Genomic DNA, 54,412 nt, shown 5'->3' on the forward strand with positions numbered 1-54,412 from the left:
CTCTAGGATTCAAAACTCCAAACGAAGTCTTTTGGTGTGCCAATTAAATCGTTGCACTTAATTGTTGAATCCGCTTTTCTAAATTGGTATCTACAAAATCATTTAATCCAGAGGCGTTTACAATCTCTGCACGGTTGGGGTTTTCTTCGATCCAGTTTTGAAATACAAATTCAGCCCCTTTTGTATCCATCAAACAATGTTCCCCAAATTGCATCAGGTGGTCTTCTTGTGCTTTGGATTTGGGATCATGCCAATCCCTGATATGGATTAATTTTAATTGCCCTGGTTCTTTTTCATAAGCCCAATCCATTAGAGAAAAGACAGGCCCATCTTCTACCATTTCACCGAGTAACCGATTGGCCTCAGCATATCCAATGTGTAATGAATTCGGTAGGGGATCATACTTATCTAAAAGTGATGTAAAATCATTTTGTAAACATTGGGTAAATAAAATCGCCGATTCTGAATTCATGAACAAAAGGATTGACATCCTTCAAAATAAATCGAGAATTTATTTCTCAAATTTTGGAGGAACGATGAAACAAGTGTATTTGATGATTCTCTCTCTCTTTGTGACAACAGGACTCTTCGCGGGTGAAGTTGGCTCCGATTGTACATTCAAAGGGAAAAAATTGGCGGGTAAGGTTCAGTTTGTCACCAGTTTCCCTGATTTCAAAGTCCAAATCGTTGATAGTTTCCCCGACTTAAAGGTAAAGAAGGTAACGAGTTTCCCATCCGATTGTGGCCAATGGCAGGAAGTGAATTCTTTTCCTGATTTTAAAGTCCAAATCGTAACCAGTTTTCCTGATTTTAAAGTGAAGTATGTAGATTCATTTCCTGGAGTACCGTAAACTCCCTTCGAGTGGATAAACAGAATTTCGATTCATCAGTTCGAGTGATAAATTGAAAAATGCTTTTGCCTTTAAGATTTGTGCCGTACATTTTGTACGATCTGTGCGGCAGATTGGATCTTCTTCGTAAGGAAGTGCCATTTGAAAGATGAATTGGGTGTCTCCATCGACACTTTGGTATAAAATCTTTTCTTCATCTATCCAACCACACGCACTACCATAGGCAAAGTATGTACTACCTGATTTGACATTGGGTGCAAGCATGTTTTTTCCAAACCCCGCAAAATACGTTTCTTTTCCAATGATTCCTAGAATGGTTGGTAATACATCCAATTGAGAGGTTATCCTTTCATCTAACTTTGGTTTGATGTATTTGGGAGAATAGAGTAAAAAAGGTACCATTCTGTCTTCAAAATATGATAAGTACCGATGATGAGTATGGTCTCCGACAAAAACAAATAATGTATCATCAAAATATTCCTTTTTTTCAATTTCCTTCATAAATGTTTCGAGAGCTGTATCGGAATAATGATAGGTGTTGAGGTAATCAAAATCGGTAACACTCGAATCAAATATTTCATATTTTGGATTTGGGACTTTGTAAGGATAATGTGTCGTCATCGTGAGGATTGTCATCAGAAATGGTTTTTTTTTCGATTGGTACGAATCCATTTCTTCTAATGCCTTGTGGTATAGGTGTTCATCATCATAACCCCAGGCACCAATTTGATACTGTCCCGATTTACGAAAGTCTTCTTTCCCAATTAAGGTTTTGTATCCAAAGTGAGGTAAAATCGTAGCCAAACTATCAAATTTCAAATCATCACCCGTAATAAAACTGGTTTCGTATCCAAAGTTGGAAAAGAGATTCCCGATGGCAGAAAAATGACTTAAGATTTGTGGTGTTCGGATGGCAGTGAGCCCTGGTCTGTCGGGAATACTTGTTAACACAGACAGTAATGCATTACTGGTTCTACCACCATTGGCATAAAATTTTCGGAAACTATGCCCTTTTTTCGCCAAACGATTGTAAAATGGAGTGATTTCTTTTCCCATCCATATTCCATCAGAGATCGGCCAAACAAATTTACCTGTCCAAGATTCTTGGATGATTAGGACAACGTTCGTTGGTTTTTTTTCAGGGACTTCTTTTAGTTTCCGTACCAACGGGAATTCGGGATCCTCTACAAAGCTGGCTCCTTCAAACTGAATTTCCTCTTTGACTACCGCAATCATTTCGGCTTCACTCATTTTCAAATGTTTGGGAATGGATTGGCTTTTGAAGTCATTGATGGTGGTATAAATTCCATTGAGAGCTATTTGGTTGATAAATGCATCATCAGAGATGATGGCTTCACTTGCTCGGAGTGGAGACTCTTGTGGCCCACCTCGAAGTCCTACGAAAAAAAACAAAATCCAAAGAGAATTTCTGAGAATTGTAGCTTGGATTGATGACGATTCATTGATTTGTTTTCCAATCTTTTGTTTCACAAACCAATACCGAATTCCCCCTATGTAAATGAGGAGGAAGAGAACAAAAGATAGAATCTTAAATGGTGCTTCTTCCCATGCTGAAGAAACCAAAACATCCAAATCTCCTAAAAAAACAACGGCTTCATATCCAATATGTTTGTTTGCATTTTCAAAATACAACAAATCGGCAAAGAGATGTAAAAGACAGATTGGATATAAAATGAGTGGTGTGACAACCCATAGATTTCGATAGAATTGGAAACGAGAGAGAGAGTTGAATATGGATAGTAGAAAAAATCCAGCTAACACGATCGATACGGTTGTTAGATCGAATCTAAAACCAAGCAAAAAAGCTTTTAATATCAAAAGGAATGGGAAGTCTTCTAATCGGTAGGAATACACCAGAAAAAATAAGATACGATGCAAAAACAAAGTGAAAAAACCGAAACTGAGATACGTTAAAAAAATTCGGTCTGAAAATCTTGGTTTGAAAATCTGTTTCACCATAAAAAAAGAATTGGGCATTCTATAAGACGGTCAATTCACTTCCGATCTTTCTGTTGATTTATTTTCGCTATTCTTTAGTTTTGATCCTACTCCTATGAAGCCGATCCAAAAAATACTAATCGCCAATCGTGGCGAAATTGCCACGAGAGTCATTCGTACAGCCAAAAGAATGGGGATCAAAACTGTGGCTGTTTATTCAGATCCCGATGCTCAAAGTTTATTTGTGTTATCCGCAGACGAAGCATATCCCTTAGGTGGAACTGATGCCCGTTCTTCTTATCTAAACGTGGATAAAGTGATTGAGGCTTGTCTTGCGACTGGGGCGGATGCCGTACATCCTGGTTATGGATTTTTATCAGAAAACACGGTATTTGCCAAAAAATTAGAACAAAATGGAATTCGGTTCATTGGCCCAAAACCACATTCCATTAAAGCCATGGGAGATAAGATCGGCTCACGCATATTAGTTGCTAAAAATGGTGTACCAGTTGTCCCAGGTTATGAAGGTGAGTCCCAAGAGATGTCTGTTTTCAAAACGGAAGCGGCAAAAATTGGATACCCCGTGATGGCAAAAGCAAGTGCTGGTGGTGGTGGAAAGGGGATGCGTCGCATCAATTCCCCAGAAGAATTAGAACCAGGAATTTTGTCAGCAAAACGGGAATCCATGTCAGCGTTCGGTGATGATCGTATCTTATTAGAAAAGTACATTGTGAACCCAAGGCATGTTGAGTTCCAAATCTTTGGTGACACAAAAGGAAATATCATCCACTTACATGAAAGGGATTGTTCCTTACAAAGAAGGCACCAAAAGGTCGTAGAAGAAACGCCAGCTCCTCATTTCCCAAAAGAACTTAAATCCAAAATGGCAGAAGCAGCCGTGCTTGCGGCAAAGTCTGTTCAATATGAAGGTGCGGGAACCGTTGAATTCATATTAGGTGAATCAGGTGAGTTTTATTTTTTAGAGATGAACACACGTTTACAAGTGGAACATCCTGTCACGGAAATGACAACAGGCCTAGATTTAGTGGAATGGCAAATCCGAGTTTGCCAAGGAGAACCTCTTCCTTCTTTACAAACTCCCACTCAAAAAGGACATGCACTTGAAGTCCGAATTTATGCTGAAGATCCCAAAGAAGGTTTTTTGCCTTCCATTGGAAAAATCCACCATTTGTCCTTTCCCACAAGGGAAGATTTGCGGATTGATTCTGGTGTGGTAACTGGTTCCGAAATCACCATGTATTATGATCCTATGATTGCCAAACTCATTGTTTGGGGAGAAGACCGCCAAACGGCGATTCAGCGACTCATTGAATGTTTATCCGAAACCATCGTATTTGGTCCTAAAACCAATTTACAATTCTTACAAAAATTAGTTTCCACTGAAGAATTTGCGAAAGGAAATGTATCTACACATTTTATTGCGGATCGAGAATCCGAACTTTTACAAGAGAATACAAAAGAAGAAATGAAATACGCATTAGCAGGATTATTTTTTTCCCATGCAGAAGTTAAAAATCCTTGGGTTTTGGGAGTTCAATAGATGGATTATTTATTCGAAACAAAAAAAACTCCTGTATCGGTTCATGTGAGTGGCAAACGAATTCGTGTTCGTCTCGGTGGAGAAACGGCAATCATCCAAACAGATGATCTCGTTGAAGGATTCAAAACCAAAGACGAAACTTTGTCAACGGTGCAAATGAAAGATGGATCCATTTTGAAGTTTCTCAAAGTGAAACACGAAGTTTTTTTCCATTGGAAGGGAGAAACTTGGAGCACAAAACTTTCCGAACGAAATTATGAAATGGCAGGACAAACAACACCTGAAATCAAAAGCCCTATGCCAGGAAAAGTAGTGCAAATTTCTACTTCGGTTGGAAGCGAACATGGAGTAGGGGAAACGATGTTAATTTTGGAAGCGATGAAAATGGAAAATGCGATCAAAGCACCATATCCATGTCGCGTGGAAGAGATTCGAAAACAAACGGGAGACCTAGTCCAACAAGATGAGGTCCTCCTCATTTTACACAGAATCGAAGCGGAAAAAACATAAATTTTCGAATCTATTTGACATATTTTTCAATTTTCCCACCATAAGGCAGTTTCTTTGGCGAATAGGTAGAGAATGTACAATTCCATTTTTAGAAGTTTACTACTTCTGTTATTTTTTTCCCTGGTTTCGAGTGTTTCTGCACAGGAAAGACAACCTCGAACCGACCTTCCGTTTGAAATCTCAGAAAAAAAGAGATTAAGCGAACGAGATTTCAAAAATAAAAAAGAGGGTGGTTACTTCACGGGACTTCCTCTGATCAACTCCGATCCAAACGTGGGGATCGGATACGGGGCAAGGGTTCTGTATTTCTATAACGGAAATCGAACTTCCCCTATGTTTGAATACACACCGTATCGTGTCAGGGTCTTTGCTCAGTATTTTAATACGACCAAACGAGCTCCTTACCATCAATTGAGTGTGGATGCACCATATATCTTCGACACCAAATGGCGGTTACGTGCTGATTTGGTTTACGAAAGAAATCCGAACTCCTTGTATTTTGGATTTGGAGAAGGAACTCTTCAACCTCTTTCGTATTTAGAACGAAACGATCCGAATGGTCGAATTCGCAGAAATGCTCCGTTTGCTGATTATGAAGATAACCTAAGTTACAGACGACCTGGAGATGCGGGTGTTGGGGAAGCACCGATAGTCAGTGATAACAAATACAATCGTTACGACATAGAAAACCCGAACTTCAGCACATCAGGGGAGTATTCCTTTTTTGGAGGAACTCTTCGTGCAGTGACTGGGATTCGTTTGTCCAAACAAATCATTCGTACGTTTGATGGTAAATACAATAACGCCTTCTTAGGACCAGCGGATGGTGTACTAGGATTTTTGGATACGGATCGAACTTTTGGAACTCCACAAGGGGAAACCAAATTAACTCGTGATGACAAAGATGGAAAGATTCGTGGTATTAACGGTGGTTATACGAATACAATACGTGCAGGTATTGTTTATGACACTCGTGACTTCGAACCCGATCCCAACCGTGGTTTGTTTTTAGAATACACTCATGAACGTTCCACAAAAGCAATTGGATCCACATCTGAGTTTAATAAAAACTTTGTTTCGGGTCGTATTTTTATGAGCCCTGTCACTTGGTTTACAAACAAACCACCTGAGATTTTAGAAAAATTTGTTCTCGCTGCTCGCGGCTCCATGATTCAAACCAATGGTGATGCTCCTTTTTACGAATATCGTAATATGTGGGGAACGGAAGTAAACCAATCAGGTCTTGGTGGAAGAACCACTATTCGTGGATACAAACAGGATCGATTTGTGGGTCAAACCATGGCCTTTGCTAACTTTGAAGTTCGTTGGAAGTTTGCCGAAGCAGAATTTTGGGGACAACATTTTGATTTCCAATTGGTTCCATTTTATGACGTGGGAAGGGTTTGGGATCGTACAGAAGACGCAAACTTAAAAAACTACAAACACTCTAGGGGTATCGGATTACGGATTCCTTGGAACCAAGCAACGGTTATCTACTTCGATCACGCGATCTCCAATGAAGATAGACAAACTTTTATTAACTTTAACCACATATTCTAAGGGAGCGCTTTAAGATTATGAAAATACTTCATTCCTGTTTTGCTCTTTTGGCCTTATCTTTTTTCATCAATTGTGAAATGAAACCAGTAGACGATGTCTATGGTTTAAGCCCAGAAGAAACCAACCAACTGATTGCAGGTCTCATTGCAAACCAAAGTTTACGTGACAATGGCAATGGAACCATATCTGATCCAGTTGCCAATTTAGTTTGGCAAAAATGTACCCATGGACAAGTATACCGTGCGGGATTTAACGATTGTTTGGGGGCACCACAAGGATCTCTTTACAATCCTAACGATGTGAGTCGTGCCGGTGCCATCCAAGTTGCTTTTTGTGATTCAAAAACACATGCATGTAACTCCATCTCTTTCCCTCAGGTGTTGCAAGGGACTTCCTCGATCTCCATTTCGGGTTCTAGTGAGTTGTTTGCTGCTTGTCAAAATAGTAACTACTTAGGAGCAACATGGAGAGTTCCGACTCCGATCGAATACCAAAGATTGGTCATTCCTGGTCGAGCTGCGACGTTACAATTTTTCCCTTCTACGCAAGAGGAAGATTATTGGACTGCTTGGTCAAACCAAGATGATTTGCCAGGAGAGACTGCCTTTGCAATTTCCTTTGACCGCCAATCTTATGGTGTTGAACGTTCCGTGGTCAAAACACAAAGGAATTATGTCCGTTGTGTGAGACAAGGTCCTTAGTCTAAACACTCTTTTTTGAACTCTCCCGAATCCAACGGGAGAGTTTTTACTTTTCAAAAATCCAATTTCGTACTAATCTTTTCTTAATACAAACCGAAGTACCCATTAGGTGGTGAGGTTTCCATGAGAATTGATGAGTCCCCATTCAGTCGTATGAATGTCGATCTCCAAAAAGATCGAAGGGTGAACTATGTCGGCCATGGAAAGTTAGAAAGTGCTCCAGAATCCTTATCAGCCCTCCATGTCATCTCCCACGAACTGGGCCATGCCCAAGAGTTTAAAAACGAAGCCTTTCGGGAAGGAAGGGAAGTTCAGTCCGTCCATGTCAAAATTAATTACGAACTGAGAGACGGGCGAATGATTGCGGTGAGTGGCGAAACAGAGGCCGTTACCAAACCAAAAACCAAAGTCACAGAAGATCCAAGTTTAACGCCGTATTCAGATGGTAAGACGCTGAAAGATCTGTTCCAACAAAAAGTAGAGGAAGAGAAAGAAAACAAAGACCTCAATCTCGAGAAAACAGATCGCAACAATCCAAAAGAAATCCAAAAGCGAAGTTACGAAAAAAACTTAGAAACCAAAATCAAAGAATTGGAAACCCGATTGGAATCGGAAAAAAGTAAAAAATCTTCAGACATCGAATCGACAGAACGTACAAAAGAATTAGAGTCAGAAAAAAAACGATTAGAAGAAGAAGTGCGCCTACTTCGCATCAAAGAACAACTCAAAGAAACTTTTGCATTGTTAACTGACTTTCGCAAGATGATGTCATCGAATTTGTTTGGTATGATCAACTACCAAGTGGATTCTCGTTATGGTTCTACGTTAGATACTTTTGTTTGAACCCCGAGTGTTTCTAGAATAAATTCCTTTAATTCCCCAACTCCTCTTCCCGTCGTTGCTGATACATAAAAAACGCGGAAAGGAACTCCAATTTCATTCATGGCCGCTTCCATCTCTGATCGAACTCTATGTTGTTCACTTTGATTGAGTTTGTCTATTTTAGTTCGGATCACAACGGGTTTGATCTTTTTTTCCATTGCTACTTCGATCGTGGACAATTCTTCTTCTGGAAATTCCCTTTGTGAATCACATAAAATAAATAGAATTTTCAGTTGTTTCCAAGTATTGAGAAACCCTTCCAATAGTTTCATCATATCTTTGTGCTCTTTATGAGATGCCTTTGAATAACCAAACCCAGGTAAGTCGATTAAATTAAAACCCACTTTGGTTTTAAAGATATTGATGAGTTTTGTTTTGCCAGGAGTTCTCGAAACTTTGGCTAGTCCCCTGTGATTTGACAATGCATTCAGTAAACTTGATTTCCCAGAATTGGACCTTCCCATAAAGGCAATGGAAGGGACCGAATCCAATTCTTCTTTTTCTTCTAACTTCGCAATCGATGTGAAGAATTTGGTTTCTGGAAATGGAACTTCTTTTGAATATTTATGCATCTAGATCATCTTTCCAAATAGATTCGTTTGGGATAATTCTTTTCGTTTTTGGAAAAGAGAGAAAATAAAATTTGAATTGGTTCATTTTCAAAGTATAAGATAGGGATAAAGGTTCTCAAGAAAAAGGGAATTCCATTTTCTCTCATACATTCCGAAATTTCCTTATTTCCAGATCGGATTTGGATTTTTTGCCCATGGTGCCAGGAACCCAAACTGTATTTGGAATCGGGATCACTCAGTTTGAATCGATTTTGGTTCCACTCGATCACCAAATGGTTTCCATCTCGATAGGAAATGGCTTTTTTAAAGGCAGGAGATTTTTTATCGATGATAAATAGATCACCAAACTTTGATTTGTAGAGGTAACAGTTTTTGTTTTCTAAAAATGCTCTCTCTCCTTCGGATTGCAAATGAAAGTTTTCAAATCCTGATTTGTAAAGAGGATACATTCCCATAAGTTTAAGATGAAAATCGATTAATTCTTTTTTTGCCGAAAGGTTCAGGCTTACCCAAGTTTCATGTGGGATACGAAATAGATGTGGTGTTCGGACATTGGTTTCTTTGTTTTGCCCATCAAATTGTAAATGGAGTTGAGATCTGTCATGGAAATTCCAATAGGTTTTATAGAAGTTCCATTTTTCTTTTTCTAAGATCGGAAGTAATTCCATACGAATGCGGTTTCGTTTGTAAATGGGATCTGTATTGGATTCATCTTCAAAAATTCGCATTTCTGATCCCACAAATTGATACAGTTCATGTAGTTCCGCATCTTCCAAAAACACCAAGGGTAAAAACCGTTCTCCATCAAAAGGAGGCAGTGTATAAAAAGTTTTTTTCCCTCCACCTCTTGTTAGGTGTAAAAAAATAGATTCCGTATAGTCTTTGCAGTGATGTCCAGTTAAGATTATGGACGGAGATTTTTGGTTAATTTTTTTAAGTTGGTGGTAACGGACAAGCCTTCCCGTATCTTCTAGGCCTCGTTTTAATTTGAGAGCAAGTTTTGGAATTTTTTTTTTACAATGGTATAAGGAAAACCAAAGTGTTGGATATAAGATTCCATTTCATTTTCTTCTTTTGAAATTTCACGAATTCCATGGGAAAGGTAAAAGAGATGTGGGGTTTCAATTTGGTATTTGTTTTTTAAATAGGACAAATACAAAAGTAAGATGTTTGAATCTTTCCCACCTGAATACGATAATAAAAACTTTGTTTGATTCTCTCTCCAATGGTCTGGCAGTTGGTTCCCCATTCGTCTGAGCGTGGTCTCAAAAATATTAGAAATCGAAGAAGGGATTTCTGGAATCATATTTTTCTCACTGCCACCATAGTGATATCATCGTGTTGTTCCTTTTCTTTGACAAATTCTTTTAGATCCAAATAGATATTCTCTAATATCTTTTTTGGTTCTAATTGGATATTGGTAAGGAAACTTTGTTCCAATTTTTCTTCTCCAAATTGGGTTTCTTTCGCATTTAGGGCTTCTGTTACCCCATCTGTAAACAGTAAGATGGTATCACCACTTCCGAATTGTAATTTGGATTCATTTTTAAAGGGAGAGATATCGGGGCTGATCCCTAAAATCACTCCCCCAGTTTCAATGGAACGTAAGGACTTCGAACTTTCATGGTAATGATAAAAACTACCATGACCAGCTCCGGATACATCGACTTCCCCTGAAATCAAATTCCAACGGATGAGAATCATACTCATAAAACGAGGAGTGATCGCTTCTTTATAACTCGTATATAGATAATTATTGATATCGTTTAGGATTTCCCAAGGGCTATCCTTCACTCGCACTAAAGAATGTAAGATGGTGCGAACAGTAGCCATAACAAGCCCTGCTGCTACTCCTTTCCCACTCACATCCCCAATACACACAAATAACTCATTTCTATTAGGTGACAAAATGAAATCATAATAATCACCACCGATCCCACGTGCAGGAACCATCAGTCCACCAAAAGAAAATCCTTCTGCTTCAGGTGTTTTTCGAGGTAATAAATTACTTTGGATTTCTTTTGCAATTTCAATTTCCTTTTCCAAACGTTCTTTGTTGGAAAGGTTTTGGTATAAACTTGAGTTTTCCATCGTGATTCTCGCAAGAGAAACAAAGGCATTCAGTGCTTCAATTTCTTCGTGAGGAAAACGTGATTCTTCTTTGGCTAAAATGAAAATACAAATAGTTTGGTTTTCTAGTTGGATTGGTACGATGATGGATTCTTTGCCAGAGATACCGATGGTTTCAAAGTTAGAGTCTTCGGACGGATCTACGGTTGTAATCTCTCGATAGTTTAGGAATGAACTGACTTTGTTTGCATCTATGGAATCAGTTTGTGTTTTTAATTCATAATTATCAATGTCACGATAGACTTTAAAGATTTTTGCTTTGGAAGCGTTTGGAGGAATCTCAATTAAACAGGAAATGGACAGATCCACAATTCCCGATAATGTTAATAGGATCATCCGTATCATTTCATTATGATTATTGAGATAAAGTTGGCTTAAAGTTAAAGCTGCTGTATGTAAACTTCTGAAATGTTTGGATTGGTTTTTTGATTTAAAAAACAGAAGCGAATTTCGTAAAGAAACCGCAAATTGTCCTACAACAATTTTTAATATCTCTTCATCTTCCAAATAATCTAAACTATCTTCTTCATCATAATCAATGGTGATCATTCCAACGGCAATGTCAGCGTATAAAATTGGTAATACTAATTGAGATTTTGTTCCAGTCAGTCTGGAATAAAAAGAATAAAATGGATGAGTTTGATCACTGAACTTGTAAAAACAAGGCTCTCGTTTTGCCATGGCTTCAATTAAAATACCGTAACTCAAATCATAATCCAAAGTGATTCGTTTGATGGCCCTTTGTAGGTGTTTTTGTTTGGAATAATAATTGGCTAATTTAATTTCACCTAACTCTAGATTTGTGATGAAGATTGCAATTTTGTCTCGATTTAAGCGATCCGAAATGAGTTCGCTAAAACGAAACATCAAATCCTCTAAACCGAGAGCAGAGTTAAACAAAGATAAGTTTTCTAATAGGAATTCTGTTTTTTCAACGGAGTTAAGAACGTTTTTCCCTACACGAGGGACTTTCCGTTTTTCTAAGATCCATTCTCTTTGGCAGGTCTGACAGAAAAACCTACCCTGTTTGGTCATCCCACTGGGGACCCGAGGTTCGGCACAAAGCAAACAGATCCGATCAAATTCTGATTCCTCATTCATCCCATACCAGGGTATTCGAATTCTTTTTTGCCAAGCTACAAGAATTTCGTTCTCATCCAAGAAACCTGGTACGATTCATGCTTAATCTATAAGCAAATGTTGTTTTTTCTGCTGAAATCGAAAGGAAGGCAAGTGAAATGATGAAAAAATCATTTATTTGTTTGCTTGCCGTACATTGTGATCAAAAATTAAGCAAATTGATTCTGTGTTCCTTTCCAGCAATCCGTAATAACCAAGAGCAAAACCCATGAGCACGAAAAAATTTAATCCGATCCAATCCATCCATGAAGTAGCGACTGCAATGAATTCCACCCAGGACCCCGACGGGCTTCTGGAGCTGATTTTGGATCGTTGCATCCAAATTTGTGGGGTCGAATCGGGCTCCCTGATGCTCATCGACGAAAAACAGAGCGTGTTGGATGCTGTCACCTCCCGTGGAATGAACCAACAATTGCTCCGAGAAACCAAACTGAAAATTGGACAAGGGATCACGGGTATGGCTGCTTCGACAGGAAAAGCGAAGTTGGTCAATGACGTATCAAAAGACCCTGATTACATCCAAGTCAAAGAAGAGATCAAATCGGAGTTAGTTGCTCCGATGATTGTGGAAGATGACATCATTGGAGTGATTTCTCTCGACTCCAACCGATTGAATGCCTTCACACCAGAGATGTTGGAAATTGTGAGTGTGCTTGCCAACCAAGCTGGACAAATTTTTAAAAACTTACAAACGATTCGATCTTTAGAACAAAGAACAAAAATCCAAGCCACACTGATTGAAATCTCAAAAGTAGTGAGTTCTACTTTAGACCAAAATGAAGTATTTGATTCCATCATGGTGACGATGGAGAAATCCCTTCGATTGGAAAAGGGGAGTATTGTTTTATTTAACAAAGAAGAAGCATTACTTCGAATTGTGGCAGCGTCTGGTTTGTCACCGGAGGAAATCGAAAAGGGAACTTACCAACCTGGTGAAGGAATTACGGGTAAGGTCTATGAATCAGGGGAGCCAATTATCATTGAATCAGTTGCTTCTCATCCAGATTTTTTAAACCGAGTTGGTTATCTCTCACACTTTAAACATGATCCGCATAATGTTAGTTTACTTTGTGCTCCCATCCTCAGTGAACAAACAACATTAGGAGTTGTGAATGCATTTATTGTTCAGAATAAACATACAGATCTAAAATCGTTTTTAGATTTTTTACAAGTGGTTGCTTCTATCATTTCCCAATCGATCAAAATTCAAAACCTTGTGGAAGAAGCGAAGAAAGAAATTTCTCGTGAAAACATCCAATTAAAAAGAGAACTGAAAAATAAATATAAGTTTGGCTCACTCATTGGGAAAGCGGCGAGTATGGAAAAGATGTTTGAAAAAATTCAGTTGGTTGCTGATTCAAGAGCATCTGTCCTTATCACAGGGGAATCTGGAACAGGAAAGGAAATGATTGCAAACGCAATTCATTACAATAGTTCTCGATCTGAAAATCCATTCATCAAAATCAATTGTGCTGCGATTCCTGAAAACTTATTGGAAAGTGAATTATTTGGTCATAAAAAAGGTTCCTTTACGGGAGCAGTGACAGATAAAAAAGGAAAGTTTGAACTTGCAGATACTGGAACCATTTTCCTCGATGAAATTGGAGAAATGGATTTAAACTTACAATCCAAGTTACTTCGAGTATTACAAGAAAGAGAAATTGAAGCCATTGGTTCCACCAAAGCAAAAAAAGTAGATGTAAGGATCATTGCTGCAACAAACGCCGAATTGGAACAGTTGGTTGCTGAAAAGAAATTTCGGGCTGATTTGTTTTACCGCCTAAATGTTGTTAAAATCAATACACCACCTCTTCGTGATCGGGTAGAAGATATCCCACTTCTCATGAATCACTTTTTAGAAAAATATACAAAAGATAATAATAAAGCCATCAAAGGAATTTCAAGAGAAGCATCTAAACTCCTATTGAAATACAGATGGCCTGGCAATGTGCGGGAATTGGAAAACGTAATTGAACGAGCTGTTGTCCTTGCTCAAGATGAAATTCTGAGTGAAGAGGATTTTTCGGATATTTTATCCAATATGGAAGAACTACCAGAAAACACGGTAGAAGTTTCTCATTCCAATCATGTAGAAGCGGTGGCAGGAACTGAACCATTGGATTTAGGATCAGGTCGATTGACATCCGGTCAGTTGGATGGTTTGGATGGCCGTGCGATGGAAATCGTGGTCAGTGAAGTGGAGTCTCGTCTCATTCAGTATGCCATGAAAAAATTCCGTTATACCAAAACAAGGGTGGCGAAGTTTTTAGGAATCAACCGTAACACACTCGATAAAAAAATCAAAGAACTGAATATCGAATATTAAGCGGAAGCAAAAATATTGAATATTCAGATAAAACAATCATTTTGAATGGGATTCAATCAATGTTGAATGTTTCCGGGAAATGATTTAAATGTTTTGTGGGTCCCGTGATGATATCGTCTTCTAGGCTCTGATGTAGGTATTCTTTTGCGGAACCTACTGCTTCTGCCAAGTTTTTTCCATGTGCGAGAAAGGAAGTGATGGCTGCGGAATACGTACATCCCGTCCCATGGGTGTTTTTCTCCTTTAGGAATGGTTTCGAGAATTCGTAAATTGACTTCCCATCAAAAAGTACATCAGTTGCCTCTATTGCATTGGGAAGATGACCACCTTTTAATAGAACAGGAACATTGTATTTTTGGAATAATTTTTTTGCCATAGGAACCAATTGGTCATATTGATTGATTGGTTCTTCAAGTAATAAGGACGCCTCATCTAAGTTAGGTGTGATTATTTTTGCTAAAGGAATTAGGTCTTCGATGAGTGATTGGATGGCATCGTCCCGTAAAAGTTTAGCGCCACTCGTTGCTACCATCACAGGATCTAAGACCAATTGGATGTCTGGGTTTTCATAAAAAAAGACACTTACCGATTTGATGATATCTTTTGAATACAACATCCCGGTTTTTGCTGCTTTGATAGGGAAATACGTTGCTACTGCTTGGAGTTGAGAAGTAACAAAATCAGGTGAAATTTCGTAAATTCCTGTGACTCCATCGGGATTTTGTGCAGTCAAACAAGTGAATACAGTGGTTCCAAATGTAGCAAGAGAGGAAAACGTTTTGAGATCCGCTTGGACTCCAGCCCCACCACCAGAATCAGATCCGGCAATTGTGAGAGTGATCGGGAATTCTTTTTTCATATTAAGGAAACCATCCGTACTTGTCAAAATCCAATTGATCATCCTCTAAATCAAAGAAAACACCTTCACTTTGTAAGATTTTTTTTTGTAAATCGGCTCGGAAGCTATCTCCTTTGAAAGAAATACGGCCTTGTCGATTGATCACTCGTTGCCAAGGGATTTCCGATTCTCTATCTTTTTTAAGTGAATTTAATGCATAACCGACAGCTCGTGCAGCTCTGGGATTTCCAAGTAATAAAGCAATGTGACCGTAAGTGGTTACCTTTCCTTTGGGAATTTTTTTTACGACATGATAAACAGATTCATAAAAATTCGGACTTTTCGAATTAGAAGTGTTCATTGAATTTGGAAATAACTAGAAATGAATTCATGTTTTTGTAAATTCATTTTCTGAAAATACATCCCAATGAAGCTGACGGACTACGCAAAACATTTGTTAATTTCTCCAAATTTGGAAGATAAGTTGTTACCTCCTTCTAGGTTTTGGGATGAGGAAGTTGATTTCAATGCAATCCGTATAGAAAAACCAGGTAGAAACCAAAACCTTCAATTTTCAGATAAAAAAATTAAAATTCCAAGACTCGAACATTTAAATTTAGAATCCAATCGAGGGCTCACTCTACATCATTTTGCCAATCATGAACTCATGGCAATAGAACTTTTTGCTTGGGCCATCTTAGCATTTCCAAATGCCCCCAAATCCATTCGGAATGGTTGGGTCAAAACCATAGAAGAAGAACAAATCCATTTGAAACTGTACATCAAGCGGATGAACGATTTTGGGGTTCAATTTGGTGACATACCTTTAAATTATATCTTTTGGAAACAATTAAACCAATTCCACAGTTTAGAATCGTTTTCGGCTGTTATGTCATTGTCCTTTGAAGGGGCCAACTTAGATTATTCACAAGTATATGCTAAGGTTTTTTCCTATTTCGGTGACAATCTAACTTCAGATATAATGGTTTATATCTTTGAAGATGAAGTGAAACATGTGAAACGAGGTGTACGTGCATTTGAGAAATCAATCCCACCAAATCAAAACTCATGGGAACACTACCTTTCACTCATTCAATTCCCATTCACTCCCAGAAGAGCAAAAGGATATTTGTATTTTCCAGAAACTCGAACCTTAGCGGGATTAGATTCTCGTTTCGTAAAGGAATTGGAAGTGTATGAAGATGAATATACGGGACGAGTGAATTTGGAATCGGTCAAAAAATTTGGACTTGGATCGGAGCTCATGCGTAAAAACAGACTTGATTCTCTTTCCCTCTAGAGATAGGATTTCGGAAGAAGGTGACTATGAAAGTGAAGCTACTTTTGAGTTTAGGATTGTTATTCGTATCTTTCGGATTTGTACTAAATGCCGAAAAAAAAGCAAAGTCTGCAACAGAGATGAATCTCCATGATTTTATGGAAGATTACACAAAACCTGCAACCAAGTTGTATGACAAAAAAGACAACGCAGAGTATCTCAATAAAATCCTGGAGAAAGTTCCTGACATGGCTCCCGAGGAGCAAAAGGCGGAATGGAAAGAAATCATTGACGCAAAACTTGCTCTTGGCAAACCAGATGAAACTTGTAAATCATGCCATACCAAGTTCAAAAAAGAATACAAAAAGAACTATCGCAAAAAATTAATCCAAGTCCCTGAAGAACTGTTAGGATTTCCAAAAGAAATCAAAGCATTACTCAAAAAATAATATTTCACCTCCGCTCAAATCTTTGAGCGGATTGTATGAATCCTCGAATCAAATTTACATTTGTTTTTTTTATCTTTTCTTTTTCCTTCCTGCATAGTAACATTCTATATGCCTTTGAATCGGAAGAACCATCTGCCAAAAAAGAAGTCAAAGATGAAAATTCATCCAGTTTGCAAATAGAACCTAATGAAAGTAAGTCGGATGTAAATGCCATCATACTTCCAAAAAGCCTTAAGTTTGGTGCCTTCGTAGATACCTATTATTCTCATAATGCCAATCATCCGAAATCCAAAGAACGTGCATATACAACACAAGCTGTTCGCAATGATGAATTTAATATCAATTTAGGATTTGTGGATGCCAAATGGCAGGAAGAAAAAATTCGAGGGAGAATCGCACTCCAATTTGGAACATCGGTAAATACCAATTATGCGGCTGAGAGTCGTAAAGACATTAGTTCTAACCAGAATGCAGTGAAACACATTCAAGAAGCCTACGTTGGTTTTAAATTGACCAAAAATACTTGGTTAGATGCAGGAATCTATTTCGGCCATATCGGACACGAGTCTTGGATCTCATCAGATAATTGGAATTATACGAGAGCCTTGGCTTTGGACTATGTACCTTATTATTCGTCAGGGGTCCGGATCACAACAAAATTCACGGAAAAATTCCAGTTTCAATTCCACGTGATGAATGGTTGGCAAAATATCACAGACCAAAATAAAGATAAATCTTTGGGAACACAATTTAAATACCAATTCACTCCTCATTTTGCCATTACAGCCAACCAATTTGTTGGTAATGAAGCACCTGATTTTGAACGAAAACAAACTCGGTTTTATAATAATACAATCTTGGAATGGAAGGTATTCGATTGGTTGGCCTTTGCTTTGTCAGGTGATGTCGGAGCCCAAAAAACAAAAGAATCTTTGTCATATGAACCTTGGTGGAAAGATGTGAATTCTGTTTTACCTACATACATCAGCCGTGAGTCGAAAGCATACAACCAATGGTATCACGGAACATTTTGGACCAGTTTTCGGTATGAAGATCTATTTCGACTTAGTTTTCGGATAGAACGATTTTATGATCCGAAACAAGTTTTGGCCGAGACCTATACTCGGAATGGATTTTTAACAAACGGATATACGATGACATTTGATTTGTTACAATGGCAACCGGGTCTTTTGCGTATTGAAGCCATCCAAAGAGAGTCGATGAATGCGGTGTTTGAAACGGACCAAAACAAACGTTCCCGAGTAGAACGTTTGTTTGTTGTCGCAGCTTCGATCCGAATTTGATCGAACATTGAATCAAATCAAGGTAACGATAAATTGAATTCTTACCGTTACCTTGGGTCAATGTTTAGGTTTTTTTCCTTTTTTTAGAAGGTTTCTTTTTCTTTTTAGTTGAAGTCTCTTCGTCTTCATCCTCTTCTTCCAAAGGTTCTTCACTGAGTTCAGTTACGAAGTCAAGGAATGGAATGTGTTTTTTATGACTCATTTCCTCTAATTCTTTTGCATTAGGTTTTCTCTCTCCTACGACAACCAAATAAAGTGAAGGTAGGATTGTTAACACAAGGCACATCGCCGAAAAGAGTCCACCTACAATCACCGTCGCCAATGGCCTCTGAACGTCTGATCCAACACCCGTCCCGAGTGTAGCTGGAATTAATCCGAGTAACGCTAGTAACATGGTCATTAGCATTGGACGTAATTGGATGACTGCCGCTTTTTTTACGGCAGCTTTTGTGGAAATATCTGGTTCTTCAATGAGTAAGTGGTTTGTTCTCGAAACAAATAATACACCTGCCATGGTTGCAATTCCAAAGAGGGAAATGAATCCAACGCCACCTGATACGTTAAAGTAATACCCTCGAAACAGTAGTGCATAAATTCCACCGAGTAGTGATAGTGGAATACAAGCAAGAGCCACATATACATACTTTAAGTTGCGATATAAAAGATACAATACTCCAAATATGATGAGAATTGTGATCGGAATTACTAAAGCCAATTTTTTACCAACTCGGGATAAGTTTTCGTATTGTCCCCCGAATCGAATTTCGTAGCCATCAGGAAGTTTGATTTTTTTCTTCACACGTTTTTGGAGTTCTGATACAAATCCCCCTTGGTCACGTCCTCGTATATTGGTTCTAACCGTTACAACTCTTCTTCCTTCTTGTCGAAAGATCATCGTTGGTCCATCGATCACTTCAATATCTGCTAACTGAGATAAGGGGATCCTTTCTCCTTTTGGGGAAATGATTGGCATATTTTCAATCGCTTGTTTGGAGGCCCTGTAATCTTTTGAAAAACGGACTACAATTCCAAAACGGGCAGGAGTTTTTGGTGGAATGTCAGATGGTCCTTCATACAATGTACTGATCCGCTGCATACCAATGGCCGCTTCAATCATTTGTTGGATATCAATTACGTTGATTCCAAATCGAGCTGCTGCTTCTCTGTTGATGTTAATGGTTAATTGAGGACTTTCTGCTTCTTGTTCAATTCCATATTCACTGGCGCCTTTCATTTCTTTGATTTCTTCTAAAACTTCGTTACCGATTCCACGCATGATTTTTAAATCATTTCCAGAAACAAAAACGGCAAGGTCAGCAATGGTTCCCATAATGGCTTCGGACAAGTTATCCATAATTGGTTGTGAAAAACTAATCCTTGCACCTGGTAAAGTAGCTTCTAAATCATTTTTCATTCTAAGGAGTAATTCTTGTTTGGTAATTTTCTCTTTCCACTTATTGTAATCTTTTAGACCAATCAATACCTCGAGTCTATTTGGTGGTAGTGGGTCAGTTCCATCATCGTTTCTACCTAACTGTGAAATCACGACACTCACTTGTTCATTTTTATAAATAGTTTGCCTGATTTTTGGCATAAACTTTCTTGCTTCTGGTAAGGAGATTCCCACTGGAAAGAAGATACGAATGTTAAATCCACCTTCGTCCATTTCTGGTAAAAACTCAGTTCCCAAAGAGAACATACCGATCGCAAGAAAAATGGTAACAACACTAAATGAATAACGAACTGCTTTTTTGGATCTGTCGACGATAAACTCGATTAGTCGTTTGTATCGAACTTCAATCCAATCATAAAATGGATTGTGCCATTCAATAGGACCTGGGTTTGCCGACTCAAAATAATGTTTATAGATGATCGACATGATGACAGGGATCACTGCCATCGCAAAAATCAAGGCACCTAAAATAGCGAAGGATATCGTAAATGCCATCGGTTTGAATAATCGACCTTCAATCCTTTCAAACGAAAAGATAGGAAGGTAAGCGAGAATGATAATTAAAATGGAAAATAAAATTTCCGTTCCCACTTCGGACGCGGCATCTCTTGTAAACGCTAAGATCCCATGAGATTTTTCTTCTGGGCTGGCATCACGATAACGCCTCATGATATTTTCCACCATGATGACGGCCCCATCTACGATGATACCAAAGTCAATGGCACCTAAGGAAAGTAAGCTTGCAGGAATTCCTGTTAAATTCATCAGTAAAAAGGCGAATAACATGGCAAATGGAATGGTTGCCACAACGACAAGCGATGCTCTTACACTACCGATAAAGAAAATCAAAACCAAACTGACAACAACAACACCTTCTACTAATGTTTTACCAATGGTACGAAGGGTATAATTGACTAAGTCAGTTCGATCATAAGTGTTACGAAGTTGAACCCCTTTCGGAAGGTAGTTTTCATTGATTTCTTTTACTTTTTCGCGGATTCGTTCTCCCATTTCATTGGGATCACCCCATCTTCGCATCGCCACCAAACCTTGGACAGACGAGTCAACATCAATGAGGCCTTCTTCCTCGTTTTGGATGGTATAACCTAAAACCCCACTTGGAATCGGATGTGAAATTTCAACAGAACCTAAATCACGTATGAAGACTGGAACTCCATTCACTGTTTTCACAACAATGTTTTCAATGTGTTTTGGATCTCGAATGGCGCCAAGGGAACGAATGGGAAACCCCTGTTCTCCTTGCAAAAGTAAATTTCCACCTGTGTTTAAATTGTTTTCTTGGATAGCTTTGATCACATCTCCAATCGTCAATTTATATCGAATGAGTTTATCTGGAGAGGTAACAACATGGTATTGTTTTGGCAAACCACCAAAGGTGACAACGTCAGCAATCCCAGGAATTTGTAACATCTTCGGCATGACAATCCAATCTTGGATGGTTCGTAATTCCATCGGAGTGTGGTTCTCTGAAGATTCTAAAACATAACGATAGATTTCACCGACTGGAGAACTCATTGGTCCTAAGGCTGGATGAACATCTTCTGGGATGTCGGCATCTGCCACCCGTTCCATAAGACGCATCCTAGCAAAATAATCGTCTGTTCCATCTTCGAAGACAAATTGGAAGACTACTAAACCATTGATTGTACGGGAACGACGAACAGCTACTTTTGGAATTGCATTTAATACGCGTTCTATGGGGAGAGTGACTCGTTCTTCTACTTCTACCGCAGCTTTTCCGGGAAATTTTGCAATCAAACGAACTTGAGTGTCTGCGATGTCAGAATAAGCTTCTTTTCGAATGTCGATCCAAGCCCAAATTCCAAATAAAACAGCAACGATGGCAGCAATAATGGTTGTAACACGATTTTTAAGTGCTGATTCAATAAAATTTTTAATCATGATATTCCCTCGTATTGAAGAGGTAACCCATCTGTAATAATAATTGTGGGTTTCGGTAATCTCCTTGTCCAATTCCTCCGCCTAACTGCAAAAAGAAATTGCCAAGTAAAAAATCGTATGTTAGTCCAATGTATCTTTGAGTGAGATGAACTTTTTGCCTTTCTCGGCTTTCATATTCTAAATACGTTGCGACATTGGAATCTATCGAATTGATGTAAGATCGAATGAATAAATCTTCTTGGGAAGGATCTCTTCTGTTGTATCCAGGGATATTGACTCCTGTTGGATAAGATGATTGTCCACCACGACCTACTTCGGGAGCAAATGGATTCACTTCAAAATAACCACCTACAATGGAGAAACTATGTGAGATGACAGGTGTTTTCCAGAAGGTATAACCCAAATCAATTTGACCACCTTTCCACTGTGGACCCCAAACACCACCTGATCCTCGTAAAACGATGTCCTTCCAGTAGTAACCTAAGTTAAAGTTGATACTAGCTGGAGATCCGATGGAGGCTCCATATACCCAAAAATTAGTTGTTTTTGGTAATCGTTTTTCATCCAAACTTTTTGGATTGAGTGTTTCATCTTCACCAAAACTAGACTCTTTAGAGTCATTCGGTGTCCATTCCGGTTTGATTTCGTTTCCATTTTTATCTTTTGGATAGGGAGATGTTTGAGAATACAAGTTGGATCCCAAACAAAAAAGAATTAGGATTATGTATATTTGATGTTTCATCTTAAAACCCAAAACTTAATCCTTTCAAAAGGATGGATCCTTGGATGGCTACTTTTTCACCAGGAGCTAAACCTTCGATGATATTCACACGTTCTTTGGTGGAGATACCAAGAACTACTTCTCGTCTTTTGAATGTTAAAGGTTTCTCTTCCACAAATACATAATTTTTACCTTCTACAGTGACAATTGCCGTGTAAGGTAAAACCACACTATCGCCTCCAGTTTGTTCAGGAAACTTTACGACTCCAAACATACCCGGCTTCAAACGATACTTATCGTTTACAACGATGATACGCATCTTGGCAGTTCTCGTGAGAGGGTCGACGTTATCACCAATTGCCTCAGCGGTTCCGATGAACTCTTCATCTGGAAAGGAAGCAAATACCACTTTTACTTTTTTTCCTTTTTTCAAAGTGGAGATTTGTGATTCAGGAACATCTGTGATGATCCAAGCTTTTAAACTTCCTGCCGTGCCAAGTTCACTTGGGTTTAAACCTTGTGCTCGGAGTTTCCCTTCAAATTCAGCAAGTTCGGCAGCATCATTTCCTGCATCTGTTTCCGCTTCCACTAAGTCTTTTTCAGTAGCGACTCGGTGGACAAACATATCTTTAATCCGGCTTAAGTTTTTATTGGAACGATGAACTTTGTTTTTGGCATGGACGTAACCTACATAAAGATCGTTTAACTCTGCTGATTCGAATAAGATAATACGAGCACCATTACTTACGGATGGAGAAGTGGAAGCAATGAGTCTTGCAGGTGCTTCTAAACTGACAAACTCACCACCACCACCAATTTGTGTTGATCGCACGATCTCAAGGCCTGGGCTATTGGGTTTGAATTCAATTCGTAAGCCATCATCAAACACTTCTGCTTTTTCAGGGTGTTTGTGTATTGGTTTTGCCGATTTGGAAAATACCATAAATAAAATCGCAATGACGATTAATACAACTCCTGAGATGAGTAGGATTTTTGCTTTTTGGTTTAATGATTTTAATGTGTTTAACATTTTATTCCTCTGTCCTAGGAGAAGTTTGGTTTTCGGATCTGGGGAGAAAGATACCTTTTCCCACAGCATAGTTTACATTTTCAATGGCTTCCATTCGATCTGTTTGTAGTTTTAACATTTCCACAACACTCGAACGATAGGTTTCAAAGAAGTCTGCAAACTCTAAGATTGTAATGTATTTCTTCTCATAACTCATAATCATATCTAAAGACAAACTTCCGTAATCTTTGATATACGCATCGATAAAACGTTTGTACAAAGCGTCTTTGATGCGTGCAGATTGATAGGCAACAGCTACTTCGTTTTCTACTTCTAAGATATTGTTTTTTAATTCTTGTTTGCGTACTAAAATGGCTTTTTCAGCTGCTTGGATATTCCCTTGGTTTCGATCAAAAAGTGGAACGTTTAATTGCGCAGTGACTCCCCAATAGTTTTGAAATGCAGTTCCACCTCGGTTGTAAACAGGTCCGAATGACAAATCAGGAATTGCATTCGCATATTGTAATTCTAGATTTGCCTCTTCATAACGTAATGTTTGTAAGGCTTTTTTTAGATCAGGACGATTTTCGCGAGCAATCTCTACTAAATCTTCCAGTTTGACAGTATTGGGAACAATCGCATCTAGTTGTCTTTCGCTGATCTTTGGGACAAACTCAACACGAGCATCTCTGTAAAGATCATCATTCAATAGAATTTTTAGTTCAGCTTCTTTTTCATACACTTTGATTGCTAAGTCTTCTCTCTCTTTTTTAAGAAAGAATAATAAAGCTTTAAGACGTAAGTGTTCTGCTTGTAAAAGAGCTCTTCGTTTGTAAGCAAGTTCAGAAGACTCCACAGTTTTTTCGATGGAGGCAATACTTTGGTCATAAAAAACCACAGCTTTTTTATAGAAGTAAATCGTATAAACGGTTCTTCGAAGTTTTGTGATTAACGCTCGTGTCAGATCATAAAACTCTTGTTCTGAAATTTTTGCATTCAGTTCTGCTACTTTAACACGTTTGTCTATCTTACCACCTAAGAGAAATACTTGTTGGACTTGGACAACGGATTGCCCAGAACGAGTTGTATCAAAGTATCTTTGTGTTGGTTCTGCATACACGCTTTGGTCAATTGCAATGTTTGGGTTTGCATATAAACCCGCTTGTAAGATTCCCGCTTTTTTTACATCGATTTGAAATCGAGAAGCAATTAGTAATAAATTGTTTTTCCAAAGCAGAGTCTCTGCTGTTTCTAAATCAATCTCTTTGGAATATTTTTGATCATCAGGATATAAACTAGATCCAAGGGAAGATCTCGGATTGTCATCGGTTAATTGTCTCCGAAGGGCTTCACTTGCTTGTGCGACCATTTTTTCTTCCGAAAAGAGGGAAGTCACAATCAGTAAAGATAAGTAAATACCTGTTTTGTAATAAACGTTCATAAGTTACCAGATGTTTTGAATTCTAAAAGGTTACGAATAGGGATATACCTCTCTTGTTAGGAGAGAATACTTCCGGATTCGCAAATGCCGAAAAAGGTTTAAACTGCGGAAATAGGAGGTGGTATATTGAGTAAAAGAGAAGAGAGAAGGTTTGGTATGAGTACACCAAAAGATAGTAAATCTATATAGGAAAAAATCAGATCTTCAATTAGGTCATGGTTTTTGTCTTCATTGATAAAATCTAAAAAGTCTGCACGTGACCGACTTAAGGTCGCATTGTCATCAATGGACGTGATTTGTGGAATGTCTAAATTGGAGATTTCCGTTTCTTCTAAGTATTTTGAAGAAGTTTTTTTGATATGGGGGAGACTAGCGGCAAAGTATTCGGAAACAGCTTCCGATGTATTCTCAAACGGGAAACCTATCGTTGCTACCAGTAGCAGTGCAATCAGTTTGTTTGACCAGTGTCCCGTCATAATGTCCACGAATTCCTAAATCAGTCTGTACTCAATCGATAAATCAATTTGATTCCTTGCATTTACTAATTAAGTCAACAATTTGTACTGTTTCTAGGGTAAGAGACGAAAGGATTGTTAAAAAAAAGACTGTCCAGAGATAGAAAACACTCTGGTACAGTCTGGAAAGTTTTGGCAAATGAGAAACATTTCTTTGGAAATGAATATAAAAACATCCTGTGCCCCTAACGGGACACAGGTAAAGCGGTAGAGAGGAGTTATACGGGTGGAGGTAGATTTAAGTATTGGTTGGAAAGGAGATGTGAATTCCATTCAGAGTCTTTTTGTAGGTCAGAAGTGAGTGAATTCACCCAAACTCCTGTTAGGCCTCTGCCATTCCAAGTAGTAATGTCTTCTAAATCTTTTGTGCCAGTCCCTTCTTCCGAAGCGGAATTTTGCGAAGAAAGCAAATGAGATCCTGATAATTGGGATTTGCCCGTAACACGAGAAGACTTAGCTCCACGAGTTCGGATCAGGACGTTTTCTTCCGAAAGGAAAGCACTGCCCAGAGAGAACGTAAGGAGTGAAACTCCCAGTAGTTTTGTGATCTTTCTGAACATAATTACAGTTTAGACGATCTCTGATTAAAATCTAGCATTTTTTTGGCCTTTGCTTATCAATTAAGCAGATCGACCAAAAAAAATAGAGAATTTTCTCGTCTGCCTGGATTTAGAGCACTTTTCCCGGGTTTAGGATTCCTTTCGGATCAAAAGCCAATTTGATCGCTCGCATGGTGTCCAATTCCCCTTGGGAACGTGAGAATCCTAAATAATCCTTTTTCAAAAGTCCAATTCCATGTTCTGCGGAAATCGAACCTTTGTATTTTTGGATGAGTTGGAACATCTCAGGGTCCACTTGTTTACATTGCCTGAAGAAATCGGCATCCGATAAGTCCTTTGGTTTTACGATATTGAGATGGAGGTTTCCGTCTCCGATATGTCCAAAAAGAGCGATGGCAAATCCCTGGTATTTTTTTGTGAGAAGGGCTGTCATCTCATCTAAAAATGCCTCCATATTGCGGAGTGGGAGCGAGATATCATTTTTATGGACTGTATACGCCAGAGATAAAGATTCAGAAATCCCTTCACGGTATTTCCAAAAGGTTTCGTTTTGTCTGGAGTTTTGTGCAATCGATCCATCTGTGATCAGTTCTTTTTCTGTGATGGATTCTAAGATGGAATAGAGTTTTTCTTCGTCTGTTTCTCCACTCACTTCGAATTCCATGAGCACATAGTACTTGTTAGGTGCTTGGAAGGGGTCTGGAACACCTAAGTGTTCTTTTACTTTATCCAAACAATAATCGGTTAAAAATTCAAAAGCTAATAGTGGTAAATCAAAGTTATGTGTTTCGCGAAAGATATCTAAAATATTTTTGTATTCAGGAACTGCCAAAAATATCACCCGAATGTCTTTCGGAGGTTTTGTCAGTTTCACTACAGCTTCTGTGATGATCCCAAGGGTTCCTTCTGAACCTATAAACAAATGTTTGAGATCATATCCTGTATTGTTTTTTAAGATTTCTCCGTTGAAGCGAAATACCTCTCCTTTCCCCGTAACGACAGTGAGTCCCAAAATCCAATCTCGGATCAGACCATATTGAACCACACGAACACCACCAGCATTTGTGGCAATGTTTCCTCCGATATGGCTCGAACCTGTTGCTGCAAAATCAACAGGGAAATAAAATCCTCTTTCTTCTGCTTCCTTGTGAAGATTTTTTGTAATCATCCCAGCTTGGATGTGTAAGGTGCCAAGGAATGGATCAAAATCGATCACTTGGTTCATCTTAGAAAGGGATAAAACGATTTCGCCATCTTTTGCGACAGCGCCGCCAGCGTAACCAGTTCTACCACCTGAAGGAACGATAGAGATTCCATTTTGATAAGCATAGGAAACAATAGACGCTACATCTTCAGTGGTTTCTGGAAAGACCAATATTTGGTAGTTGGGTGGATAAACTTTCGTACGATCCGTACCATATGAGTTGAATAAAGCTTCATCCATTGTGCCATCATTTTTTTGGATGACTTTTTTTTCTCCGATGAGTTTTCCTAAATCAGTTTTTGTTTTTGTAAAATCCATTTTGGTTCCTTTAGATATCAACCATATCAATTTGCGAATTCACAGCAGGATCATCATCCCCAGGTGTGAGTCTTGTGTAACTACCGTCTGATTCCAAAACACGGGCTTGTGTATTGTCCCGAAGTAGAAGTTCTAAAATCTTTCCAATTCGTTTTTTGTGTTTGTCTTGTAAGATGGGAAACATCACTTCAATTCGGCGAAGAAAGTTCCTTGGCATACAATCTGCAGAAGCCAAAAATACTTCTGGTTTTCCACCATTTTCAAAACTATAAATCCTGGAATGTTCCAAGTATCTTCCCACAATCGAACGAACGTTGATACGATCGGAAACACCTGGAATTCCTGGTCTTAAACAACAAATTCCCCTAATAATCAGGTCAATTTTGACTCCTGCTTGGGAAGCCTCATAGAGTTTTAAAATCACATCTGGATCCACGAGGGAGTTCATCTTGAAGATCACACGTGCCTGTTTTCCAACTTTTGCATTTTCTGTTTCTCTTTGGATGAGTCGTAAAAACTCTTCTTTGAGGAATGTTGGTGCCGCATAAATTCTGGAGAGTCTTGGCATCTTTCCAGAACTTGTGATGGTATTAAAAAGGATGGCTACATCTTCTGTGATTTCAGGATTTGCTGTGAACAAACTGATATCAGTATAGTATCTTGCCGTTGTGGAATTGTAGTTCCCTGTTCCGAGGTGGACATAACGATTTAGTTTATCTTCTTCCCTACGAACAATCAGTAACATCTTACAATGGATTTTAAGACCTACCACTCCGTAAACAACGTGAACACCACTGTCTTCTAGTTTTTTGGCCCAACGGATATTTCGTTCTTCATCAAACCTTGCTTTGAGTTCCACAAGGACGGTAACCTGTTTTCCATTTTCGGCTGCTTCCCCTAAGTATTGTATAATGGGAGAATCTCCAGAAGTTCTGTACAAAGTCATCTTGATCGCAAGGACCTTGGGATCTTGGCTTGCAATTTTTAACATATCCTCGATGGATTTAAAACTTTCGTATGGATGGTGGAGTAAGTGATCGTTTTTGCGAATTTCGGAAAAGATGGACTCACTTTTTTTGGCAGCGAAACCAGATTTGGGAACAGGATACGAAAACTTCAAGTGACTCGTTTTTTCGAGTCCTTGAAAAAACATCATGTCGTTTAAACTAAGTAAGGTGGGAATTTCCATGACTTGGTATTCTTCCAATTCCAAAAGTCCACGGAGTAGTTCTTTGATATGGCCTGCACCTGAGTGAACGTCCAAACGAACCGCATCTCCCCACATTCTGTTTTTTAATTCGTTTTTCATGGTGGTGAGAAGGTCACCGATGTTTTGTTCTTCATTGATGGAGATGTCCGCATCCCGCACAATTTTAAAGGTATGAATTTGTTTTACATTCATTCCATAAAACAAATCACCTAAGTGAAGTTTGATGATCTCTTCGAGTGGAAAATACCTTCTAGTATCGGACTCAGTATTTGGAGGCAATTGCAAAAATCGAGGTAAAACACTTGGCACCTGGACAATGGCAAAGAGTTCTTTGATTTTGTTTTTGTCATCATCTGAATATAGAGTGATCCCAAGATTCAAAGTACGATTGAGGATATGGGGAAAGGGATGGGATGGATCAATCGCAAGAGGAGTGAGAATGGATGAGACTTCTCGTTTGTAATAATTTTTGACAAACTGGATGTCATCTCCTGCAAGTTCGCTTGGGTCTTGAACGACTACAATTTTGTTTTCTTTGAGTTCAATTAAGATCTCATCCAAAGATTCATATTGTTTTTTAACAAATTGGCCAACTTTGGTATACAGCTCAGCAATGGTTTCGGATGTACGTTTTCCATTGAGGCTTTTTTCTTCGATCCCAGCATTTTTTAAATTGAGAAGTCCCGCCACGCGCACCATAAAAAACTCATCCAAATTGGACTCGGTGATGCATAAAAATTTAAGGCGTTCCAAGAGTGGATTTTCTTTGTCAAAGGATTCTTCGAGTACACGGTAATTGAAGTCGACCCAAGAAAGTTCGCGGTCGAAAAAGATATTTTGGTTCCCCAGTTCTATTTTTTCTATAGGGTTAGCAGTCATAATTCTAGGATTTGGGAAGGAAAAAATTCTGTAAATTCCTAATCCTTTTGTAGAATTCGACGACACTAGATTCAGAGGGATTTGGGACGATATGCCAGCATACACCATGCCGGGTCTGATGACCGGGCAAAACACAAACGATATCGTTAAAAAACTGGTCGAATTAGAACGCCGGCCCATCAAACGTTGGGAAACCGAAAATGAATATGCCAAAATGCAGATTCAGATTTGGGGAGAAGTGAAAAACCTCACAACAAACCTCCAAACGAAAACCCGTGCCCTTGTTTCCTTCACAGCTCCTTTTGCCACCAAATCGGTTTCTTCTTCCGAGGAAGGAGTGATCACTGGGGAAGCATCACGTGCTGCGAAATCGGGAAACCGAGCTCTCGAAATCATAGAAATGGCAAGTAAACACCAGTTATCTGGTGTCGAAATCGATACAGACATTCGCCTTCCTGAAGGAAGTTTTACGGTGTATTCCGGAAAATCCAAAGAGACGGTTACCTTTCCAGGGGGAGGGCTTTCCGAACTTTCGAGTGCCATTAAAAATATGGCAGGAAGTCTCATGGAAACTTCCATCATCAAAATTGACAAAGATTCTTCTATTATTACATTAACATCCGTTAAAACAGGCAGAAAAAACCAACTCCAGTTCTCCGATCCCAATGGAATATTGAAACTCGCTGGAATTGTTGGGGAAAACAAAGCCGCTTCCGAAGACACAAAACAACTGCTTTCCCTCGATGGAACAAAAGCTAAAGTTTGGGATCTCACAAAATTCAAAAAATCGGAACTGGAAACGGATAAACTGACTCAAACGGAAGAAGGAATTTTTTTAAAACCAGATACTGCTTACTCCGTTCCCATCGCTGTCACTGAAATCAAAGAACGTGCTTATCTCGAAGTAGAAGTAATTGGGGAAGCTCCCGCCGTCATGGAGATGGGGATGAGTTTTGAAAAAGAAGGAAGTGTTCGTAATAAATTCCTTCCCATAAGCAAAACTGAATCCAAATACATTTTCCAAGCGGGTGATTTTGCCAGTGATAAAAATCTCACTGGGATCATTCTCTCAAACGCTGCCACAACCCCGATTCAAATCAAATCGGTAACACTTGTCACACCACAAGCACCAGGAACTGCTGAACCTTTAAAAGTATTACAAGAAGCAAAAGATCTTAAAATCAAAATTGATGGTGTTGAGATCACTCGCGAAACCAATGATGGGATCGCAGATGTTTTAGAAGGAATCTCATTTAATGTTCATAAGGTGACAGAAGAACCTGTTACGTTAAAAATCCATGTAGACCATGCCAAAGGTTCTGCCCTTATCAAAGAATGGGTGGATGCGTATAATGAGCTCATGAAGTTTTCTAAAGAAATTACGTCCGTGGAAAAAAATGGAAAAATTTCTGACAAAAAAGAAAGTGATGATTCCAAAGCAGCAGATATCTCTCGTGATTTTTGGGATAATAAATCCAAATCGGGTCTTCTTGCTGGTGAAAACTCAATTCTACGCCTCATCGCTTCTTTAAAAACCACTGCGAATTCTTATTATCCTGCCACAAAGGAAAATGGATTTCGTGTTTTGACAGACATTGGAATTTCCACAGGTGCTGTAGGATCCAACTGGGAAAAAATCCAAGATGGTTTGTTACAAATTGACCAAGAAAAACTCATCGCTGTGTTGTCTGAAAATCCAGATGGAGTTCGGGATTTGTTTGCCTCCGATCCAAATAACGATGCAAAGATGGAAGAAGGGGTTGGAATACGACTACTCGAAATCTTAAAACCGTATAACCAATATGCATCGGGGATTGTCACAAGTAAGGTAAAACTTTTAGAAGAAAGTGTTGCCGGGAATAATAAAAAAATCAAAGAACATGAGTCACATCTCATTAGTTTTGAATCCAAATTAAAACAAAGATTTCTCTACATGGAACAAGGTGTGGGGAAAAACAAATCAGTTGGAAATTACTTACAAAATAACATGCCTAGAGGGAACGGTGGAGATTGATGAACATTTATATCAACGAACAACAATTAGATACTAAATTGGATGGAGAAACGAACCTCGGCCAAGTGTTTGATCAAATTCAAAAATGGATTGAATCCAATGGTAAATACTTACGTCATTTCACTGTAAACGGACAGGAATTCAATCGTTCCGATCTCGATTCTCTTGGGATTGAGGAAACAGAACGTTTGGATTTATATGTTGGAGAAGAATTAGATGTCATCGAAGATAGTCTTGTCGAAGTAGACAATTACGTAGACAAAGTGGGTAGCACTCTTGTGGGCCGTGATTCTCTGACGGAAAAAGAATCTGAAGATTTAAAAGAAGGAATCCCTTGGATCATTTCCATGATTCGCACGACCACAAAACTTCTCAATCTCAACCTAAACCTCATCCAACCGATGGGGAAAGGCAAAAACGTAGAAGAAATCCTCGAATCTTTACACAACGGATCCTTGGTTTTAGATTCCACAAAAGCAATCGAAACTTTCTTAGAAGACCTTCGTGATGTAAAATTGTTTTTGATGGACCTTAGCACAAGGCTTGCCGTGATGCGTTTGGATGAATCAGAACTCATTGAAATCATTTCCAAATTTGTGGACCAAAAAGATAAAGTGATCAAAGACTTTATGTTAGTGAACGAAAACTTCCAATCAGGAAAAGATCATTTGGCTTCTGAGATATTAAATGACGCGGTCGGTCGTTTAACAGGGCTTATGTCGGCACTGGTTTCCATCCAAACTCGTCATACGGAACTAGATTGGCAAGAATTGTCCTTCGAAGACAAAAAACTTCCCGATTTGGTAGGCCAATTGAATGTGACACTTTCCAATATTGCATCTGCAATGGAAAAAAATGATATTGTATATGCGGGTGATATTTTGGAATACGAACTTCCTGAAATTTTAGAGTCTTTAGTTCCTTTCCTTTCACTAGTTTTAGAAAAAGTAACTGTTTAGAGTTTTTCTTTGGAAGGGAATTGGTTGGAAAACCAGTTCCCGAGTCCAAAGAGGATTCCCACACCAAACACCACTGCTCCCCAAATCAAATTGAGATTCCAACCTAGGGATTTTGCATACATAGGATCCCCCTCCGTGACATACCCATAACCGATGAGGATAGAACCGAGTAGGAGAAACAAAATGGCGAGGATAAAAGATAAAGAAATCATCCCACGATCCTAACTAAACTTTCAGAACAAGACAAGCCATAATTCCAAACCAAACCGTTGACAGAAGGAAATGTTTCCGTTTCTCTTTCCGTAATGGCTTTATTTTTAGATTTAGACAATACCATTTTGCCATCCAAAGAAGCATATGCCTATGCAATCGCAGAATGTGCCAAGGATTGGGAAGAGCGAAAGTTAGGTGGAAGTTTCTTAGAGTTGTATGAAGCCGCAAGAAAACAGGTGAAGTCACAACTCAAACACCATAGTTCGAATCGCTTGCGATTGTTATGTTTTAAATTGGTTTGGGAGAAGTTACATCAGTTAGGAAAAAGTTCTTTATCCTTTCCAAACGCTTCAGAAGTTTCAAACAATGGGAATTTGAGCTCAGGTATCCAAACCCAAGACATCCAGGATATCCTTTGGATGGAAGAACGGTATTATTTTCATTTTCTCTCGTATTATGCAGAAGAAAAAAAGAAAGAGAACTATCAAAAACATTTATTTCCTCTTTTGGTTTCTCTCTCGAAAGAATTTCCGATTTATCTAACAACAAATGAAACCCTTCGCACGCAGTTATTAAAAGTCCAAGGATTTTTACCAGAAGAGTTTGGGTTCACACTCATCACATCCGAAGAAGTGGGGTTTGAAAAACCAACCAAAGAGTTTTTTCAGTATGTGATGAAAAAAGCAAACGAAGATCCAAAGGATTGTATTTTACTCGGAGACAATTGGGAAGATGATATTCTCGGTGCAAGTTCTCATGGAATTGCTTGCATCCATATTCCGGACATGTGGGGAGATGGCGATGAGGTGAATCTTTTGAGTGGAGGTGAATCAGATTCAATTGAAAAGGATCAGAATTCACATCCAAAGCCGAAGAGTGAGGTGCTAGATGTCAATTCCAATCCAAATCAGAAAGATTTAAAACCAAATGCCCATCCGAATTCAATTTGGAGGGCATCCAATATCCTTGCCGGCCTAACCTATGCTAAGTCATGGCTTCTTCAGCGTCAAAAATAGAGTGTTGTTCCAATTGATGGTTTTGAAACTGAGTGCAAACACAAGTTTGGTGAAAAAATAATACGCCAGTTTTACGTAGACGGCAAGTTTACTTTTACTTCCTGATACAGAAAGGATTGGCATTAGCACTTTGTATTCTGGCTTTGTGAATCCACATTGTTTGCCAAGTTCTGCGAGAGTTGCCATTTTGTAATTGTTCACATGATCTTTGGCTTCTAAGTAATGCACACCTTCTTTCATTCCTTTTAACTTCACCTTGAGATTGGCTTTTGTCAATTGGATCGGGAAATTGGGAGTTTGCAAAAATAATACCCCACCAGGTTTTAGAAGTCCATGTAAGTAGGTAAGAAGGGAATGTGGTTTGGGAATGTGTTCGATGACATCCCATAGAGTGATGATATCAAAACTTTCTTTTGGTAATTTGGAATCTTGTACTAGGCCTGCATACACAGTCTTCATTCCATTTTGTTCGTTGGCAAACTTCACTGCTTGTTTGGAGATTTCATACCCAACAGCCGTCCAACCAGGTTTTTGTGTGAGGACAGCTTTGACAAAAAAACCAAGCCCACAACCTACATCTAAAAGATTTCCTTTGGATTCTCCCAGATAGGTTTTGATGAAGTCGGCATATACGGCTCTGTGGGCATTGTCCCACCATTCCAAATCATACGTTTGTTCTGCGCCGTCCCAGTATCCTTCGTAGTGTTCTTCTTGTTCGTAAGAAGAATAGACATGGCCACAATTTTGGCATTCCAAAATGGGAGTTCCATTTTCATTAAAAACAGTTTTGGATTCGGTCGATTGGCAAAGGATACAAGAATTCATGTTCGATACTCTCAGTCTAATCCTTGGGAACAAGGGTCAAACTAAAAAACCTTGATAGAACTTGCCAACTAGAGTGCTCAAAAAATCATTGGGTGATAAGAGAGGAACCGATGAGAATCAACTTCACCAAAATGGAAGGGATCGGAAACGACTACGTATACATTGATGCTACGAAAAACGACATCCGACTCACACCAGAACAAATCCAAAAACTATCCGACCGCAATTTTGGAATCGGTGGCGATGGAGTGATTTTCATCCGCAATTCAAACTCTGGTGAATTCCAAATGGACATGTACAATTCCGATGGAAGTTCCTCTGAGATGTGTGGCAACGGAGTTCGTTGTGTGGGAAAATTTGTGTATGACCACGGCCTTACCAAAAACCAAAAACCAACCATCGAAACAGGAAAAGGAGTCCTCACCTTAGATTTAAAAACAGGAACGAATGGCAAAGTGGAAATGGTCACTGTGGATATGGGAGAACCCATCCTCAAACCAAGTCTTGTGCCCATCGTTTGGCCAGGGGAAGACCCTGTGATCAACCAAGAGATCGAGGTCCAAGGAAAAAAATATCGTTTTACTGCTGTTAGTATGGGAAACCCACATTGTGTGATTTATGTGGATGATGCCGATGCCTTTCCTGTGAGAGAAATTGGACCCATCATTGAAAACCATCCACTTTTCCCAAGACGAGTGAATGTGGAATTTGTATCAGTCAGGGGAAAAGACCATCTTTACCAAAGGACTTGGGAGAGAGGAACAGGAGAAACCTTAGCCTGCGGAACGGGGGCTTGTGCTGTGACTGTATCTTCCATCTTGAATGGCAAAACCGGACGATCTGTACGCATTGACCTAAGAGGGGGAACCCTTCATGTGGAATGGAAAGAAAATGGTTCTGTGATGATGACAGGTCCTGCGAAAGAAGTGTTTTCGGGAGAAGTAGAAATCTAGGGAAAAGAAATCAACAAGTCAAAGTTGGATGGCTGTTGTAATCCGCATCCGTATTTCAGTCAAAAAGTGTTTTTTCTTTTTGTAAAATTTCATTAATTTGTCTTTCTAGTATTGGGATTTTGTTCTTAACAAGATCCCAAACAATTTCGTAATCTACAATAAAATAACCATGGATTAAATGATTCCTAGTTGCTGAAAATTTCCGCCACTCAGGTTTATTATATTTTTTCTTAAAATCATCCGAGAGTTTGTTAGAGGCTTCGCCGATGATTTCAATACTTCGGACAAAGGCGCGTTTCAATACATTATCTTCTAGAAATAGAGATTCATTCGTATTTGTTAGTGCATCTTTGATGAATAAAATTTCATTATAAATATGTTTGATATAATCAATATCAGACTTCAATTAGGATAGACTCACTTTCTACAGAATTTTTAAGAGAGCCCGAGATAGAATCAGTGGTTAGCAGATCTACTTTCACTTGAAAAAGGTCTTCTAATAGAAAAGTTAGTCCTATGAAATTATCAAAATTTTTCATTCCAGGTTTAAATTTTACCAGAAAATCTATATCACTATTTTGATTGGCTTCATTTCTTGCAACAGATCCAAAAAGATGCATAGACTCAACACCTAGGGATTCCAATTCCTGTTTGTGATTTTTTAAGGAATTTTGAATCATGTTTGAATCTAAAAATTCAACCGTTTTCATGTTTTAAAAATGATAGAAATTTAAGTAATTGTCAAGCGATTGAACCCATCTGAGTTTTGGTTACTTTTTCAAATAGTCTACTTTCTGTAATTCACCCATGCGCCGTTTTGTTTCTTCCGAAACGGCCACCATACCCTTGTCAAGCGGTAGGTGAGCATAGTTCTCATACTTAATCACTTCTCCAAAGACCACATTGATCTTTTTATACACCACTCTTCGTTTGATGTCACATACTTCTTTGGGCATTCCCATAAAGGCGCGCACTAACGGTGGGATTGGATAATCGGTGATGGTTTCTTCTTCGGGGATGATGACAGACGGCAAAATATCTACTTTGTTACGCAAACTAAAAGCAGCAAACCCAGAGTGGAAATTAGCAAGGGGAGCAGAGAAATCATTTTTCACCATGTAGTCATGGCCTTCTGGAAAAATCCCAAGTACGTCCCCGTTTTTAAAAACCTGTTGTACCTTTTTGATACTTGCCATGGAAATGTTTCCATCAATGGCCATGGGAATGGTTCCTGTTTTTTCCACGAAGTCTTTGAAAAGAGGAATCCTCGTTGTGTATTCAGCGGCGATCCAAGAGATAAATCTAGGAAACACAGAACCAATCACAAAGGGATCCATATCACTTCTATGGTTACATGTGAGGATGAGTTTCCCTGTTGGAACGATATTATGGTATCCGTAAACCGTTGTGTTCACAGCCAAATTGAAAAACGGAGTGACAAACTTTTTGATGTTCTCGACGTTTTTTTTGACTTGGTCTACGGTATTTTCCATTTCAATCTCCTAAAATTTTTTGCCACCAAGATTTGGTGACAGTGCCACTGCTTGGTTTTCTTGGCTCTGCATTTGGATTCTCACCACCGGCCTCTCTTGGGTCATTTGTGGGAGCATTGGGCAGGCGTCGTTTCCCTGAGTGGGGACTCGGAACAGTGCGTTTGATCTCCTCCAATTCTTTTTGGGCAGAAGCATTGGACTTAATAAAGGCGCGGATTTCATCCCATTGGGGATCAAAATCATTTCCATACATGGCATAATTCATTAGATCAATACGATCAAAATCGGGCATGTTCAAGATTGAAAGTGATGCCCGAACAAATTCAATCCAATTTTTATTTGGGCACTCCAGAATGAGGGAGGCCAATTCCGAAAATAATAAAGTGAGAGATAGAATCGAGTCCAAGAGACATAAGATCAAAAAAACAAACCAGAACACATCCCCATTGCCTAAAAACGTGATTCCCTTTCCGGTCCAACCGAATAAGGAGAAAATTTTCCACTTATGTGAAGATTTGTTTTGCGAACCGAACGAGGGAAAAGAAGCTTAGAGATGATGCACAAACGAATCTTGCTTTTATTATTCTTTTTCCTATTGTTCCAAAATTCCATGTGTTTGAAGCTTTGGATTGTTTCCTCGAAAATGCGCACCACAGAGGATGCACGAGACAACAAATCCTACCAAAAAACGAGAAGTTATCTCAAGGCCAAACAATGGTTGGAATACAAACTAGATCCTGAAGTTTCCAAAATTGAATTTGAAAACCAAGAGATGGGGGAACTTCGAGGGATTGGTCTCATCAAATGTTACGTTCCCTATGGAATTGGGGAAGTGGACGCAAATGAACACGAATTTGAATATGTGGTGAAGATACGTGATGGTCATGCAGAGATGCAGATCAATAAAATCTTTTCGTTTATCCGAGATCCCAATGACATCATTTTGAATTATGGCCCAAAAAATGAAAAAGTAGCCAAGGTAACCATTCGGTCTTGTTTTCGGCCACTGCTCGATGACTTCTTCGAGTTTATTAAATAAAGAAAGTTTGGATTAGTAACCGAGAGGGTTGCCCACAGTGGAACCCGTGGAACCAAAGGTATTGGTTCCTGTAGGGGAATCGGTAAGGCCATAGTAGTTTAGGTTTTGGTTTCCACTTTGTGTGGACGAGTTTGGCGATGAAGATTGAGAGGAGTTTGATTGCGAATTGGCATTCGAATACCCATCATCTTTCAGTAGGTCTAATATATCCTCTGTGCTCACCAACTTGATTTCGTTACACGAAAAAAATGACACACATAGGATGGAAAGACCAATTACCAATTTCATAATCACCAATTTACTGGTTTGGAAAAAAGGATTCAACCCTTTATTACGGATTCTTTTTTAAGTAATCACATAAGAGAAGACGGTTTCTTTGGATTCTCTCCCTTTGAGTTCAAATTCCCCTTCTGGCAACAAACGTGATTTGATATTCTCTGGTAAAGACTTGGCCGTATTTTCTGTGATGAGAAGGTTTTTTTGGAGTCCTTTACACAATCCTTCGACACGGGAAGCTGTATTGACTGTATCACCAATTACAGTAAACTCCATACGGTTCGTGGAACCAATATTTCCTACTAGTAAACTTCCTGTGTGAATCCCAATTCCCATTTTGAGTTCTGTTAAACCTTCGTTTAAAAATTGTTTGTTTAACTCATCTAAATTCTTTTGCATCTCGAGCGCAGTGTGTACAGCTTTTTCAGCATGATTGACCATGGGAATGGGAGTTCCGAATACAGCGAGAATTGCATCTCCAATGAATTTATTGATAAAACCACCGTGCATTTCGATGGCATTACTCATTTCTTGGAAGTAACGATTGAGGATGTATAACACTTCTTCTGGAGTCCGTTTTTCCGATAATTTGGTAAAATCACGTAAGTCAGAAAAAAGAATTGTGGCATCAACCACTTTTCCACCTAGGCTATGTTCGTTGGATAAAAGATAATCTCTGATTCTTGGATCAACGATCCGACCAAAGGTATCTTTGATACGTTCTCGTTCTGCAAGCCCTTCCGCCATTTCGTTGACTGCGTCCCCTAAAAGTCCAAGTTCATCGGAACTAAAAATGGTGACCCTTGTATCAAACTTTTGTTCTTTGATGAGTTCTGTTGCCGATTCGATTTGGTTAAGAGGATGTTGTAAACTGATGGCAAAGGTAACAGAGAACAAAAAGGAAAAAAACAACATAATGGCAATCACTTCAAATAATACATCTGTGTGAATGAGAGTATGTAATTGGAACAAATTTTGATTGGTTCTTTGTAAAAGACCAAATATAAGTAAGATGATAGGAAATAAAGTAGAGGCAGTCCAAAAAATAATTTGTTTGGTAACGATGGAAAATTGTTTTCCTTTCGCATACTTTCCAAGTCCACCCATAGGAAATACATTGGGAATGATCAAAGTTTTGTTTAAATAGTTGGTAGTGGCATAGGAAAATGCAAACGCAAATAATCCCCAAAAGCCAAACAAAATGGTTACAGTTAAAAGACTTTGTGGAGGTGCATCGGGAAACAAAGTATCAATGCGAAGGACGGATAAAATCGTAGAAAGTTCCCATCCTACAAATCCAAACAAACTGATGATCATTGGAGAATGAACAATTCGGTATCTTGCTTTTTCTTCTGAGAGAAAATTACATTTCTCTTTTTTGAAAAGATAATTGGCAACAGGTGTACTATAAAATAATAAAATCGCTGTGATGATCGGAAATGGTCCCCAGGTTAACGCAAATAAGGTGAAATCGTTTGTGGTGCGTGTGGCTTCAAACAAAACCAAAAACTTGTCTGGTAAAAATGCGGTACTCGTGTAGTTTGCAAAAATTAAGGTAAAAAAACAAGCCGAGAAGGGTACGATGAAATAAATGCATAAAAAGGCAAATAATTGAACCTTTCGATTTTGTCTCATAGACTTCAATTGTTACGTATCAAATTAAGTTTTTCAAGGTTCTTTTTGTTAGGATTCTTTGGACTTGGATGTGTTTTGCATCTGTCAAAGGGAAAAACAAAAAGATTAGGGAACCTAAGATAAAGAAAAACCCTACACCTGGACCAAAAATCATGGCAAGCCGAAACCCAACTTCTTGGGACTGAGTGATGAGTCCATTTTGGAATCCAATGATATCGAGTAAAAAACCAGTGATGGCAATTCCGAAGGCTTGTGAAAACTTAACCCCCATTTTCCAAATTCCAAAATAGAGACCTTCTCGTTTTTCTCCAGTTTTGAATTCGTCATAGTCCACTACGTCTGTTAAGATGGAGTCCATAATCAAAATGGAACCAGCAAAGATCCCACCAAAAAATGCCGCGATGAGTGGAGGTCTTAGTTCTCCATAGGGAAACAAAGGATAGGCGATGACGGTAAGAACACCGAGTCCAAAGACTCCTAAAAATGCAGGGATTTTTCTCCCGATTTTTTTGGAGATCCATACCCAAAATCCAATGGATAACATGAGTACGAGAAAAAATGGTAAAAGGATATTGATGACCACTTGTGATTCTTTGAGACCCAATCGGTATTCATAATAATACAGTGCAATTGCCGAGTTAAATGTTCTACCGATTGTTGCGATGACAAAGGCAAATAGTAAAATGAGAAACATTTTGTTTTTAAAAACAGAACCAAAGGATTGAAAGAAAGGGAGTTGTTTGGATTTGTCTGTTTGGATGTTATCCCTTCCTCTTGTGACCCAAAATGTGATGACAGAAGAAACTAAAATCACAAGGGAAACAATTTCACCCGCTATGGTGCGCGATGTGATGATATTTTCCTTTGCACTTTCGTCACCTAGCGATTGTAAGATTGCTGCTGGAACAATCATTCCAATGAGCATCCCAATATTACTAAAAAACAATCTCCAACCAAAAACAGCTGTGCGTTCGTTTCGTTCAAAACTCAGTTCTCCACCAAGTGCGATATGAGGCACGGAGATAATGGTCATGGCTGTGTTTACCAAAAGATAAACACTGAGTAGGTAAACAAACTTCCCTAATTGGGAAGCGATTTCTGGAGGGGAAAAAAGTAAGAGCACAGACAATGATAAAAGAATGCCACCGATGAAAATATACGGACGCCTGCGACCAAACCGGGACCTCGTATGGTCGGAAATCCTACCCATCAGTGGATCACTAATCGCATCCCAAATGACGGAAATGGAAAGGGCAATCCCGGCTAAACTAGAATTCAATCCAACAATCTCTGTGTAGAATTTTAAAAGATAAATTTGAGTGAAAAGTTGAACGGCTGTTATACCGGTTTCAGCCATTCCGTATCCCATTTTGACGGGAGTTTTAAGTTTTGTTTGGTTCATTCCTTGTTCCATGTATTGGACGGTTTTTGTCCAAACAATTGGGAAATAAATTGGTCTTTCGGTAGGAAGGGATTCAAAGCTTTGAATCAAATCAAGTTTTGTTCATTTTGAATCGTAAGTGATTCGAATGATGGAAATATCATCGATCACTTGGCCCAAGGAATCAATTTCTTGGATGATGGATTCTAAATTACCTTTGGTTTTCTCGACAATTTCTAGGAAATTTTCGTCTTCCGATAAAACCTCCCATTCTCCATCCCGGTTTTTGGAGAGAAGGTCATCTTTGCCATCCGAACCAATCAGTAACACGTCCTGAGGTAACAATTGGAACTCGTTCACTTCCTTCGGAGAATTGGCTCCGAGGGTTCCTAATTTTCGGTAAGAGACTGTAGGAAACAAATAGTTCGCCTTTCCCTTGCGAAACAAAACGATCATTGGATGTTCTGCATTCAAAAAGTAAAGTTTGCCTGTTTCTTCTGCAATCAAACCGAAACTCAAGGAAACGAGCATTGTCCCATCAAAGGTTTCAAAAATGAATTGGAGTTCCTGAAAAATGGATTTAAGCCATTCTTCTGGATTTAGGTTTTGAAATCTCGCATCAGTTTTTGTCCTTTGTACGATGGATTGAAACACAGATCCAAATACGAGAGCCCCACCTGCTCCTTGCATGGATTTACCCATCGCGTCCGCGTTAACAAATAAAAGGTATTTCTGTCCTTTTAGTTGGATGCTATGAGAGATGTTGATGTCCCCACCAATTTCATATTTTCTGTTTTTGTATTCGAAGGATTTTTTTTGTCTGAGAAAATGATCTACATGGAATTGTTTACTCGAGATGTCTTTGATGACAAAGGGATTCAAAAGTTGATAAATGAGAAAATAATCTCCATCTTGTTGCACCTTTAATTTACTGATATCAAGCAGGGATTGATTTAATTCATCTGTTCTTACATTGACTTTTTCTTCGAGACCTTCGTTTAAGTCACGAATTTCCTGATACATGTTTTTTAAAGTTCCAATCACCGAATTTAGGTAAAATGCTTGTTTGGCGAAGTCGTCACTTGATTTTGGATTTACGACTACATTAAAATTTCCTTTAGCTAATTCACCAAGTGATCGACTTGTTTCATTTAAACCTTCATTCACTGATTTGGCAACAACGTAAGAACAAACCACAAGTGGAATAATGAAGATAAAAGAAACTGTTACAATGGGAATCATCGGATCCTCGACAGCAATCTCACCAGTAGCCAAAGAATATAAAATATAGGAAAAAATCACGAAAGGTAGTGCCGCCAAACTAAAAAAGGCGACAAGGATCCGTGTGAAATAATTGAACTTGGGAATATCTTTTTCCTGTAATTCCACATTTTGGAATTGAGGTAAGTCAAACAAACTTCTGATAGAGTTTTCCGTAATAAAATAATAAGTGACAAAGGAAATGGGAGCGATCATTACAAAGGTAAAAATCGCAGACCTGGCAACAGAAGGTGTGTATTCGACTATATAAAAGAATAACAAACTAATGGGTATCACGCCAGATAACCATCGTATAACGATGATAATCGCTTCGACCAAGGGGTAACGAAAGAGTAGAATTTTTACTGATTTTGCATAGGTCAATTCTTCGTTAGAAAGTGATGGGCTGCTAGTGTTTGGAAGTTTCATTCGTTCGATTTTGGCAAATAGATACTTTAACAGTAGATGGCGAATGAAAGTGCCAAGCAGTCCAATTCCAGTTGCAAATACGAGACATAAAGCGATAAAGATTTTCCAATGATTCGGTTCCATCTTTTGGGTGATGATGGCATAATACACGGCAAATGGCACAGGTACAGTATGGGTAAATGCTTCTAGTTTGAATGTCAGATCCCAAAATAATGATTTTCGATTCATGTCTGTGCCCAAAAAGATTCCATAAAACGATACTATAGGATTTATTTTAAAGCAAGAGATTCGGAAATTTTAATACCAGAATTTGTTTCCATTTTTTCGTTCTTTCCCGTTCTTCTGGGTAAAGCGTTTCCCTTTCGGAAAGAATTTCTTTAGCTCTTTGCACATTGTCTTTTTCCAAATACAACCTGATGAGATGAAAAGTGTTTTTAGTCGCTTTTGGTTCCCGTAGTCGAATGCGTTCTGAAATTTCTATGGCTTGATCGAGTTTGCCTGCTTTACGTAATAAAATAGAACCTAGTTCCATAAAACCAATGTCATATGGATGGCTTTCCAAATACACTTGTGCGTGTTCAATTGCTATAGAATATTCTTTTCTTTTGAAATGGAGTTTGGCCAATAATTTGTGAAATCGTTTGTTGGTGATGGGTTGGCTTAGAATTTGTTTTTGAAGTGAATCAATCGCTGCATCGATATTGCCCACTTCCACTAGTTTTTTGGCTGTTTGATAGGATTTGGAAAAATCGCTGTTTGGAATTTGGTTTTCCAGTCCTTTGTAAAACACACGAATGAGCGATAAATCGTCTGTGATTTCTCCATTTTTCGTAAGAACTTGAAAAATCGTTTCTAATTCACCTTTTCCTTGTTCTACGTAGGACAAAATTAAATTTTCGTCTTGGTTAATTTGTCTATGGTTGGACTCACTTTGTTCGCTGAATAATAATAAATCGTCACGACCATCCGATCCACTGATGATAATATCTCCTGGTAACAATCGGAATGTTTTGATAAAAATTCCTGTGTTTAAACCTTTGGTTCCAAGTTTACGATAACTCAATTCGTTTTCTATAAAACTTGCTTTGTCATCGCGGTATAAAATGAGCCAAGGGTGTTCGGCATTGATAAAGTATAAAAATCCAGTAGATTCTTCGATCAGGCCAATTACAAGGGAAACGAGCATACTTCCGTCAAAACCTTCAAAGATTTTGTGCATTTCGATGAAGGCATTTTTTAGCCATCGTTCCGGGGATTGGTTGTAAGTATTGGAAGATAAGTTGGTACGTTCGATGATGGATTGGAATACGGCACCTAACACGAGTGCACCACCAGCTCCTTGCATGGATTTTCCCATGGCATCAGAATTCACAAAAACAGAGAATTTTTTCCCTTGTAAAACTACATTATGAGCGATGTTTAAATCCCCACCGATTTCATATTCTTTTCCTTTGAAATCAAATTTCTTTTTTTGTTTTAAGAAAAAATCAATGGATATAATGTCACTATTCACTTGGTTTTTCCCAAGTGGTTTGAGGAGTAAGTGTGTTAAAAAATAATCGCCATCTTGTTGGAATTTGAGTTTATTTACTTCCTCTAATGAGTTTTCTAGCTCCAAAGTTCTTTCTTTCACTTTACTTTCTAAACCAACATTGAGTGTAAAAATCTCAGTATACATGGTATTGAGTTGTTGGATCACTCGATTGAGATGAAAGGACTGTTGACCAAAATCATCACCAGAAGAGGGCATTGACACGACTGAAAAATTTCCTTTGGACAATTCGTCTAAAATATGACTCGTTTCGCTTAATCCTTGTCTAACGGCCTTTGCTACTAAGTAAGCAACAAACACGAGTGGGAAAATAAAAATGATTCCGATGATGGCAACTTGTAAGGAAGGATTTTGTACATTTAAATTTCCATTGGCACTCGAAATTAACATATATCCCAAAACAGTGACAGGTAAAGCCGCCAATGCAAAAAAGGAGATCAGGATCCGTTTGAAGTAATCAAATTTGGGAATTTCGTTTGGTTCGATGGCGATCGGACGGATCAAAGGAAGTTTGAATAAATTTCGAAATGCATTTTCCGTTATAAAATAATACGCTACAAATGAAATCGGTGGAATCATGATCATATATAAAATGAAAGTTGTCCATAAGGTTGGTCGATACAAATCAAAGATCGGTGTCACTGAAAATATGAGTCCAACACCAACGATCCAACGTAATATGATAATGAATCCTTCGTAAAAAGGATAACGGTATAAAAATAGTTTTAGTTCTTTTGCTTTCGCTTTGGAACCAATCGAATAAGAATCTCTCGTTTTTTCAGTTTGTAAGATTTCAAATTGAAGGGATATTTTTTTTAAAATAAGATAACGCCACAAACATCCACCAAGTACCATAAGAGTACCACTCGTGACGCAAATCAAAAGGAATAACAGCCATTCGCTGGCACTATACTCTTGCGTAATAGAAGCCAAATAAATCGCAAAAGGAACTGGAACTAAATGAGTAAATGCTTCTAAGCGAATGGTAAGTGGTAAAAATATAGTTTTAAACATGAAGATTTTGAAATATCGTAGGTGATTTTAAGAGAAACGAACAAATGTCAAGTCATAGAATGTGAATCGTTTTGAATTCAATTCTATTTTGCTTGCATCTTACGGGCTTACCCTAAATACTTTCTTTCATCTCCCTAATATCGGTACCAATTTCGCATGCGTAAGAATTTGCCCATCACCAATCATGAAGTGGAATTCCAAGAAGGAACCAAAATCACTTCCAAAACTGACTTAAAAGGGATCATCACGTATGTTAATGAAGACTTCTTGAAAATTAGTGGATTTACGCAGGAAGAACTGATTGGGCAACCACACAATTTAATCCGCCACCCAGAGATGCCACGGGAAGCCTTTCGTGACCTTTGGGAAACAGTCAAAAAACAAAATTCATGGGTAGGTCTTGTCAAAAATCGATGCAAAAATGGGGACTATTATTGGGTTGATGCCAATGTATCACCCATTTATGAAGATGGAAAACATATCGGTTACATGTCGGTTCGCACAAAAGCATCAAAGGAACAGATCCAAAACGCAGAAATCCTATATGCAAAAATGAATTCGGGGAAATGGTCTGGTTCTCTCCAACCTAAGTTTTTATCAGGTTTATCTTCTCAAAGTATATATTTAATACAAACATTTGTTAGCCTCATTACATTAATTCTTTTTACTTGTTTGAGTGTGATCGATTTTGGTTTGTCTTCCAAGGTTTTTGTTTTTGGATTTGGTTTTTTACTTTTTTCTGCGACAACGATGTTTGGGTTTTGGAAAATTAGAAAGAATCGCCATTCCTTTTTACTAGTCATAAAATATTTAAAGAACTTATACCAAGGACATTTGAAGTTTGATGTTCAATTGGAGAATGGCGGAGATTACGCTGAAGTTTTACAACTGATCCAAAAAACACAGTTTGAATTTCGTGGAATGATTTCTCAACTCATCGGAAATGCTGAAATTGTGAAAACCCAAATTAAGGGACTCACAAAAGCTGTGGAACATATCCATGTTGCTTTTAATGAATTGTCTCTTGCGATGCATTCCCTTGCAGATTCTAGTAATGTGACACGTGAAAGTTCTGAAAGTATTTTTCACCAAATGGACGCTCTTAACCACCTAATCTTAAGTATACGATCTGAATCTCAAGCAGTCAAATTAGAATCAACTCTTGCTCATCAAATTGCCATGGAAGGGAAAAACCGTTCAGACAATGCCATGGCACAGTTTTTTAAAGCCAAAAATCAAATTTTTAAAACTTCAGAATCCATCAAAGATTTGGGAGAAAAAACAAAAGCCATTCGTAAAATCACAGAAACCATCGCCGCCATCTCTGAAAAAACCAATTTACTTTCTTTAAACGCATCCATTGAATCAGCAAGAGCAGGCGATGCAGGAAAAGGATTTGCTGTTGTTGCGGGTGAAGTTGGACTTCTTGCAGAACAATCCAAAAAATCTGCCAAAGAGATTTCTGTATTTATCAGTGAACTTACTTCCAAAATCTTACAAACCGTTACCGATATTGAAGAAGGTTTAACAGAAGTAAAATTGGGATCAAATGAATTTGAAACGGTCCAAGCCGAGATGGAAAAAATCTTAACAAACTCAGAAGGCACAAAAGCAAGTTCGGAAAAGATCAGTGGTTCTACCGAAGGCACACAGGAAAAATCTTCCTTGGTGTTACGAAATATGGAAAACATCCAAAATCAATTGACCCATACATCTACGATTGTGGAAGAATTATCAGCAGCTGCCAACGAACAAAAGCAGACGGTCGCTGCCATCGAGGCGTCTATTACTAATTTAGAAAAAGTAGCAGACCGGCTAGATTCGGTTGCCTTCCGATTTCAGTTTTAATAAATAAAAAACCCAAAGTTGCCTTTGGGTTCATGGATACAACATTCAGTTTGTATTCGATTAAATTAAGGTTTGTTTGTCCTCATCTATTTTGAAAGATCGAAATGATCCAATTAGTCTTCTGCGTTCCAACCGACTGAATAAATGACAGCTGTAGAAACTGTGAAGAGGGAATAATACGCAACCCAAACCCAAACGAGTTGTGTAGGGGCAAAGTTTGTGAGAGACAAAGTCCATAACATGGGTGATACAAACCCGATGATGGATACTAAGATTCCCACGAGAAATCCACCCACAAGTCCTTGTGGCAGTGATTCTTTCATCAGTGCATATAAAAATCCAAAGGATAGTGTGAACAACAAATCGCTGAACACAGGTCCTAGCCAAAAAACATCGGTTATGGGAACAAACATCGATTTCAGTGTTGGATCAAAGTAGAACTTTGCAAAAAACAACATACGAAGAGGGATGGAAACTGCTTCCCAAAACGAAAAGGCAAGGAGGAACCGGACTAAAATCCGATTCCATTTTTCTGTATTCAGCGAATTCACTGGATTACTTTCCTAAGATGAACACGAAGTTCGTCGTAGCCGATCCACCAATGTTGAGCATAAGACCGTTCTTAGCTCCTTTTACTTGGTAGTCCCCAGCAGTGTTTGTGACTTGTTTGTAAAGGTCGAGCATCATACGAACACCAGACGCACCCACTGGGTGACCCACACCGATGAGTCCACCGGATGGATTGATTGGTTTTTTACCACCGAAGTCAATCGTTCCTTCTTCGATCGCAATGTGTTCTTTTCCTGGTTCTGAGATTCCAAAAGCAGAAATCGCAGCATACTCAGAAGAAGTAAAACAGTCATGTGTTTCGAACACATCAATGTTTTTTACATCAAGGTCAGCACGTTTGTAAGCATCTTTTACAGTTTGGCGAGTCCATGGAAGGATGTATTTGTCCCCAACGGATTCTTGTTTTTTTGCTTCAAATGTAATTGGTGCTACACGGTGGCCCCAACCCTTCACGCGAGGGATGTCATCAATTTTACGACCAGTTTTTTTAGCGTATTCTTTCGTGTAATCTTTAGAAGCAAGGATAGTGACAGCAGCACCGTCTGTTACTTGAGAACAGTCAGTGATACAAAGTCTTCCACCCACAGCCATATTGTTTGCACCACCACGAGCCATCGCATGTTCTTTGTTCATGAACCATGTACGAGTTTGTGCTTTAGGGTTTCGTTTTGCGTTTGCGTAGTTGATACGTGAAATCTCAGCAAGAGCATCCATAAAACGTTCTTCTTTCAATTCGTAACGTTCGAGGATCACATCTGCTAGTTTTCCGAAAAGTTTTGGGAAAGGAAATTGAACTCCCTTCGCTTCTTTATCGTAGTATGCAGCAGTTCCTAGGAAGTCACCTCCCACAGAAGAAGAAACAGTTTTCATCACTTCCACACCAAGTACAATCGCTAGATCGTAATCTTCAGCACGGATATGTGTGATCGCAGCATCAAGAGCAACTGATCCAGAAGCACAAGCTGCTTCGTAACGAGCACCAGGAACTCCAAAAAGAGCAGGGTTTACTTCTGTTAAAAAAGCACCCAAATGTCCTTGGTTTGCATACTGTTCTGCATCAAAGTTTCCAACAAACACCGCAACACGGTTTTCTTTGTTCAATCGTTTGATTTCATCATAACTAATGCCCACTTTTTCAAGAGCATCATCTAATACTTCACGCATCATGGACATGAAGGTTTTTCCTTCTTTTGTCCAGTTTCTTTGGAAGTCGGTTTGTTCTCCGCCTAATACGAATACTTTTTCACTCATATGATACTCCTAATTAACCTTTGAAAAGAGACCTTGCGTCCAGTTTGTCGCCGAGTTCGTAAAACTTTTTGCCTTCTTTGGCATCTTTTAAAAGTTTTGGAACTGGAATTTTGGAAGCATCCATCATCTTAATTGTTTCTTTTGGTCCACCAAGGAAATCAACAAAAGCAGAAGCAGGAACCCAGTTAAAACCAAACCCCATCGCTCCGTCCGTATTTTCTTTTGTATCCACTACTTCTCCCACGAGAGAGAGCGAATAACTGATGTAACGTGAAATGAAGTAACGTGCGATTTCTGCTTCGAAACCAGATGCTTTTTTCACAACGTCCATTGCGCCCTTGTAATCGGATTCTTTGATTTTTTGGCGAGCTTCTTTGATAAAAGAAATATCAAATTTAGGGTACGGATCGTACTCACCAGTTTTGATGTTGTAAACAAACTTCTCGCGTTTTCCGTCAGCGTGTTTCACAACTTTTGTGAGACCACCACCAGATTTCATACCAAGTTTGCCTGCATCGATTAACTTTTGGAAGTAACCAGGAAGTTTGAATGTTTCGTGAGCTTCGTCTTTAGTGTTGTCGTAGATATTGTCTACGATGGCTTTGTGAACATCAAGTCCTACGAAGTCAGCAGTTGCTAGTGGGCCCATCGCACGTCCAGTGTAACCAGACATGATTTCGTCCATAAGAGCAATTCCACCTTTGTCAGCATACTTTTCTGCAAAGTGAGCCACTTCGTTCATCAACTGAAATCCAATGCGGTTTCCAGCGAATGCAGGAGTGTCGTTTGTATACACTACAGCACGACCTAAAACTTTTTCTAAGTATTCACCTAACGCTTGTGTTACTTTTTTATCATTTCCTGAGTGAGTGACGAGTTCACAAAGGATCATTTTATAAGGAGGGTTAAAAAAATGTGTTCCGTAGTAGTGTTTTTGACCATCTTCATCGTAAGCTTTTGCCAAACGACCGATAGAAAGACCAGAAGACACAGTGGAAACGATGGTTCCTGGACGGCGCGCTTTTGCGATACGAGTGTTGATCGGTTCTTTGACTTCGTAACTTTCCGCCACGAGTTCGAATACCCAATCTGACTCTGCGACAGCTTTTTCCAGATCCGCATCGTAGGAACCAGGGATCATTCTTGCGCGAATTGTATCCGTTTTGACGGATGCGACAGCGGCTTCGATACCCTGTTTTGCTTTTTCAACATCTCTAGCGAGCATATGGACTTTAGCACCACCGAAGGCAGCAATGACGCCCGCACTTCCAGAACCCATGGCTCCGTTGGCACCTAAAATCGTGACAGTTTTGATTTCTCTCATGAAGGAATTTCCGAATCTAATTTTTACTTACCGTTCTAGAAAGGTGAGGTGACAGGAAAATCGTTTTTTTTTGTCAGATTTGTTACAAAAGAGGGGCGGTGGGGGGTGGCGCGGAGTACACTTTCCCCGCCCGATCTGAGGGTGGGGAACTAGACCCGCCGCCCAATGTGTTCGCTTTACCACATCCTGCATTCTTTGGCACGCCCAATCCCAAAATCACGGTTTTTCTTTTCAAAAAGTTCGTAGTTCAGTCGTTTGGGCACCCAGGCGGGCTCACTCCGGGGTCCGCATTCGCTCCCGTCCTCGTCGGCCATGCCTTCCGAGGACCAAGCCCTGCGGATCCCTGGTGCGGCAAAGAGGAAATGAAAATTGTCCCCAAATGGGTATGTGTGGCCAAAGGTTTGTGGGATCCAAAAGGAAATCCATGCGCCAGCGGTAGTAGCGGAAATCCTTTCGCTACTAGCGAAAGATTGGAGCGGATAACGCGGTCGGTATTCAAAAATTGGGATGTGATCGTAGGGATGCGAGGCGCCCTAATGGAAAAACGAATTTTTCATTTGAGCATTAATTTCAGAAAGGGATTTTAGTTTTTATTTCTCTTGCACTTTTCTTTCCAAAAATTCTGTAAATTCAATTTGGCTGTTAATGAATGTTAGGTTGTATCTACTTTCGTAAATCAGAAGTGCACTGGCAATGAAAAGGCAAATTCCTCCAATGATGGCAACCATTGTAGGTAACCAAGTTTGGTCTTTGGCAAATGCTAAAGTAAATGCAAAAGATAAACTAGAGATGATGAATAAGGAAGTTGCCAAATATAAAAACGCCATTGACCTTTGGATGAGGACTGCTCGTTTTTTTTGTACAGCAAGTTGATGGCGCATATACACTAAACGTTCGTTTTGAAAATTCTTTTTGCCATCTAAAATCATTTCCACTTCTGATTTCAAAAGATTGACTCGATCAAATATTCTGCCTAGGCGATTGGCTGTAGAAAAAATCAAACTCGCACATGCGGAAACAAAAACAGCAGGTGTGATCATACCTGATAAAATTTCTGAATTGGAAAATGATTCAAACATAATGATTCCTTGGTATTATTGTCTAATTTAAATTTCTATGAATTTATGAGCGAATAGAATTCGGAAAAGTAAAGAGTTTCCAATTCTTTCGGATTGGATATTTGTTTGATCCGATGAAAATCTAATTTTGCTTCTTCATATTCCCTTGATAGATATTGTAACAATTGTTTGATTCTTCCTGTTTTGCTCACACCGTCCATTCCCTCAGTCATCGTGATCCAGTAAGTCATTAATATTTTTTTGATTTCAATCCACTCGAATCGATCCTGAAGGATTCCTTTGATCATAAGTGCTAATGCTGGATTACTGACTGCTCCGCGACCAATCATCAAGTCTTGGCAATCGGAGATTTTTTGGCAACGGAAAGCATCTTCTATCGTCCAAATTTCCCCATTGGCAATGACATTGATGTTTAAAGTTGATTTGATTTTGGAAATCCACTCCCAATACGCAGGAGGTTTATAACCATCTGTTTTGGTACGAGCATGAACTACAATTTCCTTTGCTCCACCTTCTTCCAAAGCTTTGGCACAGTCGAGCGTCTGTTCGGTGGAGTCAAAACCAAGTCGCATCTTTGCAGTGACAGGAATTTCTTTCGGAACAGAATTTCGTACAGCTTTCACGATCTGAAACATCAATTCGGGTTCTTTGAGAAGAGCAGCTCCTCCTCGATTGCGATTCACTGTAGGAGCAGGGCAACCAAAGTTGATATCAATACCATAAGCACCGAGAGACGCTGCCATACTTGCGTTCTCTGCCATACAATTTGGATCAGAACCAAGAATTTGAACCTTCACCGGAATATTAGAATTTGTTTTTGATGCAGTTTTGAGTTCTGGAACCACTCGATAATATCGATGAGCAGGTAATAACGTATCATTCACTCTGATGAATTCGCTAACACATTCATCATAACCACCAACCTGAGTTAAAATCTCACGCAATCGAAAGTCAAGAAGTCCTTCCATTGGTGCTAATACGATTCGCAAAAATAGTTATCCTGTCATTTTTCTAACTAAAGCACGAGAGATCATTCTTACTTTGGCTTGGAATGGTAATCTTTGCAGATTCGTTCCTACGATACCTTTTGTAAATCTGGTCTTTTTACTATAGTCGATATTTACATCCAATAGAACAGGTTTCCCTTGTTTTGCCAAGTCGAAAGCCAAAGCGATAGATTGATTTATCTCCGCATTTGTTTCCAGTCGAACATAATCAGCTCCAGTCGCCAAGGCAATGTTTGCAAATTGTGTGTTGCCTAGAATGGTTTTAGAATCAGTAAAATTTGATTGTTCTGGATTGAGGAAATGGGTTACATTCGATTTCGAATGTTGAAATCTCAAATTTTATTAGCGCTAACTTCCTTGTCTTTACACTTCTGTTCGACGAAAGAATCCTCCTTTCCCAAACAACATCTAAGTGAGTCGCCAGGAGAACCAATTTATTCGGAAACATTGGATTCAAACGAATATCTACAACCTATCGTAAAAGAATCAACTCGTCCCACGAAAGAAGGTTCCATTTATTATGTAATACTTAGAGATAAAGTTGGGAAAAAAATCCTGAGAAGTATCGCCATTTTAGTGGAAGACAAATCTATGAATTTGAAACCAGAGGAATATTTTCATTATCCCATTTATTATACCGTAAGTACTTCGAAACATTTTCGTTTTTGGCACCATTATAACATGGCTTATGATATTCGCAGAGCTGCTGACAATTCTCCTGTTTATATGCCAGTTTATGCTTCGGCAAGTGTTGTCTCTTTGGCAGCATTTGGAATTGCCTATGTTGCATCTACGGGAACTGCTTTTATCGTAGGACTGGGAAAAGGTACTTATGAATTTACGGAAGATATTTTAGAAGGTGTGATTATTTCAAACGAAGAAATTGTCCTGGCATACAATGACTATCTTTATGACGAGAAAAATCGATTAAAAACGATAGCAACTTATTTGCCTTACCGTTCTATCTCTAAAACCGTAATCCCATTATATGATCGAGAAGGTAAAAAACAAATTGGTCAAATGTATCCATCGTCCAAACCAATTTTATTATCTCAAATGGATTTTACTTACGTTTCCTCTAGTTCAAACCCAAAGTCGGTTTCTTTTACAGAATATTTACCCAAAACTAATAAAAAGATAATTTCTTTACCAATGAAAGGAAAGAAATAATTCTTGTACGAATTGAACCTAATATCGTATGAAATATTCCATACCAAGTTTTATCTTATTTAGTTTTTTGTTTTCGACCACTCCCCTTGTTTCAAAAACATGGGACGATTTGGAGGAAGAGCAAGAAATAAAAATTTATGGAAGCGAACGAAGTGCAAAATTCAAAGCGAGTAATATTTTTTATGATATTGAAGATTGGAAAGATCATTATTCTGTTCGTGCCTTAGGAGTTTATCGATACTACAACTATCCATTATCCAAATCAAAAACGTTTTTTCCTTTTTATAATCATATTCAAAGTAAAAAAGACAATCGTGAATACAAACGGATCGTAAACTTCAATGTCACAAAAGAAAACGATGCTGTAGATAAATCATTTTACCCATTTGTGTTTTGGGGAAATACACAAAATAGCTCGTATTTGGTGACAATTCCATTTTTCTATCACAAACAAAAGGAAAAAGAAAATACGTTTGGATTCCCTGTTTTACCACTCGTATACTATCATCACAAAGAAGAGTTAGGTGAAAAAACATACAAATATACCAGACTTCTGACTTTGTTCCACTTTGAAACAAGTGAAAGAAGAGGATTGGAAGAAGTATCGTTTACACCTCTGTTTTATTATGCAAAAGAAAATTATTTATTTTTGCCGTTACTTTTATACTATCAAAATTTCAGGTCTAGTTCTCACGAATATTGGATGGGACCTTTATATTATTCGAAAAATGAAACAAATCAGGAAAGATTATTTGTTTTTTTTCCATTTGTTGGAAGTTATGTATCCCCCAAAAAAGAAATCGATTTTA

50 protein-coding genes and 1 pseudogene are annotated in these 54,412 nt (G+C 38.7%); 18 read left to right on the forward strand and 33 right to left on the reverse strand.

The window, feature by feature from the left end:
- Window positions 1-43: 43 nt before the first annotated feature.
- Window positions 44-472 (reverse strand): hypothetical protein, encoded by a 429-nt coding sequence (locus EHQ59_RS00985; protein ID WP_244245307.1) that lies wholly within the window; start codon window positions 470-472, stop codon window positions 44-46.
- Between the two features lie 64 nt (window positions 473-536).
- On the opposite strand from EHQ59_RS00985, the gene EHQ59_RS00990 reads away from it, so the two are divergent.
- A complete protein-coding gene (locus EHQ59_RS00990; protein ID WP_135617295.1) occupies window positions 537-851 on the forward strand; it encodes a 7(1) septoil knot domain-containing protein in 315 nt (104 codons plus the stop codon).
- On the opposite strand, the gene EHQ59_RS00995 is transcribed toward EHQ59_RS00990, so the two are convergent.
- On the reverse strand, window positions 831-2,831 hold the full coding sequence (locus tag EHQ59_RS00995) for an LTA synthase family protein (RefSeq protein WP_135617337.1): 2,001 nt from the start codon (window positions 2,829-2,831) through the stop codon (window positions 831-833). The genes EHQ59_RS00990 and EHQ59_RS00995 overlap by 21 nt on opposite strands.
- Window positions 2,832-2,925: 94 nt before the next feature.
- On the opposite strand from EHQ59_RS00995, the gene EHQ59_RS01000 reads away from it, so the two are divergent.
- From EHQ59_RS01000 to EHQ59_RS01020, 5 genes are all read left to right on the forward strand, one after another.
- Window positions 2,926-4,371, forward strand: coding sequence for an acetyl-CoA carboxylase biotin carboxylase subunit (locus tag EHQ59_RS01000; RefSeq protein ID WP_135617296.1), 1,446 nt, complete (start codon window positions 2,926-2,928; stop codon window positions 4,369-4,371).
- On the forward strand, window positions 4,372-4,881 hold the full coding sequence (locus tag EHQ59_RS01005; RefSeq protein WP_135617297.1) for an acyl-CoA carboxylase biotin carboxyl carrier protein subunit: 510 nt from the start codon (window positions 4,372-4,374) through the stop codon (window positions 4,879-4,881).
- Window positions 4,882-4,953: 72 nt separating this feature from the next.
- Window positions 4,954-6,441, forward strand: a complete 1,488-nt coding sequence (gene omp85, locus EHQ59_RS01010) for an Omp85 family outer membrane protein (protein ID WP_135617298.1) — start codon at window positions 4,954-4,956, stop codon at window positions 6,439-6,441.
- Between the two features lie 17 nt (window positions 6,442-6,458).
- Window positions 6,459-7,142, forward strand: coding sequence for a surface adhesin Lsa25 (gene lsa25, locus EHQ59_RS01015; RefSeq protein WP_135617299.1), 684 nt, complete (start codon window positions 6,459-6,461; stop codon window positions 7,140-7,142).
- A gap of 123 nt (window positions 7,143-7,265) precedes the next feature.
- Complete coding sequence (locus EHQ59_RS01020) at window positions 7,266-7,985, forward strand: hypothetical protein (protein ID WP_135617300.1); 720 nt, start codon at window positions 7,266-7,268, stop codon at window positions 7,983-7,985.
- Here the strand turns inward: EHQ59_RS01020 and yihA are convergent.
- The 4 genes from yihA to EHQ59_RS01040 are packed head-to-tail and all read right to left on the reverse strand — an operon-like array spanning window position 7,955 to window position 11,827.
- Window positions 7,955-8,596: a ribosome biogenesis GTP-binding protein YihA/YsxC gene (gene yihA, locus EHQ59_RS01025; protein WP_135617301.1), complete on the reverse strand. Its 642-nt coding sequence runs from the start codon at window positions 8,594-8,596 to the stop codon at window positions 7,955-7,957. The two genes, EHQ59_RS01020 and yihA, sit on opposite strands and share 31 nt — an antisense overlap.
- A gap of 5 nt (window positions 8,597-8,601) precedes the next feature.
- Window positions 8,602-9,603, reverse strand: a complete 1,002-nt coding sequence (locus tag EHQ59_RS01030) for a tRNA lysidine(34) synthetase (protein WP_135617302.1) — start codon at window positions 9,601-9,603, stop codon at window positions 8,602-8,604.
- Complete coding sequence (locus EHQ59_RS17930; RefSeq protein WP_135617303.1) at window positions 9,579-9,902, reverse strand: PP-loop family protein; 324 nt, start codon at window positions 9,900-9,902, stop codon at window positions 9,579-9,581. The genes EHQ59_RS01030 and EHQ59_RS17930 overlap by 25 nt, the downstream gene beginning before the upstream one ends.
- On the reverse strand, window positions 9,899-11,827 hold the full coding sequence (locus EHQ59_RS01040) for a SpoIIE family protein phosphatase (RefSeq protein ID WP_135617304.1): 1,929 nt from the start codon (window positions 11,825-11,827) through the stop codon (window positions 9,899-9,901). Before EHQ59_RS01040 ends, EHQ59_RS17930 begins: the two co-directional genes overlap by 4 nt.
- 301 nt (window positions 11,828-12,128) lie before the next feature.
- Here EHQ59_RS01040 and EHQ59_RS01045 point away from each other — a divergent pair, with 301 nt between their 5' ends.
- Entirely contained in the window at window positions 12,129-14,192 is a 2,064-nt protein-coding gene (locus EHQ59_RS01045) for a sigma-54-dependent Fis family transcriptional regulator (RefSeq protein ID WP_167481359.1), read from the forward strand.
- Window positions 14,193-14,244: 52 nt separating this feature from the next.
- Here EHQ59_RS01045 and thiD read toward each other — a convergent pair whose 3' ends face one another.
- Together thiD and EHQ59_RS01055 are read right to left on the reverse strand one after the other, a co-directional pair.
- On the reverse strand, window positions 14,245-15,051 hold the full coding sequence (gene thiD / locus EHQ59_RS01050; RefSeq protein WP_135617306.1) for a bifunctional hydroxymethylpyrimidine kinase/phosphomethylpyrimidine kinase: 807 nt from the start codon (window positions 15,049-15,051) through the stop codon (window positions 14,245-14,247).
- A 1-nt stretch (window position 15,052) separates the two neighbouring features.
- Window positions 15,053-15,391: an MGMT family protein gene (locus tag EHQ59_RS01055; protein WP_135617307.1), complete on the reverse strand. Its 339-nt coding sequence runs from the start codon at window positions 15,389-15,391 to the stop codon at window positions 15,053-15,055.
- 66 nt (window positions 15,392-15,457) lie between these two features.
- Between EHQ59_RS01055 and EHQ59_RS01060 the strand changes: the two genes are divergently transcribed.
- From EHQ59_RS01060 to EHQ59_RS01070, 3 genes are read left to right on the forward strand one after another with little or no spacing between them, the layout of a single operon-like run.
- The gene (locus EHQ59_RS01060; RefSeq protein ID WP_135617308.1) at window positions 15,458-16,330 is read left to right on the forward strand and encodes a ferritin-like domain-containing protein; all 873 of its coding nucleotides are present in this window, start codon (window positions 15,458-15,460) and stop codon (window positions 16,328-16,330) included.
- A 26-nt stretch (window positions 16,331-16,356) separates the two neighbouring features.
- Window positions 16,357-16,758, forward strand: coding sequence for a hypothetical protein (locus EHQ59_RS01065; RefSeq protein WP_135617309.1), 402 nt, complete (start codon window positions 16,357-16,359; stop codon window positions 16,756-16,758).
- Between the two features lie 35 nt (window positions 16,759-16,793).
- The gene (locus EHQ59_RS01070; RefSeq protein WP_135617310.1) at window positions 16,794-18,062 is read left to right on the forward strand and encodes a porin; all 1,269 of its coding nucleotides are present in this window, start codon (window positions 16,794-16,796) and stop codon (window positions 18,060-18,062) included.
- Window positions 18,063-18,126: 64 nt separating this feature from the next.
- On the opposite strand, the gene EHQ59_RS01075 is transcribed toward EHQ59_RS01070, so the two are convergent.
- The 8 genes from EHQ59_RS01075 to ppk1 all read right to left on the reverse strand — a co-directional run bounded on the left by EHQ59_RS01075 (window position 18,127) and on the right by ppk1 (window position 29,295).
- Window positions 18,127-21,438, reverse strand: coding sequence for an efflux RND transporter permease subunit (locus EHQ59_RS01075; RefSeq protein ID WP_135617311.1), 3,312 nt, complete (start codon window positions 21,436-21,438; stop codon window positions 18,127-18,129).
- Window positions 21,431-22,180, reverse strand: a complete 750-nt coding sequence (locus tag EHQ59_RS01080; RefSeq protein WP_135617312.1) for a hypothetical protein — start codon at window positions 22,178-22,180, stop codon at window positions 21,431-21,433. The genes EHQ59_RS01075 and EHQ59_RS01080 overlap by 8 nt, the downstream gene beginning before the upstream one ends.
- Before the next feature lies 1 nt (window position 22,181).
- Entirely contained in the window at window positions 22,182-23,189 is a 1,008-nt protein-coding gene (locus EHQ59_RS01085) for an efflux RND transporter periplasmic adaptor subunit (RefSeq protein ID WP_135617313.1), read from the reverse strand.
- A 1-nt stretch (window position 23,190) separates the two neighbouring features.
- Window positions 23,191-24,609: a TolC family protein gene (locus EHQ59_RS01090; RefSeq protein WP_135617314.1), complete on the reverse strand. Its 1,419-nt coding sequence runs from the start codon at window positions 24,607-24,609 to the stop codon at window positions 23,191-23,193.
- A 98-nt stretch (window positions 24,610-24,707) separates the two neighbouring features.
- Window positions 24,708-25,085 (reverse strand): hypothetical protein, encoded by a 378-nt coding sequence (locus EHQ59_RS01095; protein ID WP_135617315.1) that lies wholly within the window; start codon window positions 25,083-25,085, stop codon window positions 24,708-24,710.
- A gap of 257 nt (window positions 25,086-25,342) precedes the next feature.
- Window positions 25,343-25,684, reverse strand: a complete 342-nt coding sequence (locus tag EHQ59_RS01100; protein ID WP_135617316.1) for a hypothetical protein — start codon at window positions 25,682-25,684, stop codon at window positions 25,343-25,345.
- A 109-nt stretch (window positions 25,685-25,793) separates the two neighbouring features.
- Complete coding sequence (locus EHQ59_RS01105; protein WP_135617317.1) at window positions 25,794-27,206, reverse strand: FAD-binding oxidoreductase; 1,413 nt, start codon at window positions 27,204-27,206, stop codon at window positions 25,794-25,796.
- Between the two features lie 10 nt (window positions 27,207-27,216).
- Entirely contained in the window at window positions 27,217-29,295 is a 2,079-nt protein-coding gene (gene ppk1 / locus EHQ59_RS01110; protein ID WP_244245308.1) for a polyphosphate kinase 1, read from the reverse strand.
- A 91-nt stretch (window positions 29,296-29,386) separates the two neighbouring features.
- On the opposite strand from ppk1, the gene fliD reads away from it, so the two are divergent.
- Entirely contained in the window at window positions 29,387-31,309 is a 1,923-nt protein-coding gene (gene fliD / locus EHQ59_RS01115) for a flagellar filament capping protein FliD (RefSeq protein WP_135617319.1), read from the forward strand.
- Window positions 31,306-32,268, forward strand: coding sequence for a hypothetical protein (locus tag EHQ59_RS01120; RefSeq protein WP_135617320.1), 963 nt, complete (start codon window positions 31,306-31,308; stop codon window positions 32,266-32,268). The genes fliD and EHQ59_RS01120 overlap by 4 nt, the downstream gene beginning before the upstream one ends.
- On the opposite strand, the gene EHQ59_RS01125 is transcribed toward EHQ59_RS01120, so the two are convergent.
- Window positions 32,265-32,480 carry a hypothetical protein gene (locus EHQ59_RS01125; RefSeq protein WP_135617321.1) on the reverse strand — a complete coding sequence of 72 codons (216 nt, stop codon included), beginning with the start codon at window positions 32,478-32,480 and terminating at the stop codon, window positions 32,265-32,267. The two genes, EHQ59_RS01120 and EHQ59_RS01125, sit on opposite strands and share 4 nt — an antisense overlap.
- A 93-nt stretch (window positions 32,481-32,573) precedes the next feature.
- On the opposite strand from EHQ59_RS01125, the gene EHQ59_RS01130 reads away from it, so the two are divergent.
- Window positions 32,574-33,497 carry an HAD family hydrolase gene (locus tag EHQ59_RS01130; protein ID WP_135617338.1) on the forward strand — a complete coding sequence of 308 codons (924 nt, stop codon included), beginning with the start codon at window positions 32,574-32,576 and terminating at the stop codon, window positions 33,495-33,497.
- Here the strand turns inward: EHQ59_RS01130 and EHQ59_RS01135 are convergent.
- Window positions 33,471-34,322 carry a class I SAM-dependent methyltransferase gene (locus EHQ59_RS01135; protein ID WP_135617322.1) on the reverse strand — a complete coding sequence of 284 codons (852 nt, stop codon included), beginning with the start codon at window positions 34,320-34,322 and terminating at the stop codon, window positions 33,471-33,473. The two genes, EHQ59_RS01130 and EHQ59_RS01135, sit on opposite strands and share 27 nt — an antisense overlap.
- 110 nt (window positions 34,323-34,432) lie before the next feature.
- On the opposite strand from EHQ59_RS01135, the gene dapF reads away from it, so the two are divergent.
- Window positions 34,433-35,275, forward strand: coding sequence for a diaminopimelate epimerase (gene dapF / locus EHQ59_RS01140; protein ID WP_135617323.1), 843 nt, complete (start codon window positions 34,433-34,435; stop codon window positions 35,273-35,275).
- Window positions 35,276-35,330: 55 nt separating this feature from the next.
- Here dapF and EHQ59_RS01145 read toward each other — a convergent pair whose 3' ends face one another.
- The 4 genes from EHQ59_RS01145 to EHQ59_RS01160 are packed head-to-tail and all read right to left on the reverse strand — an operon-like array spanning window position 35,331 to window position 37,060.
- Entirely contained in the window at window positions 35,331-35,681 is a 351-nt protein-coding gene (locus EHQ59_RS01145) for a HepT-like ribonuclease domain-containing protein (protein WP_135617324.1), read from the reverse strand.
- Window positions 35,671-35,985: a nucleotidyltransferase family protein gene (locus EHQ59_RS01150; protein ID WP_135617325.1), complete on the reverse strand. Its 315-nt coding sequence runs from the start codon at window positions 35,983-35,985 to the stop codon at window positions 35,671-35,673. The genes EHQ59_RS01145 and EHQ59_RS01150 overlap by 11 nt, the downstream gene beginning before the upstream one ends.
- Window positions 35,986-36,045: 60 nt before the next feature.
- Window positions 36,046-36,768 carry a lysophospholipid acyltransferase family protein gene (locus EHQ59_RS01155; protein WP_135617326.1) on the reverse strand — a complete coding sequence of 241 codons (723 nt, stop codon included), beginning with the start codon at window positions 36,766-36,768 and terminating at the stop codon, window positions 36,046-36,048.
- Window position 36,769: 1 nt separating this feature from the next.
- Window positions 36,770-37,060, reverse strand: coding sequence for a hypothetical protein (locus tag EHQ59_RS01160; RefSeq protein WP_135617339.1), 291 nt, complete (start codon window positions 37,058-37,060; stop codon window positions 36,770-36,772).
- Between the two features lie 261 nt (window positions 37,061-37,321).
- Between EHQ59_RS01160 and EHQ59_RS01165 the strand changes: the two genes are divergently transcribed.
- Window positions 37,322-37,807, forward strand: a complete 486-nt coding sequence (locus EHQ59_RS01165; RefSeq protein WP_135617340.1) for a DUF4468 domain-containing protein — start codon at window positions 37,322-37,324, stop codon at window positions 37,805-37,807.
- Window positions 37,808-37,819: 12 nt separating this feature from the next.
- Here the strand turns inward: EHQ59_RS01165 and EHQ59_RS01170 are convergent, their stop codons facing one another.
- The 5 genes from EHQ59_RS01170 to EHQ59_RS01190 all read right to left on the reverse strand — a co-directional run bounded on the left by EHQ59_RS01170 (window position 37,820) and on the right by EHQ59_RS01190 (window position 45,354).
- Window positions 37,820-38,095, reverse strand: a complete 276-nt coding sequence (locus tag EHQ59_RS01170) for a hypothetical protein (RefSeq protein ID WP_244245311.1) — start codon at window positions 38,093-38,095, stop codon at window positions 37,820-37,822.
- Window positions 38,096-38,152: 57 nt separating this feature from the next.
- The gene (locus EHQ59_RS01175) at window positions 38,153-39,718 is read right to left on the reverse strand and encodes an adenylate/guanylate cyclase domain-containing protein (protein WP_135617328.1); all 1,566 of its coding nucleotides are present in this window, start codon (window positions 39,716-39,718) and stop codon (window positions 38,153-38,155) included.
- A 19-nt stretch (window positions 39,719-39,737) separates the two neighbouring features.
- On the reverse strand, window positions 39,738-41,120 hold the full coding sequence (locus tag EHQ59_RS01180) for an MFS transporter (protein ID WP_135617329.1): 1,383 nt from the start codon (window positions 41,118-41,120) through the stop codon (window positions 39,738-39,740).
- A 102-nt stretch (window positions 41,121-41,222) separates the two neighbouring features.
- Window positions 41,223-43,016, reverse strand: coding sequence for a SpoIIE family protein phosphatase (locus EHQ59_RS01185; protein WP_135617330.1), 1,794 nt, complete (start codon window positions 43,014-43,016; stop codon window positions 41,223-41,225).
- 46 nt (window positions 43,017-43,062) lie between these two features.
- Window positions 43,063-45,354, reverse strand: a complete 2,292-nt coding sequence (locus EHQ59_RS01190; protein ID WP_135617331.1) for a SpoIIE family protein phosphatase — start codon at window positions 45,352-45,354, stop codon at window positions 43,063-43,065.
- Window positions 45,355-45,510: 156 nt separating this feature from the next.
- Here EHQ59_RS01190 and EHQ59_RS01195 point away from each other — a divergent pair, with 156 nt between their 5' ends.
- The gene (locus EHQ59_RS01195; protein WP_135617332.1) at window positions 45,511-47,202 is read left to right on the forward strand and encodes a methyl-accepting chemotaxis protein; all 1,692 of its coding nucleotides are present in this window, start codon (window positions 45,511-45,513) and stop codon (window positions 47,200-47,202) included.
- A gap of 113 nt (window positions 47,203-47,315) precedes the next feature.
- On the opposite strand, the gene EHQ59_RS01200 is transcribed toward EHQ59_RS01195, so the two are convergent.
- From EHQ59_RS01200 to EHQ59_RS01225, 6 genes are all read right to left on the reverse strand, one after another.
- Complete coding sequence (locus EHQ59_RS01200) at window positions 47,316-47,753, reverse strand: hypothetical protein (protein ID WP_135617333.1); 438 nt, start codon at window positions 47,751-47,753, stop codon at window positions 47,316-47,318.
- Window positions 47,754-47,757: 4 nt separating this feature from the next.
- Window positions 47,758-49,023: an acetyl-CoA acetyltransferase gene (locus EHQ59_RS01205; protein ID WP_015676506.1), complete on the reverse strand. Its 1,266-nt coding sequence runs from the start codon at window positions 49,021-49,023 to the stop codon at window positions 47,758-47,760.
- A gap of 13 nt (window positions 49,024-49,036) precedes the next feature.
- On the reverse strand, window positions 49,037-50,347 hold the full coding sequence (locus tag EHQ59_RS01210) for a 3-hydroxyacyl-CoA dehydrogenase NAD-binding domain-containing protein (RefSeq protein ID WP_135617334.1): 1,311 nt from the start codon (window positions 50,345-50,347) through the stop codon (window positions 49,037-49,039).
- Window positions 50,348-50,937: 590 nt separating this feature from the next.
- Complete coding sequence (locus EHQ59_RS01215) at window positions 50,938-51,426, reverse strand: DUF2721 domain-containing protein (RefSeq protein WP_135617335.1); 489 nt, start codon at window positions 51,424-51,426, stop codon at window positions 50,938-50,940.
- 35 nt (window positions 51,427-51,461) lie between these two features.
- Window positions 51,462-52,415: a tRNA dihydrouridine synthase gene (locus EHQ59_RS01220; protein ID WP_135617336.1), complete on the reverse strand. Its 954-nt coding sequence runs from the start codon at window positions 52,413-52,415 to the stop codon at window positions 51,462-51,464.
- A 6-nt stretch (window positions 52,416-52,421) separates the two neighbouring features.
- Window positions 52,422-52,769: a hypothetical protein gene (locus EHQ59_RS01225; protein WP_208652303.1), complete on the reverse strand. Its 348-nt coding sequence runs from the start codon at window positions 52,767-52,769 to the stop codon at window positions 52,422-52,424.
- Here EHQ59_RS01225 and EHQ59_RS01230 point away from each other — a divergent pair.
- Both EHQ59_RS01230 and EHQ59_RS01235 read left to right on the forward strand, forming a co-directional pair.
- Window positions 52,755-53,603 (forward strand): hypothetical protein, encoded by an 849-nt coding sequence (locus tag EHQ59_RS01230; RefSeq protein ID WP_244245312.1) that lies wholly within the window; start codon window positions 52,755-52,757, stop codon window positions 53,601-53,603. The two genes, EHQ59_RS01225 and EHQ59_RS01230, sit on opposite strands and share 15 nt — an antisense overlap.
- A 28-nt stretch (window positions 53,604-53,631) precedes the next feature.
- Window positions 53,632-54,412: pseudogene (locus tag EHQ59_RS01235) on the forward strand (LA_1737 family protein); the annotation flags it as partial.

Source organism: Leptospira kemamanensis, assembly GCF_004769665.1.
Taxonomy (GTDB): domain Bacteria; phylum Spirochaetota; class Leptospiria; order Leptospirales; family Leptospiraceae; genus Leptospira_A; species Leptospira_A kemamanensis.

Excerpts from the sequence above, each read along its gene's own strand:
- ppk1 (WP_244245308.1), bottom strand. The coding sequence starts at position 29,295 with ATGACTGCTAACCCTATAGAAAAAATAGAACTGGGGAACCAAAATATC.
- EHQ59_RS01020 (WP_135617300.1), top strand. The coding sequence starts at position 7,266 with ATGAGAATTGATGAGTCCCCATTCAGTCGTATGAATGTCGATCTCCAA.
- EHQ59_RS01000 (WP_135617296.1), top strand. The coding sequence starts at position 2,926 with ATGAAGCCGATCCAAAAAATACTAATCGCCAATCGTGGCGAAATTGCC.
- EHQ59_RS01170 (WP_244245311.1), bottom strand. The coding sequence starts at position 38,095 with ATGAAATTGGTAATTGGTCTTTCCATCCTATGTGTGTCATTTTTTTCG.
- EHQ59_RS01100 (WP_135617316.1), bottom strand. The coding sequence starts at position 25,684 with ATGTTCAGAAAGATCACAAAACTACTGGGAGTTTCACTCCTTACGTTC.
- EHQ59_RS01055 (WP_135617307.1), bottom strand. The coding sequence starts at position 15,391 with ATGAACACTTCTAATTCGAAAAGTCCGAATTTTTATGAATCTGTTTAT.
- EHQ59_RS01125 (WP_135617321.1), bottom strand. The coding sequence starts at position 32,480 with ATGATTTCTTTATCTTTTATCCTCGCCATTTTGTTTCTCCTACTCGGT.
- EHQ59_RS01175 (WP_135617328.1), bottom strand. The coding sequence starts at position 39,718 with ATGAGACAAAATCGAAAGGTTCAATTATTTGCCTTTTTATGCATTTAT.
- EHQ59_RS01150 (WP_135617325.1), bottom strand. The coding sequence starts at position 35,985 with ATGAAAACGGTTGAATTTTTAGATTCAAACATGATTCAAAATTCCTTA.
- EHQ59_RS17930 (WP_135617303.1), bottom strand. The coding sequence starts at position 9,902 with ATGATTCCAGAAATCCCTTCTTCGATTTCTAATATTTTTGAGACCACG.
- EHQ59_RS01165 (WP_135617340.1), top strand. The coding sequence starts at position 37,322 with ATGATGCACAAACGAATCTTGCTTTTATTATTCTTTTTCCTATTGTTC.
- EHQ59_RS01135 (WP_135617322.1), bottom strand. The coding sequence starts at position 34,322 with ATGAATTCTTGTATCCTTTGCCAATCGACCGAATCCAAAACTGTTTTT.
- lsa25 (WP_135617299.1), top strand. The coding sequence starts at position 6,459 with ATGAAAATACTTCATTCCTGTTTTGCTCTTTTGGCCTTATCTTTTTTC.
- fliD (WP_135617319.1), top strand. The coding sequence starts at position 29,387 with ATGCCAGCATACACCATGCCGGGTCTGATGACCGGGCAAAACACAAAC.
- EHQ59_RS01080 (WP_135617312.1), bottom strand. The coding sequence starts at position 22,180 with ATGAAACATCAAATATACATAATCCTAATTCTTTTTTGTTTGGGATCC.
- EHQ59_RS00995 (WP_135617337.1), bottom strand. The coding sequence starts at position 2,831 with ATGGTGAAACAGATTTTCAAACCAAGATTTTCAGACCGAATTTTTTTA.
- EHQ59_RS01085 (WP_135617313.1), bottom strand. The coding sequence starts at position 23,189 with ATGTTAAACACATTAAAATCATTAAACCAAAAAGCAAAAATCCTACTC.
- EHQ59_RS01160 (WP_135617339.1), bottom strand. The coding sequence starts at position 37,060 with ATGCCCGATTTTGATCGTATTGATCTAATGAATTATGCCATGTATGGA.
- EHQ59_RS01005 (WP_135617297.1), top strand. The coding sequence starts at position 4,372 with ATGGATTATTTATTCGAAACAAAAAAAACTCCTGTATCGGTTCATGTG.
- yihA (WP_135617301.1), bottom strand. The coding sequence starts at position 8,596 with ATGCATAAATATTCAAAAGAAGTTCCATTTCCAGAAACCAAATTCTTC.
- EHQ59_RS01040 (WP_135617304.1), bottom strand. The coding sequence starts at position 11,827 with ATGAATGAGGAATCAGAATTTGATCGGATCTGTTTGCTTTGTGCCGAA.
- dapF (WP_135617323.1), top strand. The coding sequence starts at position 34,433 with ATGAGAATCAACTTCACCAAAATGGAAGGGATCGGAAACGACTACGTA.
- EHQ59_RS01095 (WP_135617315.1), bottom strand. The coding sequence starts at position 25,085 with ATGACGGGACACTGGTCAAACAAACTGATTGCACTGCTACTGGTAGCA.
- omp85 (WP_135617298.1), top strand. The coding sequence starts at position 4,954 with ATGTACAATTCCATTTTTAGAAGTTTACTACTTCTGTTATTTTTTTCC.
- EHQ59_RS01060 (WP_135617308.1), top strand. The coding sequence starts at position 15,458 with ATGAAGCTGACGGACTACGCAAAACATTTGTTAATTTCTCCAAATTTG.
- EHQ59_RS00990 (WP_135617295.1), top strand. The coding sequence starts at position 537 with ATGAAACAAGTGTATTTGATGATTCTCTCTCTCTTTGTGACAACAGGA.
- EHQ59_RS01215 (WP_135617335.1), bottom strand. The coding sequence starts at position 51,426 with ATGTTTGAATCATTTTCCAATTCAGAAATTTTATCAGGTATGATCACA.
- EHQ59_RS01130 (WP_135617338.1), top strand. The coding sequence starts at position 32,574 with ATGGCTTTATTTTTAGATTTAGACAATACCATTTTGCCATCCAAAGAA.
- EHQ59_RS01065 (WP_135617309.1), top strand. The coding sequence starts at position 16,357 with ATGAAAGTGAAGCTACTTTTGAGTTTAGGATTGTTATTCGTATCTTTC.
- EHQ59_RS01075 (WP_135617311.1), bottom strand. The coding sequence starts at position 21,438 with ATGATTAAAAATTTTATTGAATCAGCACTTAAAAATCGTGTTACAACC.
- EHQ59_RS01230 (WP_244245312.1), top strand. The coding sequence starts at position 52,755 with ATGTTGAAATCTCAAATTTTATTAGCGCTAACTTCCTTGTCTTTACAC.
- EHQ59_RS01195 (WP_135617332.1), top strand. The coding sequence starts at position 45,511 with ATGCGTAAGAATTTGCCCATCACCAATCATGAAGTGGAATTCCAAGAA.
- EHQ59_RS01210 (WP_135617334.1), bottom strand. The coding sequence starts at position 50,347 with ATGAGAGAAATCAAAACTGTCACGATTTTAGGTGCCAACGGAGCCATG.
- EHQ59_RS01155 (WP_135617326.1), bottom strand. The coding sequence starts at position 36,768 with ATGGAAAATACCGTAGACCAAGTCAAAAAAAACGTCGAGAACATCAAA.
- EHQ59_RS01185 (WP_135617330.1), bottom strand. The coding sequence starts at position 43,016 with ATGAATCGAAAATCATTATTTTGGGATCTGACATTCAAACTAGAAGCA.
- EHQ59_RS01090 (WP_135617314.1), bottom strand. The coding sequence starts at position 24,609 with ATGAACGTTTATTACAAAACAGGTATTTACTTATCTTTACTGATTGTG.
- EHQ59_RS01190 (WP_135617331.1), bottom strand. The coding sequence starts at position 45,354 with ATGTTTAAAACTATATTTTTACCACTTACCATTCGCTTAGAAGCATTT.
- thiD (WP_135617306.1), bottom strand. The coding sequence starts at position 15,051 with ATGAAAAAAGAATTCCCGATCACTCTCACAATTGCCGGATCTGATTCT.
- EHQ59_RS01205 (WP_015676506.1), bottom strand. The coding sequence starts at position 49,023 with ATGAGTGAAAAAGTATTCGTATTAGGCGGAGAACAAACCGACTTCCAA.
- EHQ59_RS00985 (WP_244245307.1), bottom strand. The coding sequence starts at position 472 with ATGAATTCAGAATCGGCGATTTTATTTACCCAATGTTTACAAAATGAT.
- EHQ59_RS01180 (WP_135617329.1), bottom strand. The coding sequence starts at position 41,120 with ATGAACCAAACAAAACTTAAAACTCCCGTCAAAATGGGATACGGAATG.
- EHQ59_RS01045 (WP_167481359.1), top strand. The coding sequence starts at position 12,129 with ATGAATTCCACCCAGGACCCCGACGGGCTTCTGGAGCTGATTTTGGAT.
- EHQ59_RS01105 (WP_135617317.1), bottom strand. The coding sequence starts at position 27,206 with ATGGATTTTACAAAAACAAAAACTGATTTAGGAAAACTCATCGGAGAA.
- EHQ59_RS01070 (WP_135617310.1), top strand. The coding sequence starts at position 16,794 with ATGAATCCTCGAATCAAATTTACATTTGTTTTTTTTATCTTTTCTTTT.